This window comes from Mycobacterium sp. (assembly GCF_019243155.1).
Lineage (GTDB): Bacteria > Actinomycetota > Actinomycetes > Mycobacteriales > Mycobacteriaceae > Mycobacterium.
In genome coordinates this window covers 1-43,753 of record NZ_JAFAUS010000267.1, presented here as the reverse complement: position 1 = coordinate 43,753, position 43,753 = coordinate 1, and the positions used below count along the sequence as shown (strand labels likewise).

Genomic DNA, 43,753 nt, shown 5'->3' with positions numbered 1-43,753 from the left:
GGTGAAGCCGTCTTCCGTGTGACCGGCGCCGGCCAGGAACGGACACGGCACCTGGAGAAAGTCGGCGTCGTGTATCCATTCCAGCCATCCTTCGGTGCCGCGGATCGCGATGGCGACGTCGCCCGTTTTGTCCTCCTGGCAGATCAGCCCGATGGATACTTCGTCGTCGGCTCGGCTCGGATCCATGTCGGTCGCCAGATCGTTGGCATAGATCGTGGTGACCACGGTGTAGTCGACGCCGCCGGCGCTCAGCGCCTGACCCGCCCTGTTCGTCAAATCGCCGGGCAGCGTCGCGTAGGTCGCATTGACGAGCTGGGCGAATTGTATTGCCTGCGTGACGTTTACCGTCGATGGTGTGGGCATGGCGGGCTCGGGCTCAGCCACCGAACATTCCGGTGAGCTGCGCTTGCGCGGTCGCGGCGCCGGCGATCGTCTGCGCCGCCTGAACACCGGCCAGACCGCCGGGCAGCTGATAGCCATCGGGCAGCTGGTAGAGGGTGAACCGGTAATGGTGTATGCCGCTTCCCGCCGGGGGACAGGGACCCTTGTACGCGGCCTGGCCGGCCGTGTTCGGCAGGGCGGTCGCCCCGGCCGGAGTCTGACCATCGGCGGTGCTACCGGAGCCGGGGGCGATTCCGACGACGACCCAGTGGATGTAGAGGCCGTTGACGGCGTCGGGGTCGTCGACGACGAGGGCGCCACCCAAGGGCGCCGACCACGCCAACGGCGGTGAGATGCCGGCGCCTTTGCAGGTGTACTGCACCGGAATCGGCGCACCGTCGGTGAAGGCCGGGCTGCTGATCGTCAACGGCCCGTCCGGGGGCGCGTTCGGCGCCGTCCGGCCGAGCGTGGTGACCTTCGGCGTCGACGAGGTCGTCGGGTGGCTGTTACCTTGGCCGCCGCAGCCGGCCAGCCCCGACACGATCGCCAGCGCTCCGATGATCGCCGCGATTCGATGAAGCGTGCCCGCCGACGTCGATTTCATGAATAACAGTTTGACTCGCGCGCCCGCGGTCGGAAGGACTTTCACCGCGATTAGGGTGCGCTACTTGCCGCGCTTCTCCACTTCCAGCACCCGCTTGCGCAGCCCCTCGGTGGCCGTGTCCATCAGGCTCTTGGCCCCCCTCTTGACCAGGAATCCGGGCACGGGCGCCACCAGGTCGACGGTGAGTTCGAAGCGGACCCGGGTGGAGTCGCCTTCGGGCGTCAGCGTGTACCGACCCTCTTGCGCGCGTTGCTGTTTGGCACTGACCAGGGTCCAACCCACGCCGTCGTCGTGGACGGTGTATGCCAGCTCCTGTTCGTCGCTGACGCCGACGAGTTTCACCACCTGCTTGGATCTGCTGGGGTGCCCTTGGTCGTCCCGTTCGAGGATCTCTATCTTTCGATGGACCGAGGACCACTCGGGCAACGACTCGAGGTCGAACAGCACGTCCATGATCTCGTCGGGTGTCGCGTCGATGACGACCTCGCGGGTTTCGGTGATGGCCACCGCACAGAGATAACCCCTGCGACCACGCCGGAAACACCTTTGCCGGGCCGGCGTCGATCAGGGCACCAGCACGACCTTGCCGATGTTCTCCCGTGCCGCCAAGATCTGGTGCGCTCTGGGGGCGTCGGCGAACGGCACGACCGCGTGGACGACCGGGGAGGCGGTGCCGTCGCGCAGCGCCTCGGCCAGCGGGGTGATCCAGGGTTCGAGCGTCCCGCGGTCGTCCCACAGCCGCAACATGTTGAGTCCGATCACGGCTTTCGAATCCGAGAGTTGGTCGAGCAGGTTGAAACCGCGCACCATCGCCAGCGCCTGTGGAGCCGCCGTGCGAAGCGAGCGCTTCTCGCCCTGCTGCATCGCCGAAACCCCGTAGCCGACAAGCCTTCCCCCGGGGCGCAGCAATGCGTAGGACCGCCGCAGTGACGTTCCGCCGAGCGCGTCGAGCACCACGTCATACGGGCCCAGGCCGTGCCACCAGCCGTCGCGGCGGTAGTCGATCGCGCGGTCCACTCCCAATTCGGCCAGCTTCTGGTGCTTGCCGGGGGAGGCGGTGCCGTGCACTTCGGCCCCGGCCGCTTTGGCGAACTGGATGGCTGCGATCCCCACGCCACCGGCAGCAGCGTGCACCAGCACCCGCTCGCCGGCCCGCAGTGACCCGTAGCCGTGCAGCGCCGCCCACGCGGTGGCGTAGTTGACGGGGACCGCGGCGCCCTGTTCGAAGCTCAGCGAATCGGGCAGCGCGACCGAGTCGTTCGCCGCGACGTTGACGATCTCGGCGTAGCCGCCGAATCGAGTTCCGGCCAGCACCCGTTCGCCGACGCGGCTCGCGCTCACCCCCTCACCGACGGCTTCGACCGTCCCGGCGACCTCGTAGCCGACCACCGCCGGAAGCTTGGGCGCGTCGGGATACAGACCGACACGGGCGAGATGATCGGCGAAGTTCACGCCCGCCGCGCGCACGGCGATCCGTAGCTGACCGGGCCCGGGTGCGGGCGGATCCGGGAACTGCTGCACCCGCAGGACGCTGGGATCGCCCCGCTTGGTGATCACGACTGCGCGCACTGTTGTCCTCCTGGGTTAGGAACCGGTCTGCACGGCCACGTCGGCGAGGCGGGGGAGAACGGTGTCGCGCCAACCGGGCCCCATCTGCTCGAAGGCCTGGGTCATCCGCCTGTTATCCATGTCAAATCCGCTGTGCTCCAGGAACACTCGGGTTCCGGTGCCTTCCGGCTCCAGGCGCCACGCGAGCTTCCAGGCAGGGGTGAACGTGTAGACGAACCGGTGTGGCTGGTCGACCTCGAGCACCTTGCAAGGCTGCTTGCCATACCCGGGCATGTCGAGAGTGAACTGGTGACCGACCACCGCGGCCACCTCTCCCTCGGCCCACCACAGTCGCATCAGGTCGGGCTCGGTCAGCAACCGCCACACTTTGGCCGGCGGCGCCGCCACGAATTGATCCACCCGAATGGTCGCAGTCTTCGACGTCTGAGTCATTCCAGCTCCTCTGCTGCTTCGGCGAGTCTGGCCAGTCGCGAACGCCAGAACTTCTCGAACGGATGTAGCCAGTCGCCCAGCGCCGCCAGCGGTTCGGCGGTCAGGCGATAGATGCGATGACGCCCTTGCGGCTCGTCGGCGACCAGCCCGGCATCGCGCAACACCTTGAGGTGCTCGGCGACGGCGGGCCGGCTGAGCTCGAACCGTTCGCTGAGTTGTCCCGCCGACAACGGTTGCAGGCACAGGATCTCCAGCAGTTCGCGACGTACCGGATTGGCGAGGGCGAGAAAGACCCGGTCAGTGCTGGCCACTGCGCCAATATATGTCGGGCATTTCCGACATGTCAACAATTTCCGACACATGCGCGCCCGCGCTACCTTGCTTACTGTGCATTTCGGCTGGGAACGATTGACCGACAGCGTGCATCGCTGCCGGCTACCGTTCTGCGATGTCACGATCGGACTGGTTGCGGGGCGCACCGGGGCGTTGCTCGTCGACACCGGCACGACGTTGCGCGAGGCGTCGGCGATCGACGCCGATCTCCGCGAGCTTGCCGGCCGCGGGGTCACTCATATTGTGTTGACGCACAAGCACTTCGACCATGTTCTGGGTTCCTCGTGGTTCGCCGACGCCGATATCACCTGTGCGCCCGAGGTCGCCGAATACCTGACGAAGGCAACCGATGAGCTTCGCGAGGACGCGCTGCGGCATGGCGCCGACGCCGCGGAGATAGATCGCGCGATCGCGGCCTTGCGCCCGCCGCAGCACGGGATCTACGACGCCGTCATCGATCTGGGCGACCACATGGTGACGAGCACCCACCTCGGTGGTGGGCACACGAACTCGGACTTGGTGGTGATCGTGCGCAGCAACGCCGACCGGACCGTCGTGTTCACTGGTGATCTCGTCGAGGAGTCCGGCGACCCGGCGATCGACGCCGACTCCGATATCGCCGCGTGGCCTGCGACGCTCGATCGACTGCTCGCGATCGGCGGACCCGAAGCGATATACGTGCCGGGGCACGGCGACGTCGTCGACGCGGAGTTCGTCGGTCGTCAACGCGACTGGTTGCGGCGGCGCGCGGCAGTCGATCCTGGTTGAGTCGCCAGGACAGCGCGTGTCTCAAGGGATTTGGATTGAGTACTTCGGCCGCTGATTCAACCGTGACGTCCGGGGATAGACTCCTACTCAGCAGTAACGTGCCGAAGAGGAGCGTAAGCCAATGGCGATCATCGATAGGGACACCGAAGTCCGGCCATCGTTCGAAGACCAGGTCGCTGCCACGCAGCGATACTTCGACGACCCACGCTTTGAGGGGATCATCCGTCTCTACACGGCCCGCCAGGTAGCGGAGCAGCGCGGCACGATCCCGACCGACTACGCGGTCGCACGCGAGGCGGCGACTGCTTTCTACCCTCGCCTGCGCGAGCTGTTCGCGCAGAAGAAGAGCATCACCACGTTCGGTCCGTACTCGCCCGGGCAGGCCGTCAGCATGAAGCGGATGGGCATCGAGGGGATTTACCTCGGCGGTTGGGCGACGTCCGCCAAGGGATCCACCACCGAGGACCCGGGGCCGGACCTGGCCAGCTACCCACTGAGCCAGGTGCCCGAGGACGCCGCGGTGCTGGTGCGCGCCCTGCTGACCGCGGACCGCAACCAGGAGTACCTGCGGCTGCAGATGAGCGAGCAGCAGCGCGCCACCACTAAGCAGTACGACTACCGGCCGTTCATCATCGCCGACGCCGACACCGGTCACGGCGGTGACCCGCACGTGCGCAACCTGATCCGGCGTTTCGTCGAGGTCGGCGTGCCCGGCTACCACATCGAAGACCAGCGTCCGGGCACGAAGAAGTGCGGCCATCAGGGCGGCAAGGTTCTCGTGCCGTCCGACGAACAGATCAAGCGCCTCAACACCGCTCGCTTCCAGCTCGACGTCATGAAGGTGCCCGGCATCATCGTGGCGCGCACCGACGCCGAGGCGGCCAACCTGATCGACAGCAACTCCGACGAGCGCGACCAGCCGTTCCTGCTGGGCGCGACCAACCTGGATATTCCCTCCTACAAGGGCTGCTTCCTGGCTCTGATGCGGCGGTTCTACGAGCTGGGCGTCAAGGAACTGAACGGCCACCTGCTCTACGCGCTTGCCGACAGCGAGTACGGCATTGCCAACGCCTGGCTCGAGCGGCAGGGCATCCTGGGCCAGGTCTCCGAGGCCGTCAACACCTGGCGGGAGAACGGGCAACACTCGATCGACGACCTTTTCGACCAGGTCGAGTCGCGGTTCGTGGCCGCCTGGGAGGACGACGCCGGGCTGATGACCTACAGCGATGCCGTCGCGGAGGTGCTCGCCTTCGGCGAGAGCGAAGGAGACGAGCCGGCGAGCATGAGCGCCGACCAGTGGCGGCAGTTCGCCGCGCGGACGTCGCACTACGCCGCCCGGGAGAAGGCGCGAGAGCTGGGCGCCGCGCCGAACTGGAGCCCCGAGCTGGCACGGACCCCCGAGGGCTACTACCAGGTGCGCGGCGGCATTCCGTACGCAATCGCCAAGTCGCTGGCCGCGGCGCCATTCGCCGACATTCTCTGGATGGAGACGAAGACCGCGGACCTGGCCGATGCCAAGCAGTTCGCCGACGCGATCCACGCCGAGTTCCCCGACCAGATGCTGGCGTACAACCTCTCGCCGTCGTTCAACTGGGACACCACCGGCATGAGCGACGAGGAGATGAAGCGCTTCCCTGAGGAGCTCGGCAAGATGGGCTTCGTCTTCAACTTCATCACCTACGGCGGACACCAGATCGACGGTGTCGCCGCCGAGGAGTTCGCCGCCAACCTCAGGCAGGACGGCATGCTGGCGCTGGCTCGGCTGCAGCGCAAGATGCGGCTGGTCGAGTCGCCGTACCGCACTCCGCAGACCCTGGTCGGCGGCCCACGCAGCGACGCCGCGCTCACCGCTTCCTCGGGACGCACCGCGACCACCAAGGCGATGGGGAAGGGCTCGACCCAGCATCAGCATCTGGTGCAGACCGAGGTGCCCAAGAAGCTGCTCGAGGAATGGCTGGCCCTGTGGAGCGAGCACTATCAGCTGGGCGAGAACCTGCGGGTCACACTGCGGCCGCGGCGTGCGGGCTCGGACGTTCTCGAGCTCGGGATCGTCGGCGACGGCGGCGAGCAGCTGGCCAACGTCGTTGTCGACCCGATCAAGGACCGGCACGGCCGCAGCATCCTGCAGGTGCGCGACCAGAACACCTTCGCCGAGAAGCTGCGCCAGAAGCGGTTGATGACGCTGATCCACCTCTGGCTGGTGAACCGCTTCAAGGCCGACGCGGTGATCTACGTGACGCCGACCGAGGACAACCAGTATCAGACCGAGAAGATGAAGTCCCACGGGATCTTCAGCGAGGTCTATCAGGAGGTCGGCGAGATCATCGTCGCCGAGGTGAACAAGCCGCGCATCGCCGAGCTGCTCAAGCCCGACCGCGTGGCGCTGCGCAAGCTGATCACCAAGGAAGGGTAGGCAGCGGCGCCGCCACCCCACCGAAGTCCGAACGGCTGCGGCGATTTCGGATGCCCGCGCACGCGTCGTCCAGCGCCACGCCCGCCCGGCGCGACGCGGCCGACCCCGGCGTGCACGGCACAACCCTCGCCGGCTGCATATCCGGGGCGAACTGCTAGCGACAGGCCGGTCGAATTCGCCGATGGCCCAGCTACTAACCAGTAGCGGGCCATCGGATTCTTTTGCTCGGATTCCACCGCCGTTCTGAGTTTGCCGCGAGACCCCCCGGGGTAACTCGAAGTGGACTGCACGCGATGTGGCGGAAGCGGATTGGGGATTGAAGATGAAGTCGGGGGCCAGGACTGCGGTCGCACTTTTCGGCGGCGCCGCAATGCTTGTGTTGACGGTTGCATGTGGCGGCGGCCATAAAGGACCGAGCACCTCGACCTCAACAACGACCAGTCCCACGTCCAGCGTGGCGCCCGCGCCGTCCACGGGCGGACCGACCGGCGGAGGCGGACCGGATGGCGGCGGCGGAGGCGCCCCCGGAGGACCCAACGGCGGTGGCGGGCCGAATGGCGGCAGCGGCAGCATCCCGGGCGGACCGACCGGTGGCGGCGGCCCCGGCGGCGGTAGCGGCAGCATTCCGGGCGTCGGCGGTGGCGGCGGCGGACCCGGTGGCGGCGGCGGTTGCGTCGGCAACATCTGCGGCGGCGGCTGACCCATCCGAAAGACTTGCTCCCTATAGCCGGTGGGGCCGGGATTACTCGGCCCCATCGGCTGAGCAGGAACATTTCTGTGCCACCGACTTCCCTTGTGGCCTAGGGCCAAACCCCCATTCCGAGTTATGGTTCTCCGCAACTCGAATGCAAGGGGACTTCAATGTCGAAGCTCAGGTTCGGATACTTCATCGCCCCGTTTCATCGGGCGGGCACCAATCCGACGCTGGCCCTGCAACGTGACCTGGAATTCGTCGAGCATCTGGATGCCCTGGGCTTCGACGAGGCGTGGATCGGTGAACACCATTCCGCGGGAAGCGAACTCATCGCCTCGCCGGAGATCTTCATCGCCGCGGCCGCCGAGCGGACCAAGTGGATCAAGCTTTGCACCGGAGTGATCTCGCTCGCCTACCACAACCCGCTCTGGGTCGCCGACCGGCTGATGATGCTCGACCACCTCACCCACGGCCGCGTGATCGGAGGGGTGGGACCCGGCTCGCTGCCCAGCGACTCGTCGATGATCGGTCTGACGCCGACCGACACCCGCGAGTTGCTGGAGACAAATCTCGACATCGTGGTCCGGTTGCTGGCGGGAGAGACCGTGAGCGCGAAGACCCCGACGCACGAGTTGCACAACGCCAAGCTGCAGCTTGCCCCCTACTCCGAAGCCGGGGTGCCGCTGGCGGTGGCCGCGGTCGCCTCGCCGACGGGCGCGCGGCTGGCGGGCAAGCATGGCATCGGCCTGCTGTCGATTGGTGCGACGCTGACCGTGGAGGGCTTCAACGCGCTGCAGTATCACTGGGACATCGTCGAGGAGCGTGCGGCCGCGTTCGGCACCAAGGTCGATCGCAAGAACTGGAGTCTGGTCGGGCCGTTCCACATCGCCGAGACCGACAAGCAGGCGCGCGAGGACGTGAAATTCGGCCTCGAGCCGTGGTTTCGGTATTTCCAGAAGGTCGCCGCGTTCCCGCAAATGACGATGCCGGGGGAGCAGATCGACGAGATGATCGACGTCATCAATGAGAACGGCGCCGGTGTGATCGGCACTCCGGAACGGGCACGCGAACAGGTGCAGCGGATGTGGGACCAGTCCGGCGGATTCGGCTGCATGCTGCAGATGGGCCACGAGTGGGCCAATCCCGCGGCGACCAAACGGTCGGCGGAATTGTTCGCGGCCGAGGTGGTGCCGCACTTCCAGGGCCAGGCGCAGCCGACGCTGGATGCCGCCACCCGCGCCAGCGAGGTGCGTGAGGGGCTCGCGGAATCGCAGAACCAGGCCGTCGCGCACATGACGAAGAAGTATCAGGACGAGATCGGCGCTAAGTAGCGATGCCGAACCACCGCGCCAGCGTCTCGCGGACTTCCGCGGGATCGGGTGCGGCCGCCGACGATGCCCACGCCACATAGCCGTCGGGACGCACCAGAAGCGCCGTGGCGGCCACCTCACCGACCGGTGTGCCGACGGCGACCGTCAGCCGGTCCGTCACGTCCGCGAGCGTGGTCGCCACGCCACCCCCGTCGGTGAGGTCGACCAGCAGTGGCCGGCCGGACCGCGCGAACTCGGCGATGCGACGCGTGCCGCCGGCGTCCGCCACCGCGAAGTCGGGCACCCAGTACCCGGCCAGCGGGTGGGCCGAAGCGCCTGTGATGTAACGGTTTTCGGCCCCCGATATCAGGTTGCTGAGGCGCCGGGCGACGTCGGAGTCGGTGACCAACTCGGAGAACAGTTCACGCAGGGCCGTCACCTCGGGTCCGGGTCGGACGAGCGCCAGCTGGGCGCGGCTGTGCATGATGACGCGTTCGGCGGCGCGCCGGCGTTCGGTCTCGTAGGTGTCGAGCAGCGCGTCATCGACCCGGCCGCTGACCACCGCCGCCAGCTTCCAGCCGAGGTTCACCGCGTCCTGCAAACCGAGGTTGAGTCCCGGCCCGCCCATCGGGGAGTGCACATGCGCGGCGTCGCCGACCAGAATCACCCGACCCAACCGATACCGCGACGCGATCCGGGAATTGATGCCACAGAACCGACGCAGGTCGAGCGGCGCATCGGGGACCGCGGGCCGCAACGGCACGTCAATACCGAGGACACGCTTGGCCGTGGCCTCCAATTCCCCAAGGCTCATGGGCGACCCGTCGACGTCATCGTCGCGCCGGTCTTCGCGAGCCGAGCTGTCCAACTCGAAGATAAGCACGGCCGCCCTGCCCCCGAGCGCGCCGTACGCGAAGACACCCCGCTCGGCCCGATAGAACCGCAGGGGCGGCAGGCGGCCATACCCGGGGATGTCCAGCCCGCCGCTGACCGGATCGATCCATTCAAGTGGTGGGAGCACGTCGAATCCCATTCGGACAGTCGCGTCGTACGAGGACATGCCGGGGAAGTCGATGCCGGCCAGCTTGCGGGTTGTGCTGGTGCCGCCGTCGGCGCCGACGAGGTACTCGGCCGTCAGCTCGTAGGCGCCGTCAGGGCCGGTGACACGCACCGTGACCGCGTCGTCGTGCTGATCGAAGCCGGTAAGCGAATGGCCCCAACGGATGTCGGCGTCGTGTGCGCTCGCCCGCTCCGCCAGCACCTCAACCAGCCTGGGTTGTTGAACTGGCAGCAGAAAGATCTGCGAATCGGGCACCAGCGTCGCGTCGAGGGGGAAGGCCGCGAACATCGCCCGGGGGTTGAGTTGCGGCGGCTGATCGGTGTCCGCGAGCAGGCGGTACAGGCCGCGGTGATCGAGGATCCGAACCCCTTGCCCGATAACACCGTTCGCCCGTCGCTGCGAATTGGGGCCCGGCATCGGATCCAGCACCACGGGTTTGATCCCTGCCAGCCCTAGCTCACCGGCGAGCATCAGGCCGTTGGGACCCCCGCCCACGATGACGACGTCAGTCACTTCGTCCAGAGTAGTGAAGAGCGCGCGGGCGTCGATTCACCAGAGTTTTCAAAGTCCAGCGACAGCGACGTCTCAGTTGGCAGCTAGTGACGGGGAGCACACATGAAGGATGAACACCACCACCCCTCACGAGAACACCACCGCGGCCGGCGCCCGTCGTCGGCGATTACGAATGATGCAGCTCATTTTCGCGGGCGCCGCGACCGTCGCGCTGCTCACCCTTTTCCACGCGGCCGGCCCGGCGGCAGCCACGCTCGGATCGGGATCAGTGCGCCTGGCGGACACGGCATTTCCGCTGGCGCCACCGGGGCTGTCCGGCACGGGCGGGTTCGCCACCGACTCCGACGACGATCAAGCCCAACTGCAGCAACAACAGAACCTGCAGCAGATGCTGCAGTCCGAGCAGCAGGCGCAAGAACAAAACGACGAGGCTCAGCAGCAGTTCAATCAGGACATGCAGCAGCAACAGCTGTACGAGAACCAGTTCAACAACCCGTAGAGCTTGCTTCAATGCGTGGCGGCCGCTCGGTGCGGCCGTCATGCGCTGTGCGAACAGTTAGCGGCCGGCGTTCGTTTCGCGCTCGGCGGCCTTGACCAGCCGGCTCGCGAAGAATGCGACCGCACCCCCCATGGCCGCGCGCATCACCGGCCCCGTTCCCCGAACCCCCTCGGTGAACGCGCCGGTCCAGCGGATGTCGGTGCCGCCCGCCGCATTCGGCGTCAGGACCACCTCGCCGGCGTAGTCCTTGGCCGGTGTCGGGGGCCCGACCAGTTTGTAGGCGTGCCGCCGATCCTGCTCGTACTCGACGGTCTCCTCCTGCACCAGCATCGGCCACATTCCCACCTTGCGGATGGCGCCGACTCCACCCGGCGCGGGGTCACCTTGGCGCGCCCAGCTGGAATGAACGACGATCGGCTTGGCCCACTTCGACCAGTTGGCGCCGTCCGTCACGAGCCGGAACAGCGTCGCGGCGGGCGCGGTGCTCGTGCGATTGACTTCGAAGGAGAATGCGCGGCCCGACATGCCCGCAAACGCTACCGCCCGTGGTGCGCGGCCGGTCAGTGGGGCTCGGCGGCCAACCCGACGACGCGGCGCCCGTCCGCCAGCTCGACGCCGGCCATCGACACCTGCGCCGGCAACGTCGCCACCAGGCGACCCAGCCCCGCCTCGGAGATCCGGAACACCTCGCCGCGGCCCTTTGCCGTCTCGACTTCCCCGACGTGGCGGGCGCCGAGTTGCTCGAGCAGCCCGTCGACATGTGCGTCGAATACCGCTAGTTCGCAGCTCGCTTCCGTCAAAAGAGCTGAGGCGCAGCCGCTGAGGCGCGCGGCGATGTCGACGGCGACCTGGTCGTGGAATGCCGGGACCACGATCGTCACCCCGAACGGGGTGCCGCTCATCGTCGGCTCACCCGGGAGGGCGACCGCGGCCATATCGAGCAGGTTGCAGAAGTTGGTGTACGTCCCCATCCGCCGGTTGATCGCGTAGGGGTCGGCACGCACCTCGTCCAGGGACGGGTGTTCGGTGGTGGTCGGCAGCAGCAATCCGTCGAATCCGGCCAGCAGATCCGCGGCGGCGGACCGCGCGCGCATCAGCGCGTTCAAGTCGGCGGCGAATGCGACGCCGGTGACGGAGCGTGCCGCGGTGATGACCTGTGTGACAACCGGATCCGCGCCCGGGGGAGCGGTGTCGAGGAATTCGCCGACCGCGTCGTAGCGTTCGGCGACGAACGCGCCGTCGTAGAGCAGCAGCGCCGCCTCCAGCAGGACCGAGATGTCGAGCGGTTCGATGCGCAGGCCCGCTCTCGCGGCGCGTGCGACGGTGCGCTCGAACGCATCCCGGTAGGCGTCGCTGACCGCAGCCAGGTTGGCGGCGTCGGGGACGGCCAGTCGCGGCGCGGCGGGCGCCGCGAGCCTGAGGTCGGCGGGCCAGCCGCGGCTGCGCGGGTCCCGCGAGTCCGGGCCCGCGATCACGGCGACCGCGGCGGCCGCCAGGCCGACGTCCGCCGCGAGCACGGAGACGGCGTCGAAGCTGGCGCAGGCGGGGACGACCCCGTGCGTGGGGACGATCCCGAGCGTGGGCTTGATGCCGGCGACGCCGTTCAGCGCGGCCGGCACGCGGACGGATCCCGCGGTGTCGGTGCCGACACCGATGTCGGCGATGCCCAACGCGACGGCCACGGCCGGACCGGAGCTGGAGCCGCCGGAGACCAGCTGCGGATGGTGCGAATTGCGCACGGCGCCATAGGGACTGCGGGTCCCGACCAATCCCGTGCCGAACTGGTCGAGGTTGGCTTTGCCGAGCACGACCGCCCCCGCGGCGAGCAGTCGTTCGACCGCCGCTGCGGTGCTGGTGGGCGTGTAGGCGAACTCGGGGCACGCCGCGGTGGTCGGTAGGCCCGCGACGTCGATGTTGTCCTTGACGGCGACGATCAGTCCCGCCAATGGCACGTCATCGCCCGCGGCGGCGCGCTGTTCGACCCCGGCGGCGTCGGCGAGGACGTCGGCCTGCTCGCGCAGCGTGATCCACACCTCGGGCCGGTCGACTTCGGCGATTCTGCGGTACGCGGCCGCGACGCGGGCCGTGGGGGAGTCGGCCATCTTTTCAGATCACATGCGGCGCGATCAGGATCGCGGCGCTGGATACCGCGAAGCCGATCAGGAAGGCAATCACCGTAAACCCCATCACCTGGCGGACATTGAGCTTGGCGATGGCGAGCACCGGCAGCAGCCAGAACGGCTGGACCATGTTCGCGACGCCCTCGCCGTCGGCGACCGACATCGAGATCAGCCCGAGGTAGGTCCGCGAGTGCTGGCCGACGGCCAGCGCCGAGTCGACCGCGATGGGTCCCTGCACCGCCCAGTGCCCGCCGCCGGACGGCACGAACAACGAGATCAGCACCGAGCCGAGGAACGTGAAGAAGGGCAGCGTGTACTGGTCGGCGCCGTGCACCACCGCCTCGGCCAGCACCGTCTGCAACGCCTTCGAATGCGAGGGCAGATATCCCAGGAGACCCACGATGCCGCCGTACAGGGGGTATTGCAGCAGCAACGGGCCGGACACCCGGGCCGCGTTGGAGAAGGCCCTGATGAAGCGAATCGGCGTGACGTGCAGCAGAGCGCTCGTGATGGTGAACAGCATGATCATCGAGGAGATGTTCAGCGCGAAACCGCTCAGCACGAAATACGTGATGCCCGCGGCAAAGACCAGCACGTTGAGGATCCAGAGATTCTCCAGCCATTCCGCGGGCGTCCGCTTGCCGGTGGGCGCCTGGGGTTCCGGCTCCTCCTCGAAGACCGCCGGGTCCGGTTCGAGACCATCCGCGGGCGCCATTCGCCAGATCGCGATGGCGAGCAGAAACACGACGACGAGCACGGCGACCCAGTTGTAGGGCTGGAAGACGGTCAACGACAACGGAACGGTCATGCCGGTGATCTTGTGGATCACGTTGATCGGGCTCGAGGTGTCGGTGTTGGCGAGAGCGATCGACGACGACAGGCCCTGCGTCCAGACGAGGTAGCCCATGAACCCGGTCGCGATGAGATAACCGAAATGCGCGCCATCGAGCCGCTTGGCGACCTGGCGCGCGACGAGCGCACCCGACACCAGCCCGAGCCCCCAGTTCAGCAGGGAGAAGACGGTGCTGACGCCGAAGCACAGCAGCGCCCCCTGAACCTGGTTGGTGGGCTTACCCGCGATGTAGACGATGGCGCGTTTTAGGATCGGCGCCTCGGCCAGCGTGTAGCCCGTCACCAGGACCAGCACCATCTGGAACGCGAACGTGAAGATGTTCTGCGGTCCCCAGACGCCGCCGTACCACGCCTTGACGATGCCGGTGAACGTCGCGCCGTGGACGAGCAGCGCCACGAGCGCGACGACGATGAGGGTCAGGATGACCGCGAAGAGATACGGGTCGGGCATGAGGCGTTCCACGTACCGGACGCACAGCCCGGTGAACCGCTGGATGATGCCCGGTCGCCGTTCTTCCGTCGGTTCTTCGGTCGGTTCTTCCGTCGTGGTCATGGGTTTCCTTAATCTCTCCGCCAGCGTTGCGGTCTCGTCGACATCTCGAAACCCAACTCCTGGCAGGTTGCGAAAAGGTGAATTTCGGCGAACTCGATGGCGATGTAGAGGATTATTGCCACCCGGATCGCCGTCTGCCAGCGGTGGCCGGAGGAGAAGGCACGCAGTCGCGCGCACCTAGACTTGCGTTCATGGATTCCGGATCCCATCAGCACGCTGGGGCGCCAAACGGCTTGCTGCGTATAGAGGACTGCCTGGACGCCGACGGTCACATCGCGGCGCCGGCAGGCACCACGCTGATCTCGCTCATCGCGCGCAACGTCGCCAGTGTCGGCGACCAGGTGGCGTATCGCTACATCGACCACGCCCGCTCGGAAGGGGACGTGAGCGAGGTGACCTGGTCGCAGTTGGGCGTTCGGCTGAACGCCATCGGCGCGCGCGTGCAGCAGCTTGCGGCCGACGGCGACCGGGTCGCGATCCTCGCGCCGCAGGGCATCGACTACGTCGCCGGTTTCTACGCGACGGTCCAGGCGGGCACCATCGCGGTGCCGCTGTTCGCCCCCGAACTGCCCGGCCACGCGGAACGCCTCGACACGGCCCTGCGCGATTCCGAACCCCGCGTCGTGCTCACCACGGCGGCGGCCAAGGACGCGGTCGAAGGGTTCCTGGGAAACCTTTCCGGAGTGCGCAAGCCGGACGTCCTGATCATCGACGAGATACCCGACTCCGACGGGGAGTCGTTCGTGCACGCCGAACTCGACGTCGACCGCGTCTCGCACCTGCAGTACACCTCGGGCTCGACACGGCCACCGGTGGGTGTGGAGATCACGCACCGCGCGGTGGGCACCAATCTGGTGCAGATGATCCTGTCGATCGACCTGCTCGACCGAAACACCCACGGCGTCAGCTGGTTGCCGCTCTATCACGACATGGGTTTGTCCATGATCGGCTTTCCCGCGGTCTACGGCGGCCATTCGACACTGATGGCCCCCGCCGCGTTCGTGCGCAGGCCGTTGCGGTGGATTCAGGCGCTGTCGGCGGAGTCGAAGACGGGCAACGTCGTCACCGCCGCGCCCAACTTCGCCTACGAGTGGACCGCGCAGCGCGGCCTTCCCGGCCCCGGCGATGACATCGACCTGAGCAACGTGGTGATGATCATCGGTTCCGAACCGGTCAGCGCCGACGCGATGCAGACGTTCAACAAGGCGTTCGCTCCATATGGGTTGCCGCGCACGGCGTTCAAGCCTTCGTACGGCATCGCGGAGGCGACCCTGTTCGTGGCGACCACCGCGACCGGCGCCGAGGCATCGGTGGTGTACCTCGACCGCGAGCAGCTGAGCGCCGGCCACGCCGTCCGCGTCTCCGAGGATTCTCCCGACGCCGTGGTGCAGGTGTCGTGCGGCCAGGTGGCCCGCAGCGAGTGGGCGGTGATCGTCGACCGCGATACCGAATCCGAGCTGCCCGACGGCGAGGTCGGCGAGATCTGGGTGCAGGGCAACAACGTCGCCCGTGGCTACTGGCGGATGCCCGACGAAACGCGGCTGGCATTCGGCGCCAAGCTGCGATCCCGGCTGGCCGACGGCAGCCACACCGAGGGCGCGGACGCCGAGGGCCGCTGGCTGCGCAGCGGCGACCTGGGCGTGTATCTCGATGGTGAGCTCTACGTGACGGGACGGGTCGTGGACCTGATCACCGTCGACGGTCGCAACCACTACCCGCAGGACATCGAAGCCACGGTTGCCGAGGCCTCGCCGCTCGTCCGGCGGGGATACGTGACGGCGTTCGCGGTGCCGGCCGAGGGCCCGGACGCGTCGAGCCAACGCCTGGTGGTCGTCGCCGAGCGTGCAGCGCGCACCAGCCGCGCGGATCCGGAACCGGCGACAGAGGCGATCCGTTCGGCGGTCCTGGACCGACACGGACTGCAACCCGCCGACGTGCTCTTCCTGCCGGCCGGCGCCATCCCGCGAACCACCAGCGGCAAGCTCGCCCGCAGGGCGTGCCGCGACCAATACCTGAGCGGCACGCTGGGCGGCCGCTAAACAGGCAAACCGCACCACCGCGGCGGCCACGCGGGTGGCATCCTGGCCATGTGGGTTTGCTCATCCGGCTCGTGGAACTGCTGATTGTTCTCCTGCCACTCACCGGTGTGATCGTGGCCGCGGTCAGAGCGTTGACCGGCAACCGGAGGCGACCCGAACAGCCGGCCGATCGGGCACCCATGCCCGATGCCGCGGACTCGGCGGGCACCGGCAATAACCACATCGCCCAGTGGCGCTCGCTGCGGCGCGTCCTCGACGAGCACGGCCGCACGGATGCGCGCTGGCTCGAATACGAACTGGACGTCGCCAAGCTCCTGGACTTTCCGCTGATGACCGACATGCGCGACCCGCTGACGATCGCCTTCCATAAAGCCAAGCTGCGAGCCGACTTCCTGCGCCCGGGGAAGGCCGAAGATCTGCTCGACGACCGCGACGCCGCCACCCAGTACATGGCCGCCGTCGAGGACTATGTGACGGCGTTCAATGCCGCGGAGGCTGAAGCGGCGCGCAGGCGCCGCAACGACTTTTCTCAGGCCGACCAACAGCGAATTGCCCGCGCGCAGAACTTGTTACGGGTCGCGTCGGACTCCGCGGCGGCGCCGCAGGAACGCCAGCGCGCGTATGAGTTGGCGCGCCAAGAGCTGGACGGTCTCATCGTGTTGCCGGCCGCGGCACAGGCCGGCATCGAGCGCGGAATCTCCGGCGAGCTGGAGAGCTAGCCCCGCGCCCGATGACTACGGGCAGGTGTACCCGCCGTCGATCACGACGTCCGAGCCGGTCATGTAGCTGGAGGCGGCGCTGGCGAGATACAGGTAGAGCCCGGTGAGTTCTTCCGGACGGCCGATGCGCCCCAGCGGGATCTTCGGTTCCCACAGCCGGTGGTACTCCGCGAGGGGTTCGACGAGCTCGGTGAGGATGTAACCCGGGCTCACGCTGTTGACGCGGATGTTGTGCGGCGCAAGCTCGACGGCCATGGCCTTGGTCAGGTGAATGACCGCCGCCTTGGAGGCACAGTAGTGACCGACAGTCTGCGGGATGTTGATGATGTGTCCCGACATCGAGGCGGTGGTGATGATGGCGCCACCCTCGCCTTGCGCGACCATCGCGCGAGCCGCCGCCTGGGCGGTGAGGAAAACCCCCGTCACATTGGTGTTCTGGATGCGCTGGAATTCTTCCGGCGACATCTCCAGCATCGGGGTGTCGGTGATGATCCCAGCGTTGCAGACCGCAATGTCGATGCCACCCAGCTCCGTCGTCACCCGGTCCAGCATTTCGTCCACCTGGTCGGGCTGGGTGACGTCGCAACGGATCGGTACGACTTTGCCGTCACCGTCCGTCGAGATCTCGGTGGCGACGCTTTCCAGAACGTCGGAATGTCGCGCCGCAAGGGCTACGTGGGCACCGGCTTGGAGATAGGCCTGCGCCACTTTCTTGCCGATTCCACTGGACGCCCCGGTGACCAAGGCCCGCTTGCCGCGCAAGTCGAACATCTCCAACACGTTCATTCCAAAACCCCATTCGCACGAGTGACCCGGAACCAGAACACGTTCTAGTGTGTCCGCTATGGGCAATTTCACCAGGGCAGAAATCGATAGCGCCATCGAAAATTACACGCGGGTCGTCGAAGGGTGCAGCGCGTCAGGTGACTGGCGACCTTTCGCGGATCTATTCACCGAAGACGTCGTCTACACCGAGCATCACTACGGCACCTTCAGCGGGCGTGAGGCGGTTCGGGACTGGATCGTCGCGGTGATGGCGCCCTTCCCGCACATGCGCTTTCCCAACGACTGGGTCGCGTACGACGAGGACAACGACGCCGTCGTCGTGATGATCAAGAATTTGCTCGACCATCCCACCGATCCGGACGGTGAACCGTTCTGGTTCCCGAACTGGACCCGGCTCGTCTACGCCGGCAACGGCCTGTTCTCCAGCGAGGAGGACATCTACAACCCGAACCGCGACGCACCGGGCGTGGTCGCGGCGTGGTTGCAGGCCGGCGGCCAACTCGAATCCAGCGAGATCTTGCAGCCCAACGCTTAACCACTCAGCGCGACAACAACTCTCGCCGAAGCGTTAGGGCTTTTCAGAGTCGCATCATGACTTCCCGGGCGCGACTGATGTGGCCGAAGCGGCGCGGCCCCGCCGTCGCGACCGGACAGCCGCCAGCGCCTGGTCCCAGGCCAGCATCGTCACGGCCTTCATGTTGGCGGGCTTCACGCTGTCCCGGGAGAGCAGCGCGGTCGCGGCCACCTTCGTGGTCGCCGACGCCTTCGACATGTGGCCCGAGTCGAACGGCGGCTGCGGGTCGTATTCGATCGCGAGCTGGATTGTCTTGGCACGGTTTTCGCCGCCGATCTGTCCGGCCAGCCACAGCGCCAGGTCGAGCCCGGCGGACACGCCCGCTCCCGTGACGATGTTTCCTTGCTGCACGATCCGCTCGTCGGCGACCGGGATCGCGCCGAACGCCTTCAAAGCGGGGACGGCGAGCCAGTGCGACGTCGCCCGCTTGCCCTCGAGCAGGCCTGCGGCGGCCAGGAGCACCGAGCCCGAACACACGGACGTCGTCCAGCTCGCGGTCCGGTGGGCCCGCCGCAGCCAGTCGAGCAGCACTTCGTCACGGGCGTGCACCGGAGTCGACTGGCCTCCCGGCACGAGAATGACGTCGGGCGAAGGGGTTTCCGCCAACGAGTGCGTGGCGCCGATGACCAGCACACCGGAGTCGGCGGTGATCGGTCCGGCCTCGTGCCACACAAATCGCACCTCGGCGTCGGGCAAATTTCGCAATATCTCGTACGGGCCGATCATGTCCAGCGCGGTGAATCCTGGATAGGTCACGATCGCGATTTGAGTCATCGGTGTATTCCTTTCGGGATCAGGCGAAGGCCTTGCGGTATTGGTCGGGCGAAATGCCCACGCGGCGAAGGAAATTGCGCCGCATCGTTTCCGCCGTGCCGAAGCCGCAGCGGGAAGCGATCGCGACGACGGTGTCGTCGGTCTGTTCCAGCTGCCGGCGCGCGGCCTCGGTGCGAATGCGTTCGACGTAGTGTCCGGGCGCCTCGCCGACCTCGTCGGTGAACACCCGGGTGAAATGACGGGGGCTCATTGCCGCCCGGCGGGCGAGGTCGCCGATGCTGTGCGGGTGGCCGGGCTCGGCCTCGATGGCCTCCTGCACCTCGCGGATCGGGGCCCGCTTGGCGCGCGGCATCCACACCGGGGCCGCGAACTGCGTCTGTCCGCCGGGGCGGCGCAGGTACAGGACGAGCCAGCGCGCCGCCGTCTGCGCGATCTCGGTGCCGTGGTCGTCCTCGACCAGCGAGAGCGCGAGATCGATGCCGGCGGTGACTCCCGCGGCCGTCCACACCCGGTCTGAGCTACGGACGAAGATCGGGTCCGGATCCACATCGACGTTGGGGAACTCGCTGGCCAACCGCTCGGCGAAGGCCCAGTGGGTGGTCGCCCGGCAGCCGTCGAGAAGGCCCGACTCGGCCGCGAGAAACGCGCCGGTGCAGACGCTGACCACGCGTCGAGCGTTTCCGGAGACCGCCTTGATCCAGTCCATCAGTTCGGGATTGCAGCGCGCCGCGTCGACGCCGCCGCCGCCCGGCAGCACGACCGTGTCGATGGCATCGCACGGATCCGGCAGCGGTTCCGCCACGAACTTCAAACCGGTGGACGTGGTCACGGGTTCGCCGTCGGGGGAGGACATGGCGACCTCGTAACCGCCACCGGTCAGCAGGGACGCGGTGGTGAAGACGTCGTGGGGCCCCACCACATCGAGCGCCTGAACGGCGGGGAAGCCGACGATCACCACCTTGCGAGCCATGAACTCAGTGTTCGCCACACCCGTCATGTCGTCTACGTCACGCACCCCACGGATTAGGACATAACGCACCCCACGGATTAGGACATAACGGACCTGACCCCCGGCGGTCGGGCCGGGCTTGGCAGACTGTGTCCATGGCACAGATAACCTTGCGTGGAAACCCGATCAACACTGTCGGCGAGCTGCCCTCGGTCGGATCTCCGGCCCCGGCGTTCAGCTTGACCGGCACCGATTTGGGCGCGGTCAGCAACGACCAATTCAGCGGAAAACCCGTGGTGCTCAACATCTTTCCGTCCGTTGACACGCCGGTGTGCGCGACGAGCGTGCGGACCTTCAATGAGCGCGCCGCCGGCGGCGGTGCCACCGTGGTGAACGTTTCCAAGGATCTGCCGTTCGCGCAGGCGCGGTTCTGCGGTGCGGAGGGCATCGAGAACGTCAAGACCGGTTCGGCGTTCCGGGACAGCTTCGGCGAGGACTACGGCGTCACCATCACCGACGGCCCGATGGCCGGACTGCTCGCCCGTGCCGTGGTGGTCATCGGCGCCGACGGCAACGTGGCGTACACGGAGCTGGTGCCGGAAATCGCGCAGGAGCCCAACTACGACGCGGCGCTCGCGGCGGTCGGCTGACCGATCCTCAGGCCGCGAGTTGGCAGACCCGATTGGGCGCAGCGGTCATGCGCGCCTCGGATCGACGACATCGCGAAAGCTTGCGGCGGGACGCACGGACGCGCCCAGTCGGGCCACGCGCTCGCTCAGCGCTTTGTCCGACGTCACCACCGAGATCTCGTGCGGGTGGGCATCGGCGTCAATCCGCCTGACGATCTCGTCGTCGGCCGAGTTGGCGGCCGCCCTCGGCGCATAGGCGATCTCGATCACCGACGATGTGATGGCGGTTGCCGGCGGCTGCTCGAACACGACTGTCACGTCGTCGTCATGACCCGACGCCCACCGGTCGAGGTTCTCGACCAACGCGACCATCGCGCGGCCGCGATCCTTCCACCATCCGTCCGGGCGGCTCCCGATCACATTCATGCCGTCCACAATCCACCGCACAACCCCTTACGTTAAGGCGCTAGGTCGCGGTCCGCTGCAAGATATCGGCGGCCACCCGGTCGGGGATCTCGATGTGGGGGCAGTGTCCGGCGTCGGCGTACTCGACGAGGTCCGCGTCGCGGAGCCGCGTGCGCAGTTCCCCGGCGATCGCGGCGCCCGACACCGGGTCGCGCATGCCCCACAGAAACGACAGCGGGACGTCGGTGCGGGTGAGGGCGCCCTCGAAACGGACCGTATTCGCGGCGCGTTCGGGTATGTAGCGCAACAGTTTTCGCTGGATGTCACCATCGGGATCGTTCTCTCGCAGCGCGCGGTAGTGCTCCGCGGCAAGGTCGCGGTCCAGCGGGTGCTCGGTCGAAAACACTTCGCTCCAGGTCTTGAAGAACAGCGACTCCGTGAAGAGGCGGGCCAGCAGCTCCCCGACCACCGGCATCAGGCTCGCCCGCTGCGCAAGCCGCGGCCGATATTTGTCCGCGAACAGCCCGGCGTTTCCGAAGATGCACCGTGCGATGTCGGTGGGACGCTCTGCGCGGCGGGCGAGCAGTTCGGTCGCCACGATCGCGCCGTAGTCGTAAGCGACCACCGCGGTCGGCGCCGGCGCGTACGCGGCGATCACCGCCTCGGCGAGGTCGGCCTGCTCGAAGACGCTGTAGCGGTGACCGGCCGGCTTGTCGCTGGACCCGTAGCCGAGGAAGTCGAACGTGACGACTTCGCGGTGCCGCGCCAATTCGGATTCGACGCCCGCCCACTCGAACGACGACGCCGGAAAGCCGTGCAGCAGAACCACAGTCGGGCCGCTGCCGGCGCGACGCACGAACACCTTCCGCCGCGCTCCGCCGACCGTCAACATCGCCGTTTCGCCGCCCTGACGCCACTCCTGCAAGCCCACGCGCGTCTCCTCCGGTCTCATTTCAAGACCAGACGCTAACACGGGTAGTCTCATTTTGAAACCGGTCGCGGTACGATGGATGGCGTGCGCTATCAGGAACTTGCCGATTTCCCGTGCTCGATCACGCGCCCCCTGGTGATCTTCGGGGACCGGTGGACGATGCTGGTGCTCAAGGCGGCGTTCAACGGCATCCGGCGCTTCAACGCGTTTCAGGCCGCGCTGGGAATCTCCCGCAGCCGGCTACAGGATCGCCTGGATCGGCTCGTCGAGCACGAGATCCTCACCAAAGCGAAGTGCCGCGACGGCAGCCACGAGGAGTACCGACTCACGCAGAAGGGCCGCGACATCTATCCGATATTGATGGCGGTCCGCGACTGGGGTGACCGGTATACGGCCCCCGACGGCCCGCCCGTGCACTTCAACCATCGGGACTGCACCGGCGAGGCGCACGTCACCCTGGCCTGCGACGCATGCGGCACTACCCTCGACGCGCGCGACGTTGTGCCCGTGCCGGGTGCCGGAATGCCGGGTATTTCCTGAAGTCAGTGCACCGCAGCGGATTTCACGATCATCAGCAAGAGGCTCAGCACCACCAATACGCTCAACGTGAGCACTTGGGGCCACGGTCGCCACGGCGCGTCCTGGATGGCGTAGGACATCTCCTTGAGCGGCGAGGTTTGCGGCGGCGCGGCGCGCTGTGGCGGCACCGGGCGGTGGAACTGGTGGAAGTACAACTGGATGAGCGTCGCGCCGATCCACAGCCCACCAAGGAAGCTGACGGAGTCGATACCCCGGCAGAGGACCAGCACGGCGATCCCCACGGTGAAGGCCATCACGTAGCGGTCGGACGTGGTGGTAGCCGAGGGCTTGTCGCCGTACTGCTTGTCGAGCATGGCGCGACGCCGTCGGTACGGCAGCGCGAAAAACGCGAACTTGACGACGATGTGCAGGCCTAGTACCACGACGACGACGGTGGCAACGGTGTTCAGCATGAGGCTCTCTCGTTGGACGTTCTTCCGGCGCGATTCGTTCTTGAAGCGTTGACCGGTTGGTACGGTCACCGATATCAGTTTCACCAGCCGATGTGCTCGCACCGTAGTCGATGATGGGACGCGCCAGATGACATCGATAGCCGACACCGACGACCGCGTTGTCTCGCTGGCCCGCGGCATGCGGGATCTGGTGCGGGCCGAGGCCGCGCAATCCGAGCAGCTGCGCACCCTGACCCCGGCGATCGTCGACGAGATGTGGTCGAGCGGGCTGATGTCGGCCTTCAACCCGGCCGTCGCCGGGGGTGTCGAGCCTTCGTTCACCGAGATGATCGAAACCTGGATCGAAATGGCTTGGCAGGACGGCTCATTCGGCTGGATAGGGATCGCAAACCTGCCATCGTCCTTTGCGGCCGCGGCGTATCTGCCGGACGAGGGTTTCGCCGAGGTGTTCACGGCTCACGACAACCGGGTAACGCTGGGTGGTCAATTCTTTCCCAACGGACAAGGGGCCGCCGTCGACGGCGGCTACCTGGTAAACGGGGCGTGGAACTTCGGCTCGGGCACCGGCCACTCCGAGTACATCGCGGCCGGATTCTTCCCGATGGACAACGGCGAGATGCGCTGGATCGCCGAGGGCTTCCCCGAGATGCGGGTCGCGGTAGTTCCGCGCGACCAGATCAGCTTGAACGACGGCTGGTTCGTGCAAGGTCTCAAGGGAACCGGGTCCTACGACTACTCCGCCAAGGACGTGTTCGTGCCCGCAAGCCGCACGTTCGAGCTGTTCGTGCGCGAGCCGTACCGCGGCACGTCGCCGGCCACCCGGATGGGGTTAATGCCCGTCACCGCCGCGGGCCACGCATCGTGGGCGCTGGGCGTGGCCAAGAGCATGCTCGACGACGTCCAAGAACTGGCGGCGACCAAATACCGGATGAGTGACATGGCCTCCCTGGCGAGCCGCCCGACATTCCAGAAGGGGCTGGCGCACCATCGTGCGGCCTGGCGCGCCGCCCGCCTGCTGGTGCTGGACGCGTTCACCACCGCCGAGTCGGCGGTCGCGGCGGGGGAGGACCTGACGCCGGCGTTGCGCGCGGACATGCGGGTGGCGGCCATCTTCGCGACGGACACGGCCCGCGAGTGCGCCGAGTGGGCCCATCTGGTCGCCGGGACCACCTCGATCCGCGAGGGCAGCCGCCTGGAACGCGCCTTCCGCGACATCTACACCGGAACGCAGCACGCCTTCATCAGCGAGAAGGTGGCCATCGACGCCGCGCAGATATGGCTCGGCATCATCGAAGACCAGCCCGGGTTGTGATGCGCCGCCGCTGATTACAGCAGTTGCTCGCCCGGTGCTTCGTTACCGAGATCCGCACCCTCGTCCCGGTCTTCGGCGACCGACGAGGCCAGGCCGGGGCCGGCGGCTCCGCCCGCGGACGCACCCTGAGCCATGGAGCCGATCGTGCTCAATGGCGCGGCGCCCGCGCCCAGCACCGTCGATGCCGCGCTGACCGCTGCAGGGATGGTCGCCGAGGGGGTACCCGGCACCGTCGGCGTCGGATTCGCCGCCGGAACGCCCTCGACCAAGTTAGCCAGCAGCGGCGTCCGCGAAGCCGATCCGCCTGCGCCCGGTAGCGTTTCGGAGCGCATCAGGCCAGCGGCCGCGCCCGCACCCGATCCGCCGACGAAAGGCTGGCCCACGAATTGGCCACCGGCGGAATCCAGGACGCCGGCGGCCTCGCCGTCGACTTGCGAATACATGCGGGCGATGTCGGTCAGGGTCACACCCGTGCGGGCGACCTCCTCCTGCGCCGCGGTGTGCAGGGCGAGCATCGCGGCACCCTCGGCGGCGAACGCCGCCGCCGCCTGAGCCGAGACCTCGTCGGCCCCGGCGGGAACCAGCGCCGTCACCGCCATCGATGCCGCCGCACCGGAACTCAACCCGCGGGCGGCCATGTCGACCAACTGCACTCCGATAGCGCCGGCGGCCGGATCGTGTGACATCGACACCATGTGCGTGCGGCTCCTGTTTGTCGGTACGGGCGTTTAGTCACCAATTTTAGTGCCCCACTGGCATGCTCAGCGCGCTTTATTACCCCGATGCACGGCCCGGAACGGGTGAGCACAACGCGCAAAACCACGGAATCGTCGCTTAATTCGACTATCGCCCACAAGAGCGACACCGCTGGAATCCCACCGTAGGTTCAGTTTCAACAACAACCGAATAGCCGCCAGGTCGCGACGCGAAAATCGTTCGCGGACAGCGCTTTCGCCACTACAAGCGACCCATGCGGGCACCGAACCGAAAAGGATTGATCAATGGTCACGCTGGGAAAAATCACCGGATGGCAGCCGTCGGACGGTCCAGTCACCACCTGGATGGCGTCCGCCGCGGCACACGACGCGGCCCGGAACGCGCGGCGAAGCGACCTGCCGCCCACTTACCAGCAGGCCCGGCACCTGCGCGCAGCCTACGAGGGCAAAGCCGTCGGCCGGCAACTGCCCCGGCTGATGGTGGTGGCGTGGGACATCCCCGGGGTGTGCGACATCGCGGCCATGACGGCGACGATCAACACGCACGTCCGCCGGAATGACGCCTACCACGACTGGTTCGATTTCGAGGACGACGTCATCGTCCGCCGCACCATCGACAACCCCCAAGCCATCGACCTCGTCCCGTCGGAATTCGGGCGGATGGACGCCGACCAGATACGCGCCCACGCCTTGACGACGACACCGGAGACCCTCGAGTGGGATTGCTTCACCTTCGGCATCGTCCAGCACACCGACCACTTCTCGTTCTACGCCAGCGTCGACCATCTGCTGATCGACGGCATGTCAGCCGGCCTGATCTTCTTCGACATCCAGTTGACGTACCAGGCCATCGCGAATGGCGCCGAGGGGCCTGACATTTTCCCGCAGACGGCAAGCTATCGCGGCTACACGCAGCGCCAGCACGAGAAGCTTGCGGGCCTGACCCTGGCGTCCCCCGAGGTCGAGGCGTGGGTCGAGTTCGCCCGTGACACCGGGGGCCAGTGGCCGAGCTTTCCGCTTCCGTTGCGCGCCAGCCAGACCGACACCACGGGCGACTTCGTGACCGTCGACCTGTTGGACGCAGCTGAGACGGAGTCGTTCGACACCGCCTGCCGCGCGGCCGGCGCGCGATTCAGCGGGGGAGTCCTGGCGTGCGCCGCGTTGACCGAGCACGCGCTGACGGGCAACGACACGTTTCACGGCTTCACGCCGTACGACACGCGGACGCCGGCGCTGGACTCGATGACCGTGGGCTGGTTCGCCAACCTGATTCCGGTCACCGTGCCGACGGTCGCCGGGTCCTTCCCGGAGGCGGCCCGGGCCGCACAGGAATCGTTCGACGGCGCCAAGCATCTCGCCGTCGTGCCGCTCGATCGGGTCATCGAGCTGGCCGACCCGCGTGGGCTCTGGATCGAGCCGCCCACGGCCCGCGCAATGATGGTGTCGTTCATCGACTTTCGCGCCGTACCGGCCGCGGACCTGTTGGACGAGAACAACTTCGGAACCTTTGCCGACAACCTGTCGCACGGCGGGATCAACCTGTGGATCAACCGCCACGCCGACAAGACCACGGCCACCATCTCCTTCCCGGACAACGCCGATGCCCGCGCGGCGGTGCAGCACTACCTCGAAGCGCTGACCCGGTCGTTCGCCCGGGCCGTCAAGACCACCTCCGACTGGGTGGATGCGGTTGCCGCGCATGCGAACTGCGGCCACCGCACACCAGCCATCAACGCGTGACAACGAAGGGATATCGAGGATCATGGACAACGTACTCGACCTGGTCGACCACACCTTCTTCCGCGTGGAGCGGGCGGCCGGCGTGACCAATGTGATCCAGTGCATGTGGGTGTACGACCGCACGCCCGACATCGACGGTCTGCGCCGGTTCCACCGCCACCTGCAGCAGGGCCGGCTGGCCCGTCGCATCGAACGTTCGCCGCTGCCGTTCGGGCGGTACCGCTGGGTCTCGCCGGGCGACCAACCGGAAATCGAGGTCGTCGAAACCGCCCGTCCGCGTGCGGAATTCGATGCCTGGTGCAACGAACAATCCAACATCCGGCTGGACGCCGAGCGCGGACCGGGATGGCACCTCGCGGTGTTGCCCTTCACCGAAGGCGGCGCCGGGATCAGCCTGATCGCCTCGCACTGCCTCACCGACGCCGTCGGGCTCTGCCAAGCCCTGGCCGCCGCGGCAGCCGGCAACGACAACGCCGTCGAATGGCCGACCGCCGGATCCCGCGGGCGCTGGCAGGCATTGCGCGAAGATACCCGCCAGACCGTGCGCGACCTCCCCGCGATCCGCCGCGCCGCCGTCGACGCCGCACGATTCCTTCGGGACAACGGCGGCGCCGGCGGACCGGCCCCGACACCGACCGTCACGGTCGACGAGGAGATCACCTTCCCGGCGGCGACCTTCTTCGTCGACGCCGGCGAATGGGACGCTCGCGCACGGGCACTCGGGGGGACCGCCAACGGTTTGTACGTCGCGCTGGCGGCCCGCCTCGCCCAGCGAGTCGGCCGCGTCGGTGCGGACGGCTCGGTTGCCGTGACGATGGCCATCAACGAGCGCACGGACGGTGACACCCGCGCCAACGCCATCAAGAACGTCGACTTCACCATCGATCCCACGCCCGCGACAACGGAGCTGCGCGGAATCCGCGCCGCGACCAAGCAGGCGCTGGTCCGTTCACAGCACGAGCCCGACGCGCGATGGACGCTGCTGCCGCTGGTGCCCCTGGTACCCGAGCGCCTCGGCAAGCAATGGCTCGGCGCCGCCACCAACAGCGCGGCCACCGTCGGCTCGTCCAACATCGGTGCGGTCGACCCCGCCACGAATCGGCCGGACGGCACCGACGCCGACCACTTCGCGATCAGGTCGCTGAGCGCTCGGATGACCACCGGCATGCTGCACCAACTCGGCGGGCTGCTGTCGTTGCTGTCGGGAAGAGTGAACGGACGGGTCTTCGTCTCCGTGGTTGCCTACGCGCCGACCGGCGTCAACTCAAACAGCGCTCTGCGGCAGCACCTTTCGAGTGTGCTGGATGAATTCTCACTCGCGTCGACGATGGGCTGGCCCTGCGACGAGCCGGCCCTCGGGCGGTGAGCACAATGCGCACAATCGCGCCGATCGCCGCTAATTCCGACTAACGCTCACAAGCGCGACAGGGCGGCAGGTCCCGCCCTACGTTGAATCTCAACCGAATAATCCCCGCGAATAACCCAATGTCATTCGTCGCCAAGGCAAATGGCAGACCGCAAAGGACTCTGTGACATGGACAACGTACTCGACTTGGTCGACCAGACCTTCTTTCGCCTCGGGGAGGCGGCCGGCGTCGGTCAGAACGTCTGGGTGTACAACCGCGCCATCGACATCGACGGTCTGCGTCGGTTCCACCAGCACCTCCAGCAGGGCCGGCTGGCCCGTCGCATCGAACGCTCGCCCCTGCGGTTCGGCCGGCATCGCTGGGTCGCGCCCAGTGATGGCGACGAGCTCGAGATCGCGGCACCTCGGCCGCGCGAGGAATTCGACGCCTGGCTGCGCGAGCAGGCCAACATCCCCCTGGACGCCGCGCACGGCCCCGGATGGCACCTCGCGGTGCTCCCGTTCACCGACGGCGGCGCCGGGGTGAGCTTCGTCATCACGCATTGCCTCACCGACGGCATCGGAGGGTGCCTTGCCCTCGTGGAAGCAGCCTGCGGCTACGACCACCCGAACAACTTGCCCCCCGCCGGATCACGCCCGCGGGCGCGGGCCCTGCGCGAGGATGTCCGCCAGACCGCGCACGACATCCCCGCCATCCGCCGCGCCTTGACCGCCGCGGTCACGACTGCGCGATCGGCCCGTCGTGACCGCCGCAGCGCCGGATCGGCGGTTCCAGCTGCCAAGCCGTCCGCGCCGATCGCCGGAGCCGACGAAATCATCACGCTCCCAACGGCGGCGTTCTTTCTCGACGCGGACGAGTGGGATGCCCGCGCGCAATCACTCGGCGGGACCAGCAACTCGCTGCTCTCGGGAGTGGCGGCCCGGCTCGCCCAGCGAGTGGGACGAGTCGGCGCGGACGGGTCGGTGGCCTTGGCGCTGCCCGTCAACGAGCGAACGGTCGACGACACCCGCGCCAACGCGGTCACGATGGTCGACATCACCGTCGACCCGGCGCCCGCGACGACGGACCTGCGCGAGATCCGCGCCGCAACCAAGCAGGCACTGATCCATCACCGGGAGGTGCCCGACGAACGGCGCACACTCCTGCCGCTGGTTCCCCTGCTGCCCGAGCGGCTGATCAAGCAGATGGTCGGCGTGGCCACCGGCGGCGCGACCAACGTCGTGGTCGCATCCAACATCGGTCCAGCCCCCGAGGCGGCCAACCGGCCGGACGGCACAGACGCCGACTACGTCGCCCTGCTGTCTCGCTACCCGGGCCTGACCCGAGCGATGATGGACCAGCTCGGCGGGATCATGGTGGTGCACTGCGCATCGGTGCACCGGCAGGTCTTCATCTCGGTTCTTGCCTATCAGCCGGGCCGACTGACCTCGAACGACGATCTGCGACAGCACGTTTCCAGTACCCTGAACGACTTCTCGCTCACCGCCGGCACGGGCTGGAGCGCCATGAGCGAGTCGGCCGGGACGCGGTAGCCGGACGACGGGTCCCCGGTTCCGTGGTGAGCACAATGCGCGAAACCGTGGAATCGCGGCTAAGTCCGACTATCGAGTACAAGCGCGACAGGGCGGCATGCGGGGCCATACGGTGAATTCAAGCGAGACAAAAGCACTTCACCGAAAACGAATCCGGCAGCGCGACAAGCGAAAAGGACCTGAAGAAAATGAGCAACGTACTCGATCTGTACGACCAGGCCTACTTCGACTTCGAGCGCGCGGCCGGAGCTACCTGCGCATTGCAGTGCGTGTGGGTGTACGACCGCACCATCGACATCGACGGTCTGCGGCGGTTCCACCACCACCTGCAGCGGGGACGGTTGTCGAGGCGCATGGAACGCTCGCCACTGCCTTTCGCCCGGCATCGCTGGGTCGCGGCCGGCAATCAGCCCGACCTCGAGGTCGTCGAAAGGCCCCGTGCGCGCGAAGAATTCGACGCCTGGTTGGCCGAACAGGCCAACACCCCGCTGGACGCCGAGCACGGACCCGGATGGCACCTTGCGGTGCTGCCGTTCACCGACGGCGGCGCCGCGGTGAGCCTGGTCATCTCCCACTGCCTCATCGACGGCGTCGGATTGTGCGAGGCGTTGGCGGAGGCGTCCTCCGGACAACACAACCTGAACGACTGGCCCGCTGCCGCATCACGCCCGCGGTGGCAGGCGCTGCGCGAGGACGCCCGCCAGACCGCGCGCGACATCCCCGGCATCGGCCGCGCCGTCGTCGCCGCGGCGCAGTTCGCACGACGCCAGCGCGACCACGCCGCGGCGCCCGTTGCCGCGCCGGTTGCGCCGACCCCCGGCGAAAACGTCACTCTGTCAACGACAACGATCTTCCTCGACACCGCTCAGTGGGACGCCCGCGCACGGGCGCTCGGCGGAACCAGCAACACCCTGCTCGCCGGACTGGCGGCCCGCCTCGCCCAGCAAGTCGGCCGGCTCACCGCGGACGGCCGGGCCACTCCGTCGATACCGGTCAACGAACGCACCGCCGGCGACACCCGCGCCAACGCCATCACCAACGTGGACATCACGGTCGACCCCACACTCGCGGCGACGGACCTGCGTGAGATCCGGGCCGCAACCAAGCAAGCTCTGATCCGCCACCGGGATGTGCCCGACGAGCGGTGGGCACTGCTGCCGCTGGTTCCCCTGCTGCCGCAGCGGCTGGTCAAGCAACTGGTCGGCGTGGCCACCGGCGGTACGACCAACGTCGTCTCATCCAACCTCGGTGCCCTCGACGGCGCCGCCATCCGGCCGGACGGCACCGACGCCGACTACTTCGCCATGAAGTCCCTCTACCCGGGGGTGACGGCGGAGATAATGCACCGCACCGGCGGGGTGTTGGCGCTGCTGTCGGGAAGGGTGCACCGACAGATCTTCGTCTCGGTTCTCGCGTATCAACCGGACCGTCCTAACTCGAATGACCAACTGCGGCAAGACGTCTCAAGTGTTCTGAGCGACTTCTCGCTCACCGCCGCAATCGGCTGGCCAGGCCCCGTGTCAGTGGCCGACCTGACCGCGTAAGCAAGCGACAAGACAAGGAGCTCGAGGAAAATGGACAACGTACTCGACCTGTTCGACCAGACGGTGTTTCTCGGCGAGCGTGCGACCGGAGCCACCAACCTTCTACAGTGCGTGTGGATTTACAACCGCGCCATCGACATTGACGGTCTGCGACAGTTCCACCGCCATCTGCAGCGGGGCCGGTTGTCCCGCCGCATCGAACCGTCGCCGTCGCCGTTCGGCCGCCACCGCTGGGTCGCGCCCGAGGGTCAGTCCGACCTGGAGATCGTCGCGGCGCCGCGCTCGCGCGACGAACTCGACGCCTGGCTGGGCGAGCAAGCCAACACTGAACTCGACGCCGAGCACGGACCCGGATGGCACCTTGCGGTGCTGCCGTTCACCGACGGCGGCACGGCCGTAAGCCTGGTCATCTCGCACTGCCTGAGCGACGGCGTCGGGTTGTGCGAGGCCTTGGCGGACGCCGCAGCCGGGCGCCGCGACCCGATCACCTGGCCCGCCGCCGGGTCGCGCGGGTGGTGGCGAGCCGTGAGTGAGGACGCCCGCCAGACCGCGCGCGACATCCCCGGCATCGGCCGCGCCGTCGTGGCCGCGGCGCGCATGGCGCGACGCGACAGCGCCGGTGCCGGATCGCCCGCGGCCGCCCCTGTCGAACCGCCCGTCAGCTCCGGCCGCGCCGACGAGCGCATCACCCTGCCAACGGCGACGATCTTCGTCGACGCCGACGAATGGGACGCTCGCGCACAGTCACTGGGCGGGACCAGCAACACGCTGCTCGCGGCACTGGCCGCTCAGCTCGCACAGCGAGTGGGACGGATCGCGGCGGACGGCTCGGTCGCGGTGACCATGCCCGTCAACGAACGAGCGGCCGGCGACACCCGCGCCAACGCCATCACGAATGTCGACTTCACCGTCGACCCCGCACCCACGACAACGGACCTGAGCGAGATCCGGACCACCATCAAGCAAGCGCTGGTCCGCTCGCACGACGAGACCAACGAGCGGTTCCAGTTGCTGCACCTTGCTCCTCTGCTGCCGCAGTGGCTGGTCAGGCGGTGCGTGGGCGTCTCCGCCAACGGTGCGGCCAGCGTCATCTCGTCCAACCTCGGTGCGGTCGATCCGGCCGCGCGCCGGCCGGACGGCACGGACGCCGACCACTTCGTCATGAAGCCCCTCGGCCCGGGTGTGACCAAGGCGGTCATGCACCGGCTCGGCGGCTTGCTGGTGTTGCTGTCGGGGAAAACGGATGGGGGCGTTTTCGTCTCGGTCCTCGCATACCAGCCGGGCGCTGACAACTCGAATGACAAGCTGGGGCAGGACCTTTCGGACACGCTGCGCGACTTCTCACTCGCCGCCACGCTCGGCTGGCCGGCCCCGGTGTCGGTGGCCGACCTAACCGCGTAAGCAAGCGACACAATAAGGAGCTCGAGGAAAATGGACAACGTCATCGACCTGATTGACCAGAGCGCGTTTCTCGGCGAGCGAGCGACCGGAACTACCAACCTGCTGCAGTGCATCTGGATCTATGACCGCGCGATCGACATGGACGGCCTGCGCCAGTTCCACCGCCATCTTCAGCGGGGACGGTTGTCCCGCCGCATCGAACGGTCACGGTTGCCGTTCGGCCGGCATCGTTGGGTGTCACCCGGCACTCAGTCCGACCTGGAGATCGTCGCAATTCCTCGTCCGCGTGCCGAATTCGACACCTGGGCAAGCGAGCAAGCCAACACTGAACTCGACGCCGAACACGGACCCGGATGGCACCTCGCGGTGATGCCGTTCACCGACGGCGGCGCGGGGGTGAGCTTCGTCATCTCGCACAGCCTCATCGACGGCGTCGGGTTGTGCGAGGCGCTGGCGGACGCGGCGACCGGGCGCCGCGACCCGATCACCTGGCCCGCCGCCGGGTCGCGCCGGCGGTGGCAAGCGCTCCGCCAGGACGCCCGTCAAACAGCGCGCGACATCCCGGGCATGGGCCGCGCCGTCGTCGCCGGGACACGATTCGCCACGGGCAACCCCGGCGGTGCCGGCGCACAGCTGCCCAGCGCGCCGCGTGCGCCGTTCGCCGGACCCGACGAACGCGTCGATCCGCCAAAGGCGACGTTCTTCGTTGACGCCGACGAATGGGATGCCCGCGCGCACTCACTCGGGGGAACCAGCAACGCGCTGCTCGCGGGATTGGCGGGTCGTCTGGCCCAGCGAGTGGGACGGGTCGCGGGGAATGGCTTGGCCACCTTGGCGATACCGGTCAACGAGCGCACCGACGGCGACACCCGCGCCAACGCCATCACGAGTGTCGACATCACGGTCGACCCGGCGGGCGCGCCGGCGGATCTGCGCGAGATCCGGGCCGCGATCAAGCAAGCGCTGATCCGCCATGAAGAGGTCCCCGACGCGCGACTGGCGCTGCTACCGCTGGCTCCGCTCATGCCGCGGTGGCTCGTCAGGCGGATGGCCGGCGTGGCCCTCGGCGGGGCGACGACCAGCGGATCGTCCAACCTCGGTGCGCTAAGCCCGGCCGCCAACCGGCCGGATGGCACGGATGCCGATCACTTCGCCGTCAGATTGCTCGTCCCGGGGGTGACCAAGGCGACGGTGCACCAGACCGGCGGACTGCTGGGGCTGCTCTCGGGAAGAGCACACGGACGGGTCTTCGTCTCGGTCGTTGCGTACGAGCTGGGCGGCCTCAATTCGAATGACGTTTTGCAGCAGCATATTTCGAGTGTTGTCAGGGACTTCTCGCTGGCCGCCACGATCGGCTGGCCACACCCGGAGCCAATGCGAGCACAATGCGCAGAACCACAAGATCGTGGGTAACACCGACTATCGCCTACAAGCACGACACGGGTGCCGCGCAACCATAGATTCGGTATCGACGCGGATCACCAATGAAGGGTTTCACCATGATCAACAAGCCCGACGCCCTTAGCATCTCGACCCCTCGCGGCGTGTTCGCGGTGTTGGGTCGCTTCGCCACTCGTGCTCCCTGGCTCATCATCGCCGCGTGGGTCGCTGCGGTAGCCGTGCTCACCGTGGCCTTCCCCCCGTTGACGAAGGTGGTCGAAGGCCAGACGGTACAGCCGCTACCACCGAAAGCCATGGCAGCGACCGAGCAGATGGCCAAGGACTTCGGTGAATCCGGTCAAAACATTCTCATTGTCGTGCTCACCGACAACCGGGGTCTGCAACCGGCCGACGAGGACACCTACCGCAAGCTCGCCGCCACGTTTCGCGGCGAGACCAAAGACGTGGTCGCCGTGCAGGACATCGTTGCCACACCCGCACTGCGGTCATTGATGGTCAGCGCGGACAACAAAGCGTTCTACATGGCGGTGATCCTGCGGGCTCCCGTCGGCTCTCCCGAGTCGTCGCAGGCCTACCAGCAGATCACCGACATCGCCAAGCGCTCGACCACGGGCACGCCGCTGACCGCACAGGTGACGGGACAGGGTGCCATGGCCGGCGACCTGGCGATCGTCACCGCTCGCGACATGCAGACGATCGAGCTGGTCACTGCATTGTTCGTGCTGATCATCCTGCTGGTGATCTACCGGCGGCCCGTGACCGTGCTGCTGCCGTTGATCACCATCGGCATTTCGGTCGCGTCGACCCAGGGCCTGGTGTCCGGGTTGGTTCAGCTCGGGCTCGGGGTGTCCTCGATGACGATCGCCTTGATGACGGCGATGATCTTCGGTGCCGGCACCGACTACGCCGTCTTCCTGATCAGTCGCTACCACGAGTACCTCCGGTCCGGCATGGACTCCGACCTGGCCGTACAAAAGGCGCTGAGCTCCATCGGTGAGGTGATCGCGGCGTCGGCGGCCACCGTTGCCGTCACCTTCTTCGGCATGATCTTCACCCGGCTACCCGCGTTCACGAGTATCGGTCCGGCGCTTGCGATTTCGATCGGGATCGCGTTCCTTGCCGCGATAACGCTGTTGCCCGCCATCCTCGTTCTCGCAGGCCGGCGCGGATGGGTGACGCCGCGAGCGGCCCTCACCGGCCGCCTGTGGCAGCGCTCAGCCGTTCAGTTGGTTCGCCGGCCCAAAGCGCATCTGCTCGGGAGTCTCGCGGTGTTGCTCACGCTGGCCGGTTGCGCGGCGTTCCTGCGGCCCACCTTCGACGACCGCCTGCAACTGCCGCAGTCGGCGCCGAGCAACATCGGCTTCTCGACGATGGCAGACCACTTCTCGAAGAGTATGTTGCTGCCGGAGTACATCTACGTTCGGTCACCGCACGACCTGCGGACGTCGCGCGCGCTGGCCGACCTGGACCAGATGGCTCAGCGGGTGTCCCAGTTGCCCAATATCGCTGCGGTGCGCGGCATCACGCGGCCCAGCGGCCAGCCGCTGGATCAAGCCAAGATCAGCTTCCAAGCCGGAGAGGTCGGCGGCAAGCTCCAAGACGCCTCGACACAGATCAACGACAGGACGAGTGACCTCGACGCGCTGACCAACGGCGCAGACCAACTGGCGGCGGCCCTTGCCCAGGTGCGCGACCAGATCCGTGGCGCCAGTGGGCCGATGGCCCACGTCACTGCGACGCTGAACCAGGTGCAGCAGCAGCTCGCCACTGCGGCGAACGTCCTGGACAACGTCCGTGGACTCACCAACGGGTCCGTTTCCGCACTCGCCAGCAGTGTCGCCGCGGCGGCGGGCCCGATGTTCGACGGCTTGACCAAGCAGCCGGCCGTGCAGGGCGTGCAGGCAGCAGTGCAGAGCCTGACCGCGCAATTGGCAACCGCGAGTGGCGGTCTGCGGGCCATGGGCGGCAGCGCCGCCGGCATGCAGCAGAAAATCGCGGGCATGCAGGCAGCGGCCGATCAGCTCGCCGACGGCAGCCGCCGGCTCGCCGACGGCGTCCGGACACTCGTCGACAAGGTCAAGCAGATGGGTCTGGGCATGAACCAGGCGGCCGACCTGTTGCTGTCGATGAAGCACGACGCCACGCAGCCCTCGATGGCGGGCATGTACATCCCGTCCCAGGTGCTCACCTCGGACGAATTCAAGAACGCCGCCAAGCTGTTCTTCTCGCCCGACGGCCATTCGGTCCGCTATCTGGTCGAGACGAAATTCGACCCCTTCAGTTCCGCCGCGATGGACCAGGTTTCATCGATCCTGAACACGGCACGGGGCGCCCAACCGAACACCGCACTCGCCGACGCGTCGATCTCCATGGTCGGACTCAACCCGATGTACAGCACGCTGCGGAGCTACTACAACAACGACTTCCACTTGATCGTCATCATGACGTTGCTCATCGTTTTCGCCATCCTGGTCATGTTGCTCCGCGCGATCGTTGCGCCACTGTATCTGATTGCCTCCGTGGCGATCTCGTATCTGTCCGCGGTAGGGCTGGGAGTCGTCTTCTTCCAGTTCGTGTTACATCAGGCGATGTCGTGGAACGTGCAGGCGACGGCCTTTATCGTGCTGGTCGCCGTCGGGGCAGACTATAACCTGCTGCTGATCACGCGAATTCGTGAAGAGTCGCGCACGGGCATCCGTTCCGGCATCATCCGTGCCGTCCGTTCCACGGGTGGTGTCATCACCTCGGCCGGCATCATCTTCGCCGCCTCGATGTTCGGCATGTTGTTCGGCAGCCTGGCGACCATGGTGCAGACCGGACTCATCATCGGTATGGGCCTGTTGATCGACACCTTCGTTGTTCGCACGGTCACGGTGCCGGCCATGGCGGCGCTGGTCGGCAAGGCCAACTGGTGGCCGTCCAAGAAGACTGGCACCACTCCGGCTCCCGACACGGCGCGCAGTGTTGCGGCACCTCCGGTCGCGCCAGTGACCGAAGGCATTGGCGGCGACTACTCTCATCGGTTGGCCACCAACAACATCCGTCGTTCCGCCGCTCAGCGGCGGCGGTCAGTCACTCGGCACGGCAAACGGCCTCGTCGCGTGTCCGTCGCGGGCCCCAGGCACTAGGAGAGTCAGCGCGGGGGCCCGGCCGGCCGCTTGGCGGCGGCTGCGAATTCCTGTTCGGGTCGTCCGGTCGTCCCGTACCGCAACCCGACGGTGACGTCGCGGGCCGTGGCCAGCGCCGCCAGGTACCGCTGCGCGGTCGCCCGCGATATCCCGATCGCGGCGGAAACCTCGGCCGCCGACATCGGCTGCTGGGCCGTTCGCAACGCTTGCAGCACAAGCTGTTTGGTCGACGAGGCCGCGATGGTAGCGGCTGGCGGGGGAGCGACCCGCGGACGCAGCGCATCCAGAGCCGCGTCCACGTCAGCGGCGGTCAGATTGGGAGCGGCCAATATCTTGCGGTAACGCGCGTAGCCGGCCAGCCGCGCGGCCAGCTCGGGGGGTGCGAACGGCTTGACGAGGTAACTCAGTGCCCCGGCGGACATCGCGGCCCGGACCGTGGCCGCCTCGGTGGCCGCGCTCAGCATCATGCTGTCGCCGTCACGTTCGCGGACGAAGTCGACTCCGGACCCGTCGGGCAGATAGACGTCGACCAGGGCCAGGTCGACAGGATCGGCCTTCCGCGCGCCCTCGATCGTGTTCGCCGTCCCGCTCACCGTGAAACCGGGCAGAGTCTTGACGATCTCGGCATGCATATTGGCGACTCGGAAATCGTCGTCTACCACCAGCACCGTCAGGTCTGCGTCGCCCATTGCGCCTCCTCTACCATTACGCCCGGCAGCCGGGCAATGAATTCCGCACCGCGCAGCCGCAATTCGGTGTCGCCGGCGCTGGCCAGCCACAGGTCACCGCCGAGCGCACGACTGATCTGTCGCGACAACGCGAGCCCGATACCCCGGCCGCCCGGTATGCCGGAGTCCGGCTTGGTCGTGGTGCCCTCGGTGAAGAGGTGATCGACGAAGTCGGGCGCCACACCGTCGCCGCTGTCGGCGACGGTGATGTGCAGCGTTGAACCATCTTGCAGCAGTTCGACGTCCACTTCCTTCACGTCGTTATGGCCGGTTCGGGCCGCGTCGATCGCGTTGTCGAGCAAGTTGCCCACCACGGTGGTGACATCGACGGGCAGCACAAGCCGGCCGGACACCCAAGTGTTTTCACCGATCGTCAACGTCACCCCGGCTTCGCGGGCGGCCGCACCCTTGGCGGCCAGGAAGGCCTGCAGGTATGCATCGCGGATGGCCTCGATTCCCGGCAGCGCGGATCCCAGTGGGCCCGACCCGAGAACTTCTTCCAGATATTGCAGACCCTCGTCCACATGGCCGGCTTGGAGCAGCCCATTCAGCAGGTGCAGCCGGTTGGCGAATTCGTGGCGCTGAGCGCGCAGCACCGTGCTCATCACCTGCACCGCGTCGAGTTGCCGTGTCAGCGATTCCACGTCGGTTCGGTCCCGTACCACCAAAACCGTTCCCAGCGCTCGTCCTTCGCGCGATACCGGCCGCGCCGAGACGACGACGATGCGTTCGCCCACGGTGGCCAGCGTCAGCGCCGAATCGGCCGTGTTGAACACGTCGAGAACCCTTGGGGTCAGCCCGATCTGGTCGACCGGCCGCCCCGTTTCGTTGGTGATCTCGAGCAGCCGGCACGCCTCGTCGTTGACGAACGTGGTGTAGCCGGACGTGTCTGCCGCCAGCACGCCCTCGCCGATGCCCTGCAGCACCGCAGCCTGGGTGCGCACCAATTCGGTGATCTCGCCCGGCCGCAGACCCAGTGTCAGCCCTCGCCAGCGCCGGGCCAATGCCGCCGAGCCGACAACAGCGATTACTAGCAGTGCAGCGGATATCGCGGCCATCGCGCGCAGGTTCTTCGAAAACTGCTCATCGAAAGCCTTGGTGGACAGGCCGACGATGACGACCCCCAACACCCGGTTGGAACCCGGCTCGAACACCGGGATCTTCGCGACGATCGCCCGCCCGAGAACAGTGTCGTCGTGCGATGTCATCTCCTGCCCGGCCAACGGTGCCGCGATGTCGGCGCTGATATGACGACCCAATCTGTCGCGCTGGGGATCGGCGACCCTGATGCCTTCGGCATTGGCGATGACGACGAACAACACATGGGTGCGTTGTTGAACCCGGGTCGCGACGCCCTGGATCGGACCCGTGGCGAGTTCGTCGGTCAGCTGCGGGCTCGGGGTCAACGGGCCGCTGTCGTAGCGCGCGATGTTGGTGACCACCGTGGGGGATGAGGCGACCACACGAGCGATATCCGTGGCGTGGACGTGGTATTGGCTGTCCAGGCGCGCACGATTGAACATGGCGAAGAGTCCGAAAGCGACGATCAGCGTCAGCGTCACGATGATGAGCTGCAACACGAGTATCTGCGTGGCGAGCCGCAGGTCGATGCGGCCCCGGGGAGCCATGGCAAGACAGTACCGCGCTGGTGAGCAGAATGCGCGAAAGCATGACCGACTTCGCCGCGACGTCGCTACCATCAGCCCATGCGCGGCTCAAAGATCCTGATCACCGGTCCGACCGGACAACTCGCCACCCCCATCGCCGAGGCGCTCGCGGCCGACAACGATGTCTGGGGAATCGCCCGCTTCACCGATCCGGCGGCCCGCGAAGGCCTGGAGGCGGCCGGCGTTCAATGCCGTACGGTCAACTTGGCGACCGGTGACTTCACCAAGCTGCCAACCGATTTCGACTACGTCCTCAACCTTGCGGTGGCCAAGAGCGGGAACTGGGATAAGGACCTGGCGGCCAACGCGGAATCCGTCGGGCTGCTGATGGCCCACTGTCGCGGCGCAAAGGCGTTTCTGCACTGTTCCTCCGCCGCCGTCTACGACCCGCCCGGCGACGACCCTCGCACCGAGCGCACCGCACTGGGCGACAACCACAAATCCTTGTTTCCCACCTATTCCATCTCCAAGATCGCCGGGGAAGTCGTCGCCCGGTCGATGGCGCGAGTCTTCGAGGTGCCCACCACGATCGCCCGGCTCAACGTCCCCTATGGCGACAACGGCGGCTGGCCGTTCTACCACATGGAGATGATGCTGGCCGGCATCCCGATTCCCGTCCCGCTGGGCGACCCGGCACGCTACAACCCGATCCACGAGGACGACATCATCGCCACCATCCCGAAGTTGTTGGAAGCGGCGTCCGTCCCGGCGACCACCGTGAACTGGTGCGGCGACCAGACCGTCAGCCTGCAGGAGTGGTGCGGTTACCTCGGCTCGCTCGTCGGCAAGGTGCCGGTTTTCGAGGCGAGCGAGCAAGCGCTGCGCGGTAATCCGACCGGCGTCGACCGGATGCACGAGCTCGTGGGGGGCACCACGGTGGACTGGCGTGACGGTATTCGGCGGATGGCGGCCAAGTTCCACCCGGAGCTGGTCGCCGTCTAGGCGTTCCTCACAGGTGGGCCAAGAGGCGCTCGGCGAAGACGTCAGGATGTTCGCGATGCATGAAATGGCCGCCCGGGACCTCCTCGACGATGTACTCGTTGTCGAACATCCGCGCCGCGCGCCGATAATCCGACGGCTCGGCCATCGGATCGTCCAGGCCCGCAAAAGCGACCGCCGGCACCGTGATTCGTGCCTTCAATGACGCGCTGGGAAGGGGGGAGAGCTTTCGGTAGTAGCCGAAGGCGGCGTTCAGACTAGCCCGGTCGGTAAAGGTCTCGCGGATGGCGTCGAACTCCCGCGGATCGGGGTTCCACGTGGGAGACCATCGCCGGTAGATGGCGGGCAGAGCCGCGAAGTCGTTGCGCGCGAAGCGTTCCGCCGCCCCAGGTAACTTGTACGCCGCAAAGTGGCGGGCGCCCCAGAGCTTGCGCGGCGAGGGTTTGAGCGTGGCGGGGTGCGGAATGGCAATGACGACAAGCTTTCTCACCCGATCCGCGCCGATCGCGGCCGCGCCGTATGCGGCCGCGGCGCCGAAGTCGTGTCCGATCACGGCGGCGTCTGGGGCGCCGAACGCTTCGATCAGCGCCAGCGGGTCACGCGCCAGGGTTTCCTGGTCGGGATCGGCAGGCGGGATCGCGCTGGGGCGGTATCCGCGCAGGTACGGGGTGACGACGCGGTAGCCGTTGGCCGCGATGCGCGGGCGAAGATCGTCCCACGTGTGGGCCGTATCGGGGAACCCGTGCAGCATGAGAACCAGCGGCCCGGAGCCCTGTTCGAGGTAGGCGAATCTCAGCCCGTTCGCTTCGATGAAATGGATTTCATCGCCCATGATGTGGGGACACTACGCTTTGGCCCGGGTAGCACAAGGGCATACGGCGTCGCTGGGCAACTCGCGCCGAACGTGTCACCATCACCACATGACCAGCGGACCGGACGAGGCGCAGCGACTGCGCACCCTGACGCTGCTACGCCGCGTCCGCGACCGGATCGACCGGGACTACACCCAGCCGCTGGACGTCGAGGCGCTGGCCCGCGACGTCCACATGTCCGGCGGGCACCTCAGCCGCGAATTCCGGCGCGCGTACGGCGAATCGCCGTACTCCTATCTCATGACCCGCCGCATCGAGCGCGCGATGGCGCTGCTGCGCCGCGGCGACATGAGCGTCACCGACGTCTGTTACGCGGTGGGCTGCTCGTCGCTGGGCACCTTCAGCACGCGCTTCACCGAATTGGTCGGCGTGCCGCCCAGCGTCTACCGGCGCCGGTCGGCGGGCGCGCTGGCGGGAATGCCGCCCTGTGTGGCCAAACAAGTGACGCGACCGATCAGGAATCGAGAAGCATCCGTCACCGGCCCGCACCTAGCCTGACCGCATGGACATCACGATTCACTCGAGCTTCCTTCCACACGAGGACCCGGAAGCCTCGCTCGCCTTCTATCGCGACACCCTCGGCTTTGAAGTCCGACTCGACGTCGGCAAAGGCAAGATGCGCTGGATCACCGTCGGGCCGCCGAATCAGCCCGACACGTCGATCGTGCTGAACCCGCCGGCCGCCAACCCGGGCATCACCGACGACGAGCGCCGCACCATCGCCGAGATGATGGCCAAGGGCAGCTACGCCACCCTGCTGTTGGCAACCAAGGACCTGGACCGCACCTTCGAGCGACTTCAGTCCGACGCCGTCGAGATCGTCCAGGAGCCCACGGACCAGCCGTACGGACTCCGCGACTGCGCCGTCCGTGATCCTGCAGGCAACCTCATTCGCATCCAGGAGCTGCGATAGATCCGGGCTGACCCGTGCGGCCGATCCGTCGTACCGCCCTTGACCGCGCCGTGCGCACAATGCTAAGCAGGTGCTCAGCATTGCAGCGCATCCGACGCTGACGATGACGGCTGGCTACACGGAAGGGATCAGATGACGCTGCAGACGGTTTTGGAGGACATCCGTAAGCGACCCGGTTCGGGTGACGTCATCCAGGTCATCGACCCCACGACCGAAGAGCCGATCACCGAGTTCACCGATTGCGGGGCCGAGGCCGTCGACGAGGCCGCCGCGCGGGCGAAGTCCTCCTTCGAGTCAGGTGTCTGGTCGGAGCTGCCGGGTCGCGAGAGGGCCAAGGTCCTGTGGAAGATCGGCGACCTGATCGACCAGCACTCCGAGGAATTCGCTCAACTCGACTCGCTCAACACCGGCATGCCCTTGCTGCAAGCGCAGTTGCAGATGTCGACCGTGTCCGAGTTCTTCCGCTACTACGCCGGCTGGTGTTCCAAGATCAACGGCACCGCGTACGACGTGAAGACCGACGGCATTGCGACCGACGCCTACGTCAACATGCACGCCTACTCCCTGAAGGAGCCGTTCGGGGTGGTCGGGCTGATCTTCCCGTGGAACGGCCCGATCTTCAACGCGAGCGCCAAGCTCGCCCCGGCGTTGGCCGCCGGCGGCAGCCTGCTCGTCAAACCCGCTGAGGAGACTCCGCTTTCGGCGATCCTGCTCGACCAGCTGGTGCACGAGGCCGGCGTTCCCGAGGGAGTCGTCAACCTGCTCACCGGCTACGGCCACACCGCGGGCGCGGCGATCAGCGCGCATCCCGACGTCGAGAAGGTCGCCTTCACCGGATCCACCGAGGTCGGCAAGGAGATCGTGCGGGCATCGGCCGGCAACCTGAAGAAGGTGACGCTCGAGCTCGGCGGGAAGTCGCCGGTGCTGATCTTCGACGACGCCGACCTGAACAAGGCCATCATGATGGCGTCGCTGGGCATCTTCGTGCACTCCGGTCAGGGGTGCGTGTGCGGGTCGCGAATCTTCGCGCAGCGCGGCGTGTACGACCAGGTCGTGGAAGGCATTGCGATGATGGCGAATTCGTTCAAGCTTGGCGCCCCGAGCGAGGAGGGTTGCGTCAGCGGCCCGCTGATCAGCCAGAAGCAGCTGACCCGCGTGATGGGCTTCATCGACGAGGGCAAGCGCGACGGCGTCGAGGTCGTGACCGGCGGTCACCGCCTCGACCGGAAGGGCTACTTCGTCCACCCGACGGTGCTCACCAATGTCGACCCGAGCATGCGGCTCTACCAGCAGGAGATCTTCGGCCCGGTGGTGACCATTCTGCCGTTCGACGACGAGGACGAGGCCGTGGCCCTGGCGAACGACACCACCTACGGCCTGGCCGCCACCGCATGGACGGAGAACGTCGGCCGGGCCCACCGGATCCTCAAGCGGCTGCACGCCGGCAGCGTTCAGGTCAACTGCCAGTTGGTCTTCGACCACGATGTGCCGTTCGGTGGCTACAAGCAGTCCGGGTGGGGTCACGAATTCGGCAAAGAGGGCATCGAGACGTACCTCAAGACGAAGTCGGCCTGGATCCAGCTCTGATAACGCT

General features: G+C 67.3%; 42 protein-coding genes. 22 read left to right on the top strand and 20 right to left on the bottom strand.

The window, feature by feature from the left end:
* From JOZ00_RS13305 to JOZ00_RS13280, 6 genes are all read right to left on the bottom strand, one after another.
* Positions 1-384: hypothetical protein (locus JOZ00_RS13305; protein WP_293344423.1), on the bottom strand; the 384-nt coding region annotated here is incomplete at its 3' end.
* Positions 377-985 carry a YbhB/YbcL family Raf kinase inhibitor-like protein gene (locus JOZ00_RS13300; protein ID WP_293344422.1) on the bottom strand — a complete coding sequence of 203 codons (609 nt, stop codon included), beginning with the start codon at positions 983-985 and terminating at the stop codon, positions 377-379. The genes JOZ00_RS13300 and JOZ00_RS13305, both read right to left, overlap by 8 nt.
* 60 nt (positions 986-1,045) lie before the next feature.
* Complete coding sequence (locus JOZ00_RS13295) at positions 1,046-1,492, bottom strand: SRPBCC family protein (RefSeq protein ID WP_293344421.1); 447 nt, start codon at positions 1,490-1,492, stop codon at positions 1,046-1,048.
* 57 nt (positions 1,493-1,549) lie between these two features.
* Positions 1,550-2,554, bottom strand: coding sequence for a medium chain dehydrogenase/reductase family protein (locus JOZ00_RS13290; RefSeq protein ID WP_293344420.1), 1,005 nt, complete (start codon positions 2,552-2,554; stop codon positions 1,550-1,552).
* A 15-nt stretch (positions 2,555-2,569) separates the two neighbouring features.
* Positions 2,570-2,986 carry an SRPBCC domain-containing protein gene (locus JOZ00_RS13285; protein WP_293344419.1) on the bottom strand — a complete coding sequence of 139 codons (417 nt, stop codon included), beginning with the start codon at positions 2,984-2,986 and terminating at the stop codon, positions 2,570-2,572.
* The gene (locus tag JOZ00_RS13280; RefSeq protein ID WP_293344418.1) at positions 2,983-3,297 is read right to left on the bottom strand and encodes a metalloregulator ArsR/SmtB family transcription factor; all 315 of its coding nucleotides are present in this window, start codon (positions 3,295-3,297) and stop codon (positions 2,983-2,985) included. The genes JOZ00_RS13285 and JOZ00_RS13280 overlap by 4 nt, the downstream gene beginning before the upstream one ends.
* A 76-nt stretch (positions 3,298-3,373) precedes the next feature.
* Between JOZ00_RS13280 and JOZ00_RS13275 the strand changes: the two genes are divergently transcribed.
* The 4 genes from JOZ00_RS13275 to JOZ00_RS13260 all read left to right on the top strand — a co-directional run bounded on the left by JOZ00_RS13275 (position 3,374) and on the right by JOZ00_RS13260 (position 8,525).
* Positions 3,374-4,087, top strand: coding sequence for an MBL fold metallo-hydrolase (locus tag JOZ00_RS13275; RefSeq protein ID WP_293344417.1), 714 nt, complete (start codon positions 3,374-3,376; stop codon positions 4,085-4,087).
* Between the two features lie 121 nt (positions 4,088-4,208).
* Positions 4,209-6,500 (top strand): isocitrate lyase ICL2, encoded by a 2,292-nt coding sequence (aceA, locus tag JOZ00_RS13270; protein WP_293344416.1) that lies wholly within the window; start codon positions 4,209-4,211, stop codon positions 6,498-6,500.
* A 322-nt stretch (positions 6,501-6,822) separates the two neighbouring features.
* Positions 6,823-7,200 carry a hypothetical protein gene (locus JOZ00_RS13265; RefSeq protein WP_293344424.1) on the top strand — a complete coding sequence of 126 codons (378 nt, stop codon included), beginning with the start codon at positions 6,823-6,825 and terminating at the stop codon, positions 7,198-7,200.
* Positions 7,201-7,361: 161 nt separating this feature from the next.
* Positions 7,362-8,525 (top strand): LLM class flavin-dependent oxidoreductase, encoded by a 1,164-nt coding sequence (locus JOZ00_RS13260; RefSeq protein WP_293344415.1) that lies wholly within the window; start codon positions 7,362-7,364, stop codon positions 8,523-8,525.
* Here the strand turns inward: JOZ00_RS13260 and JOZ00_RS13255 are convergent.
* Entirely contained in the window at positions 8,518-10,077 is a 1,560-nt protein-coding gene (locus JOZ00_RS13255) for an FAD-dependent monooxygenase (protein ID WP_293344414.1), read from the bottom strand. The two genes, JOZ00_RS13260 and JOZ00_RS13255, sit on opposite strands and share 8 nt — an antisense overlap.
* A gap of 109 nt (positions 10,078-10,186) precedes the next feature.
* Between JOZ00_RS13255 and JOZ00_RS13250 the strand changes: the two genes are divergently transcribed.
* Positions 10,187-10,576, top strand: coding sequence for a hypothetical protein (locus JOZ00_RS13250; protein WP_293344413.1), 390 nt, complete (start codon positions 10,187-10,189; stop codon positions 10,574-10,576).
* A 57-nt stretch (positions 10,577-10,633) separates the two neighbouring features.
* Here the strand turns inward: JOZ00_RS13250 and JOZ00_RS13245 are convergent, their stop codons facing one another.
* Genes JOZ00_RS13245 through JOZ00_RS13235 form a run of 3 tightly spaced genes read right to left on the bottom strand, consistent with a single transcriptional unit; the run spans position 10,634 to position 14,101 of the window.
* Positions 10,634-11,101, bottom strand: coding sequence for an SRPBCC family protein (locus JOZ00_RS13245; protein ID WP_293344412.1), 468 nt, complete (start codon positions 11,099-11,101; stop codon positions 10,634-10,636).
* 35 nt (positions 11,102-11,136) lie between these two features.
* Complete coding sequence (locus tag JOZ00_RS13240; RefSeq protein WP_293344411.1) at positions 11,137-12,678, bottom strand: allophanate hydrolase; 1,542 nt, start codon at positions 12,676-12,678, stop codon at positions 11,137-11,139.
* A gap of 4 nt (positions 12,679-12,682) precedes the next feature.
* Positions 12,683-14,101 carry a TIGR00366 family protein gene (locus tag JOZ00_RS13235; protein WP_293344410.1) on the bottom strand — a complete coding sequence of 473 codons (1,419 nt, stop codon included), beginning with the start codon at positions 14,099-14,101 and terminating at the stop codon, positions 12,683-12,685.
* Positions 14,102-14,292: 191 nt separating this feature from the next.
* Here JOZ00_RS13235 and JOZ00_RS13230 point away from each other — a divergent pair, with 191 nt between their 5' ends.
* Both JOZ00_RS13230 and JOZ00_RS13225 read left to right on the top strand, forming a co-directional pair.
* Positions 14,293-16,140, top strand: a complete 1,848-nt coding sequence (locus JOZ00_RS13230; protein WP_293344409.1) for a fatty acyl-AMP ligase — start codon at positions 14,293-14,295, stop codon at positions 16,138-16,140.
* 50 nt (positions 16,141-16,190) lie between these two features.
* On the top strand, positions 16,191-16,859 hold the full coding sequence (locus tag JOZ00_RS13225) for a hypothetical protein (protein ID WP_293344408.1): 669 nt from the start codon (positions 16,191-16,193) through the stop codon (positions 16,857-16,859).
* A gap of 15 nt (positions 16,860-16,874) precedes the next feature.
* Here JOZ00_RS13225 and JOZ00_RS13220 read toward each other — a convergent pair whose 3' ends face one another.
* Positions 16,875-17,645 carry an SDR family oxidoreductase gene (locus JOZ00_RS13220; RefSeq protein ID WP_293344407.1) on the bottom strand — a complete coding sequence of 257 codons (771 nt, stop codon included), beginning with the start codon at positions 17,643-17,645 and terminating at the stop codon, positions 16,875-16,877.
* 58 nt (positions 17,646-17,703) lie between these two features.
* On the opposite strand from JOZ00_RS13220, the gene JOZ00_RS13215 reads away from it, so the two are divergent.
* The gene (locus JOZ00_RS13215) at positions 17,704-18,180 is read left to right on the top strand and encodes a nuclear transport factor 2 family protein (RefSeq protein WP_293344406.1); all 477 of its coding nucleotides are present in this window, start codon (positions 17,704-17,706) and stop codon (positions 18,178-18,180) included.
* A 54-nt stretch (positions 18,181-18,234) separates the two neighbouring features.
* On the opposite strand, the gene JOZ00_RS13210 is transcribed toward JOZ00_RS13215, so the two are convergent.
* Both JOZ00_RS13210 and JOZ00_RS13205 read right to left on the bottom strand, forming a co-directional pair.
* Positions 18,235-18,993 (bottom strand): DJ-1/PfpI family protein, encoded by a 759-nt coding sequence (locus JOZ00_RS13210; protein WP_293344405.1) that lies wholly within the window; start codon positions 18,991-18,993, stop codon positions 18,235-18,237.
* Between the two features lie 19 nt (positions 18,994-19,012).
* Positions 19,013-19,963: a GlxA family transcriptional regulator gene (locus JOZ00_RS13205; protein ID WP_293344404.1), complete on the bottom strand. Its 951-nt coding sequence runs from the start codon at positions 19,961-19,963 to the stop codon at positions 19,013-19,015.
* 134 nt (positions 19,964-20,097) lie between these two features.
* Between JOZ00_RS13205 and tpx the strand changes: the two genes are divergently transcribed.
* Complete coding sequence (gene tpx, locus JOZ00_RS13200; RefSeq protein ID WP_293344403.1) at positions 20,098-20,592, top strand: thiol peroxidase; 495 nt, start codon at positions 20,098-20,100, stop codon at positions 20,590-20,592.
* Between the two features lie 45 nt (positions 20,593-20,637).
* Here tpx and JOZ00_RS13195 read toward each other — a convergent pair whose 3' ends face one another.
* Both JOZ00_RS13195 and JOZ00_RS13190 read right to left on the bottom strand, forming a co-directional pair.
* Positions 20,638-21,018, bottom strand: coding sequence for an NYN domain-containing protein (locus tag JOZ00_RS13195; protein ID WP_293344402.1), 381 nt, complete (start codon positions 21,016-21,018; stop codon positions 20,638-20,640).
* Positions 21,019-21,037: 19 nt separating this feature from the next.
* A complete protein-coding gene (locus tag JOZ00_RS13190) occupies positions 21,038-21,907 on the bottom strand; it encodes an alpha/beta hydrolase (RefSeq protein ID WP_293344401.1) in 870 nt (289 codons plus the stop codon).
* An 84-nt stretch (positions 21,908-21,991) separates the two neighbouring features.
* Here JOZ00_RS13190 and JOZ00_RS13185 point away from each other — a divergent pair, with 84 nt between their 5' ends.
* The gene (locus tag JOZ00_RS13185; protein WP_293344400.1) at positions 21,992-22,447 is read left to right on the top strand and encodes a helix-turn-helix domain-containing protein; all 456 of its coding nucleotides are present in this window, start codon (positions 21,992-21,994) and stop codon (positions 22,445-22,447) included.
* 2 nt (positions 22,448-22,449) lie between these two features.
* Here JOZ00_RS13185 and JOZ00_RS13180 read toward each other — a convergent pair whose 3' ends face one another.
* Complete coding sequence (locus tag JOZ00_RS13180; protein WP_293344399.1) at positions 22,450-22,968, bottom strand: hypothetical protein; 519 nt, start codon at positions 22,966-22,968, stop codon at positions 22,450-22,452.
* 58 nt (positions 22,969-23,026) lie between these two features.
* On the opposite strand from JOZ00_RS13180, the gene JOZ00_RS13175 reads away from it, so the two are divergent.
* The gene (locus JOZ00_RS13175; protein ID WP_293344398.1) at positions 23,027-24,211 is read left to right on the top strand and encodes an acyl-CoA dehydrogenase family protein; all 1,185 of its coding nucleotides are present in this window, start codon (positions 23,027-23,029) and stop codon (positions 24,209-24,211) included.
* Positions 24,212-24,225: 14 nt separating this feature from the next.
* Here JOZ00_RS13175 and JOZ00_RS13170 read toward each other — a convergent pair whose 3' ends face one another.
* Positions 24,226-24,906 carry a PE domain-containing protein gene (locus JOZ00_RS13170; protein WP_293344397.1) on the bottom strand — a complete coding sequence of 227 codons (681 nt, stop codon included), beginning with the start codon at positions 24,904-24,906 and terminating at the stop codon, positions 24,226-24,228.
* Between the two features lie 306 nt (positions 24,907-25,212).
* Between JOZ00_RS13170 and JOZ00_RS13165 the strand changes: the two genes are divergently transcribed.
* The 7 genes from JOZ00_RS13165 to JOZ00_RS13135 all read left to right on the top strand — a co-directional run bounded on the left by JOZ00_RS13165 (position 25,213) and on the right by JOZ00_RS13135 (position 37,040).
* On the top strand, positions 25,213-26,667 hold the full coding sequence (locus JOZ00_RS13165) for a condensation domain-containing protein (protein WP_293344396.1): 1,455 nt from the start codon (positions 25,213-25,215) through the stop codon (positions 26,665-26,667).
* 22 nt (positions 26,668-26,689) lie between these two features.
* On the top strand, positions 26,690-28,033 hold the full coding sequence (locus JOZ00_RS13160) for a hypothetical protein (protein ID WP_293344395.1): 1,344 nt from the start codon (positions 26,690-26,692) through the stop codon (positions 28,031-28,033).
* Positions 28,034-28,201: 168 nt separating this feature from the next.
* Entirely contained in the window at positions 28,202-29,566 is a 1,365-nt protein-coding gene (locus JOZ00_RS13155; protein ID WP_293344394.1) for a hypothetical protein, read from the top strand.
* A 188-nt stretch (positions 29,567-29,754) separates the two neighbouring features.
* Positions 29,755-31,110 (top strand): wax ester/triacylglycerol synthase domain-containing protein, encoded by a 1,356-nt coding sequence (locus tag JOZ00_RS13150; RefSeq protein WP_293344393.1) that lies wholly within the window; start codon positions 29,755-29,757, stop codon positions 31,108-31,110.
* Between the two features lie 30 nt (positions 31,111-31,140).
* Positions 31,141-32,511, top strand: coding sequence for a wax ester/triacylglycerol synthase domain-containing protein (locus tag JOZ00_RS13145; protein WP_293344392.1), 1,371 nt, complete (start codon positions 31,141-31,143; stop codon positions 32,509-32,511).
* A gap of 30 nt (positions 32,512-32,541) precedes the next feature.
* A complete protein-coding gene (locus JOZ00_RS13140) occupies positions 32,542-33,924 on the top strand; it encodes a hypothetical protein (RefSeq protein WP_293344391.1) in 1,383 nt (460 codons plus the stop codon).
* A gap of 71 nt (positions 33,925-33,995) precedes the next feature.
* Positions 33,996-37,040, top strand: a complete 3,045-nt coding sequence (locus JOZ00_RS13135; RefSeq protein WP_293344390.1) for an RND family transporter — start codon at positions 33,996-33,998, stop codon at positions 37,038-37,040.
* A gap of 5 nt (positions 37,041-37,045) precedes the next feature.
* On the opposite strand, the gene JOZ00_RS13130 is transcribed toward JOZ00_RS13135, so the two are convergent.
* Both JOZ00_RS13130 and JOZ00_RS13125 read right to left on the bottom strand, forming a co-directional pair.
* On the bottom strand, positions 37,046-37,729 hold the full coding sequence (locus JOZ00_RS13130) for a response regulator (protein ID WP_293344389.1): 684 nt from the start codon (positions 37,727-37,729) through the stop codon (positions 37,046-37,048).
* Positions 37,711-39,396 carry an ATP-binding protein gene (locus JOZ00_RS13125; RefSeq protein ID WP_293344388.1) on the bottom strand — a complete coding sequence of 562 codons (1,686 nt, stop codon included), beginning with the start codon at positions 39,394-39,396 and terminating at the stop codon, positions 37,711-37,713. The genes JOZ00_RS13130 and JOZ00_RS13125 overlap by 19 nt, the downstream gene beginning before the upstream one ends.
* A 78-nt stretch (positions 39,397-39,474) precedes the next feature.
* Here JOZ00_RS13125 and JOZ00_RS13120 point away from each other — a divergent pair, with 78 nt between their 5' ends.
* The gene (locus JOZ00_RS13120; protein WP_293344387.1) at positions 39,475-40,377 is read left to right on the top strand and encodes an NAD(P)-dependent oxidoreductase; all 903 of its coding nucleotides are present in this window, start codon (positions 39,475-39,477) and stop codon (positions 40,375-40,377) included.
* 7 nt (positions 40,378-40,384) lie between these two features.
* Here JOZ00_RS13120 and JOZ00_RS13115 read toward each other — a convergent pair whose 3' ends face one another.
* Positions 40,385-41,206 (bottom strand): alpha/beta hydrolase, encoded by an 822-nt coding sequence (locus JOZ00_RS13115; protein WP_293344386.1) that lies wholly within the window; start codon positions 41,204-41,206, stop codon positions 40,385-40,387.
* 88 nt (positions 41,207-41,294) lie between these two features.
* On the opposite strand from JOZ00_RS13115, the gene JOZ00_RS13110 reads away from it, so the two are divergent.
* The 3 genes from JOZ00_RS13110 (at position 41,295) to JOZ00_RS13100 (ending at position 43,746) form a co-directional block, all read left to right on the top strand.
* The gene (locus tag JOZ00_RS13110) at positions 41,295-41,744 is read left to right on the top strand and encodes a helix-turn-helix transcriptional regulator (RefSeq protein ID WP_293344385.1); all 450 of its coding nucleotides are present in this window, start codon (positions 41,295-41,297) and stop codon (positions 41,742-41,744) included.
* A 4-nt stretch (positions 41,745-41,748) separates the two neighbouring features.
* Positions 41,749-42,159 carry a VOC family protein gene (locus JOZ00_RS13105; RefSeq protein WP_293344384.1) on the top strand — a complete coding sequence of 137 codons (411 nt, stop codon included), beginning with the start codon at positions 41,749-41,751 and terminating at the stop codon, positions 42,157-42,159.
* Positions 42,160-42,291: 132 nt separating this feature from the next.
* Positions 42,292-43,746 carry an aldehyde dehydrogenase family protein gene (locus tag JOZ00_RS13100; RefSeq protein ID WP_293344383.1) on the top strand — a complete coding sequence of 485 codons (1,455 nt, stop codon included), beginning with the start codon at positions 42,292-42,294 and terminating at the stop codon, positions 43,744-43,746.
* Positions 43,747-43,753: the final 7 nt, after the last annotated feature.

Excerpts from the sequence above, each read along its gene's own strand:
- JOZ00_RS13300 (WP_293344422.1), bottom strand. The coding sequence starts at position 985 with ATGAAATCGACGTCGGCGGGCACGCTTCATCGAATCGCGGCGATCATC.
- JOZ00_RS13285 (WP_293344419.1), bottom strand. The coding sequence starts at position 2,986 with ATGACTCAGACGTCGAAGACTGCGACCATTCGGGTGGATCAATTCGTG.
- aceA (WP_293344416.1), top strand. The coding sequence starts at position 4,209 with ATGGCGATCATCGATAGGGACACCGAAGTCCGGCCATCGTTCGAAGAC.
- JOZ00_RS13265 (WP_293344424.1), top strand. The coding sequence starts at position 6,823 with ATGAAGTCGGGGGCCAGGACTGCGGTCGCACTTTTCGGCGGCGCCGCA.
- JOZ00_RS13260 (WP_293344415.1), top strand. The coding sequence starts at position 7,362 with ATGTCGAAGCTCAGGTTCGGATACTTCATCGCCCCGTTTCATCGGGCG.
- JOZ00_RS13250 (WP_293344413.1), top strand. The coding sequence starts at position 10,187 with ATGAACACCACCACCCCTCACGAGAACACCACCGCGGCCGGCGCCCGT.
- JOZ00_RS13245 (WP_293344412.1), bottom strand. The coding sequence starts at position 11,101 with ATGTCGGGCCGCGCATTCTCCTTCGAAGTCAATCGCACGAGCACCGCG.
- JOZ00_RS13240 (WP_293344411.1), bottom strand. The coding sequence starts at position 12,678 with ATGGCCGACTCCCCCACGGCCCGCGTCGCGGCCGCGTACCGCAGAATC.
- JOZ00_RS13235 (WP_293344410.1), bottom strand. The coding sequence starts at position 14,101 with ATGACCACGACGGAAGAACCGACCGAAGAACCGACGGAAGAACGGCGA.
- JOZ00_RS13230 (WP_293344409.1), top strand. The coding sequence starts at position 14,293 with ATGGATTCCGGATCCCATCAGCACGCTGGGGCGCCAAACGGCTTGCTG.
- JOZ00_RS13220 (WP_293344407.1), bottom strand. The coding sequence starts at position 17,645 with ATGAACGTGTTGGAGATGTTCGACTTGCGCGGCAAGCGGGCCTTGGTC.
- JOZ00_RS13215 (WP_293344406.1), top strand. The coding sequence starts at position 17,704 with ATGGGCAATTTCACCAGGGCAGAAATCGATAGCGCCATCGAAAATTAC.
- JOZ00_RS13210 (WP_293344405.1), bottom strand. The coding sequence starts at position 18,993 with ATGACTCAAATCGCGATCGTGACCTATCCAGGATTCACCGCGCTGGAC.
- JOZ00_RS13205 (WP_293344404.1), bottom strand. The coding sequence starts at position 19,963 with ATGGCTCGCAAGGTGGTGATCGTCGGCTTCCCCGCCGTTCAGGCGCTC.
- tpx (WP_293344403.1), top strand. The coding sequence starts at position 20,098 with ATGGCACAGATAACCTTGCGTGGAAACCCGATCAACACTGTCGGCGAG.
- JOZ00_RS13175 (WP_293344398.1), top strand. The coding sequence starts at position 23,027 with ATGACATCGATAGCCGACACCGACGACCGCGTTGTCTCGCTGGCCCGC.
- JOZ00_RS13170 (WP_293344397.1), bottom strand. The coding sequence starts at position 24,906 with ATGGTGTCGATGTCACACGATCCGGCCGCCGGCGCTATCGGAGTGCAG.
- JOZ00_RS13165 (WP_293344396.1), top strand. The coding sequence starts at position 25,213 with ATGGTCACGCTGGGAAAAATCACCGGATGGCAGCCGTCGGACGGTCCA.
- JOZ00_RS13160 (WP_293344395.1), top strand. The coding sequence starts at position 26,690 with ATGGACAACGTACTCGACCTGGTCGACCACACCTTCTTCCGCGTGGAG.
- JOZ00_RS13155 (WP_293344394.1), top strand. The coding sequence starts at position 28,202 with ATGGACAACGTACTCGACTTGGTCGACCAGACCTTCTTTCGCCTCGGG.
- JOZ00_RS13150 (WP_293344393.1), top strand. The coding sequence starts at position 29,755 with ATGAGCAACGTACTCGATCTGTACGACCAGGCCTACTTCGACTTCGAG.
- JOZ00_RS13145 (WP_293344392.1), top strand. The coding sequence starts at position 31,141 with ATGGACAACGTACTCGACCTGTTCGACCAGACGGTGTTTCTCGGCGAG.
- JOZ00_RS13140 (WP_293344391.1), top strand. The coding sequence starts at position 32,542 with ATGGACAACGTCATCGACCTGATTGACCAGAGCGCGTTTCTCGGCGAG.
- JOZ00_RS13135 (WP_293344390.1), top strand. The coding sequence starts at position 33,996 with ATGAAGGGTTTCACCATGATCAACAAGCCCGACGCCCTTAGCATCTCG.
- JOZ00_RS13130 (WP_293344389.1), bottom strand. The coding sequence starts at position 37,729 with ATGGGCGACGCAGACCTGACGGTGCTGGTGGTAGACGACGATTTCCGA.
- JOZ00_RS13125 (WP_293344388.1), bottom strand. The coding sequence starts at position 39,396 with ATGGCTCCCCGGGGCCGCATCGACCTGCGGCTCGCCACGCAGATACTC.
- JOZ00_RS13120 (WP_293344387.1), top strand. The coding sequence starts at position 39,475 with ATGCGCGGCTCAAAGATCCTGATCACCGGTCCGACCGGACAACTCGCC.
- JOZ00_RS13115 (WP_293344386.1), bottom strand. The coding sequence starts at position 41,206 with ATGGGCGATGAAATCCATTTCATCGAAGCGAACGGGCTGAGATTCGCC.
- JOZ00_RS13110 (WP_293344385.1), top strand. The coding sequence starts at position 41,295 with ATGACCAGCGGACCGGACGAGGCGCAGCGACTGCGCACCCTGACGCTG.
- JOZ00_RS13105 (WP_293344384.1), top strand. The coding sequence starts at position 41,749 with ATGGACATCACGATTCACTCGAGCTTCCTTCCACACGAGGACCCGGAA.
- JOZ00_RS13100 (WP_293344383.1), top strand. The coding sequence starts at position 42,292 with ATGACGCTGCAGACGGTTTTGGAGGACATCCGTAAGCGACCCGGTTCG.